Below are 41,975 nucleotides of genomic sequence, written 5' to 3'. Positions count from 1 at the left end.
ATCGGGAAGTTCTCGTTCGCCCGGGCGGTGTGAACGCCCCAGTAGGCGGACGCCGGGATCTCCAGGCTTCCGATCGAATCGGTCTCGGTGCGCGTCGGCTGGGCAGGACTAGATTTCAAGATTCCAACTTTCCGTAGTGTGGCTTCCCGGACGGAAATATTCGAATGAGCGCTGGAAGCGTCCAACCGTCGGCGGTGGAGTGTAGTTGTCAATGAGCCTCAGGAAGGCGTCAATCGGTTGCTAGCACACGGCCGGGCTCGAGAATACCGGCGAGGCTGGCCCCTGAGGTGGCGATCAGGCCGGTGAGAGCGGTAATGTCAGAATCTTTTGGGGTCTCGGCGAAGACGACGAGCACTCTGCATCCTGCCAGCGCACCGCAGGTGTCAAGAATGCCCTCTACCTCGTTGGCATAAGCGATTCCAACCCCGAGTTCACGAGCGACGATGTGGCCGAGCACCGCGTCTTCAACCTGGTTCCAAATCAGCACCAAGTCGGCCCCGAGTTCCGACGCTTCGCTGGCTAGCCTTTTCCCCGTCGTCTCGACCTCCGGCGGCTGAGGCGGTGTCCAATCGTCATTTGCCACGCTGCTCATCACTTCGCTCTCCTAGTTGCGTCGACTGTCGCTGCCAATTTCCTCAACAAACCGGCGGTTGGATGGATTCCATCAGCCGCCTCACCGGCAAATGACGGGGCGCCCTCATCACAATGTCCCAGTACTTTCCGCCGAGCACGTGCAGGCCTACCGCCTTATCCCGGAGCTCGGACTGCAGTGCTTCATCGGCGACGACGCCCCGAGCGTTGTCGCACCGGGCTGACAAACTCGTCCCGTCGGTCAGTACCACCTCGACCAAGGTGGGAGCGTCGGCCGGCCAGCAGGCGGTGAACGAGGGGTCTTCCTCGACGTGGACCCGGTGAGCTACGGACAGAGCGGCCGCGCTGGGATCGTCGAAGACATCGGGGTCCGCTCGTCCCTCAACCAGAGCCGCGGCCACGGCGAAGGGGATCGAGAATCGTCGCGACAGCGCTGTGTCGAGGCTACCGTCCGCCACCTTGAGGTTGTTCCGCGTGGTGCGCACCCTAACGGATTCGATGTTCTCCGGCTCGACACCCCGAATGCCCAGTGCCGCCTCGATGCTGGTGTGGGTTAGTGCGCACGCGGAGTAAAACTTGAAGTAGCCGTTGAAGATCCGGGGACGGCCGCGGTAAGGAGCCTCGGCCTCGATCTCCTGCGCGAGAGGTCCGTCCAGCAGGGCGTCGAGCACCGACGTCCCGCCGGTCCATCCCATCGAGGCGAGCTGGCAGGCGCGCACCGCGGCCGCCGCTGATTGTCCTGTCCAGGTGTTTCGAGCGCTGGAGCCGTCGAGGCAGCTGCCCCAATGCGTGGCCAGCATCGAGGTGGCAGCCACTTTCGCCGCGGGCAGCGGATCGCCCCCGCCTAACAGTGCCACTGCCGCCGCTGCTCCGATGCCGCCGATGTGTCCGTGCGGATGGACTCCTGGGGTCAGACGGTGGGACTCCAAGAGGTACGCAGAGACCTCGTAGCCAAAGAGCAGGGCATCGAGCACGGAACCCAAGTCGCATTCCCAGGCTTGGGCCGCCGCCAGCACCGCGGGCACCACATGAGCGGCAGGATGGCCCGTGGGCCTGGTCCCCTCGTCCATCTCCAAGGCGCAAAGGATGCTGCCGTTGATGTACGCCGCATTCTCCGCCGACGCCCACCCGCCTCCGGCGGTGAGCAGAGAGGACCGGCACAAGTCGCTCGGAGCTTCGTGCCGTACACGGCCGGTGAGCGGATGGTCGGCGACGAGGTCTCGCGCCTCAGCACGCTGCCCTGCGGCAATCGCCACGGACACAGTGTCGGCAAACACTAACCGGGCGCGGGATTCTGCCTCGCCGTCGGCCCCGCCGTCGACGAGGGCTCGGGCCGAGTCGATCAACCTCTGCAGACCCTCGCTGTTCATGCCTCGGCCGTCTCCGCTGGCCGGTGCGAGGCCGCGACGAAGGTTCCACGGCGTTCCCCGACCGGTTCGCCGTCCTTCATCGACACCTGGCCGCGAATGACACTGCCGGTGATGCGTCCCCTAAGCTTCCATCCGTCCCAGGTCGAAACCGGGTTAAGGGCGTGCATGTCGTCGTTGCGGATGGTGTGGTTACCGCGGGGATCGACAAGTGTGACATCCGCGTCGGTGCCCGGACGAAGGGATCCCTTGCGCGGATAGAGGCCGTAGAGCTGTGCCGTCGAGGTCGAAAGCACCTCGGCCAGGCGCTGCGGTGTGATCTTGCCACGCAGCATCCCGTCGACGAGCAGCGGTGCAACTGTCTCGACGCCGAGGCCTCCCGCGGGCGCCTGACCGAAGCCAACCATCTTCTCAGACACGAGGTGCGGTGCATGGTCAGAGCCGATGGACGAGATGGTGCCGTTGTTGATGGCCTCCCACAGCGCGTCCTGGTCCTCCTGGTGGCGGACAGGAGGATAAACTTTGATCAACGGGCCGAGCTCGGCCTCCTTTTCGGCGGTAAGCGTGAGGTACTGGGGACAGGTCTCGGCCGTCACCGGCGCTCCGGCCGCCTGTGCCCGGGCGACGACGGCCGCGCCCTGCGCCGATGCCATATGGACGACGTGGAAGCGGCAACCGGTTGCCCTGGCGAACTCGGCTCCGATTGCAATGGTGGTTGCCTCGGCGATGGCAGGACGGGCGGTTAGCAGGTCGTCATAAGTCTCGATCGGGTGCCCCAGCGCTTCTGCCGACGCGGACAAGATGTGCCGGTCTTCGCAGTGCGCCGCGAGTACCCCGCCTGTCTTCGCGACATTGGCGAAGAGTTGCAACACCTCGCCGTTCTCAGGGGGCAGGAGCACGCTGTCTGGGTCGGCCGAGTCGAAGTTGTAAACGAGCCCCTTGGTCTCCTTATCCAGGGCGTAGCCCCAGAAGAGTTTCACGGCCGCGGCGCCCGCGGCGAAGAGCTCGGGAATGTCCTCGGCGTTCTCAGGCCCGAGCGCCAGTCCCCAGAGGCCGAAATCGACCCAGGCCTTCTCCTCGTGCTGCGCTCGACGTTCGGCGAACACCTCGGCGGTGGAGACTGCGGGGATTGCATTGGGCATTTCGATGATCGTCGTCAGACCACCGCACAAGGCTCCCAGCGTCGAATGTGCGAAGGTCTCCTTATGGGTGCTGCCCGGATCGCGGGAGTGCACATGCGGGTCGATAAACCCGGGAAAAACAAGCTGGCCCTCGGCATCGACGAGCTCCTCGTGGTCGACCTCGTTAGGCGAAGCCGGGTCGAGGACGGCGGCGATCGTGCCGTCGATACAGAGCAGATCGGCCTTCTGCGGGCCGGCCTCCGTGACAAGGGTTCCGCCGGAGATGAGCAGTCGCATGTTCATATATCCTTTGTTCGATTGGGTGCACTGGGGATGAGTTGGTCGCCGAGAGATTGCACGGCGGCCCGGCGACGAAGACGCCCTCAGTTCGAAAGGTTCGAATCGAGGTTGAGCAAGGTCTCCAGCAGCACATTCGTGCCGACGGCGATGTCCTCGCTCGTGCTGAACTCATCCGGCACATGGGACAGACCGCCGTTCCGACTGGGAATGAAGATCAGCCCGGTGGGTACGATCGTGTTGATCATCTGCGCATCGTGGCTCGCCCCGGAGGTGAGCACACGATACGAGGTCTCGCGAACTCGCGCGGCATCGCTCGTCTGCTCGCGGATGAGAGTGGGCAGGATTACCGGTGAAGTGTCGGCGAGGACCTCCAGCTCCATCCTCACACCGCGCCGGGTGCACACTTCCAGCGCCTGCTGGGCGATGAAGCTCGCGGCAGCCCGCTGTCGATCGGCATCGATGTCGCGCACGTCAAGGCTGAATGTGACTCGCCCGGGGATCGTTGTGATGGAGTTCGGATCGACATCGAGCTTGCCCACCGTCGCTCGGGTACCCCGGTGCTCAACGTCCGAAGCGAGCGCCTCGGCGATGAGCACGCACTCCGCGGCCGCCGCCAGTGCATCCGCACGGCCCTGCATTGGGGTGCCACCTGTGTGGGATGGGACCCCGGATAGAATGAATTGCAACCGGGTGGAACCGGAGATCATATCGACGATCCCGACCTCTGCACCGGTCTTCTCCAACACGCTTCCCTGCTCAATGTGGAGTTCGAGGAAAGCACTCCAATCCCGGGCTCGCCATGGTTCGGTTGTCGCTCGCTCAGGGTCGAAACCAAGATAGCTCATGGCCTTGATCAACGCGATCCCGTCCCTGTCGGTGAGGGCTTCGAGATCTTCCAAGCTCGTCATGCCCGCGGCAAGCTTGGAGCCGATGCACGCCTGGCCGAAGCGGGCCCCCTCTTCCCCAGCGAAGGCAACGAACCGCAGGGGATGCCGGGTGGCAGCGCCGGCCTCATGAAGTAGCTGAGCGATCTCTAGCCCGGCTACAACTCCAACGATCCCGTCGTATGCTCCGCCGCAGTAGACGGAGTCAAGATGGCTCCCCGCACCGAGAGCTCCGAGCCCCTGCTCGGTGCCCTCGCGTTCCGCGATGGTGTTACCGGCCGGATCCGTGGTGACGGCGCATCCCGCCTCGGCGAACCACTGGGAGACGAGGTCATGCGCAGCGCGTTCATCATGGGAGTAGGCCAGGCGGCTTACGCCTCTCCCAGGCTGCGAGATCTCCGCGAGCCGATCGATCCTGGACTGCAGACGTTCACCGCTGGCGACGAGTTCGGAGTGGTGGGATTCTGCCGCCATCACAGCTCCCCCTCCGCATTGTCGCCCTCAGCCGGGACGAATCGACGGATCAACGCATTCGTGGATAGCTCGGCGATCGTATAGAGGCTGACCAGATCGACGTTCTCCCTGCTCAACAATTCGCCGGCCCCTTCACCGCGATCGACGACACCGAGGACGGCTTTGACCTCGACACCTGCGGACCGCAGGACCTGCACCGAGCGCCGGGCGTGACTGCCCGAACTGAGCACGTCCTCGAGTAATACCACCTTCTCGCCCTGGTGGACCTCTCCGGCCAAGGTGACCGACTCCCTCCTGATGCGGGCCGAGGTGTAGGGCAGCCCCGTGGCCAGAGAGACGGCCACGGCCAAAGGTAGCGAACCGGGCTCGCTGCCGACCACTCGATCGACATCCCGGGGTATACGGAGCGCCAGAAGGCTCCCCAGACGACGGAGCACCGTGGGTTTAGTGAGAAAGAGGTCGGGGTCGAGATGGTAGTCCGAATCGACTCCCCCTGCAGTGTGGAAGGACCGCCGACGGTAGGAGACGGCGATGAGGTCACGCGCAACCTCCGCGTGACGCTCGTCGGGATCTTGGATGCTCAGCCCAGATGATTCACCGAAGGCTTTGAGAGACGGTCGACTCATTCGCTCTACTTCCGTGTGATGAAAACTAGTATTTCGTGTGACACAACACTACTCCAAAGTTTGATACGAGGTCAATCCTCCTCGAGCAGCTGGACCATGGGACATCGCGTTTGCCAAGGCACAGTCTCCGGTACGCTCAACCGGGGACTCCTGATCCTGTGCATGCCGACCGAGAAGCCCCCGCGAACTCAGCTGCATGGAGCAGGCTCCAGCATTTGGAAGCGATGGGGCCTGTGACCTCGGAGATAGACTCTTCTGCGACACGAAAATCTTGTCTCCCACAAGGAGGAATGCATGCAGCCTGTCCACCGCACTCTCGACATCCTGGAGGTGATCGCGCGCAGTCAGTCGAGCATGTCGTTGGCGGAGATATCACAGGAGCTGTCGCTCTCTCCCTCGACGGTGCACCGCTTCATGAAGGATCTCGAGGATCGTGGATTCGTGATTCGCACTAACAAGAGGCGTTATCTACTGGGTCCCGCTGTTCGTGCTCTGCTGTCGAACACCTCGTCGCATCAGGTGCGCGAAGCGGCTGCCCCAGTTCTGCGCAATCTTGTCCGGCAACATGGAGAAGCCGCATTCCTTGCCGAGATGACAGGCGCCAAAGTCGTCTGTATCGAGTTCTTCGAAGGCACTCGCTCTCTGCGCCACCATGTGCAGGTCGGAACCACTCTGCCGCTCAATGCGGCTTCCTCGGCGCGCGCGATCATGTCGATGCTGCCCGAGGACGAGATCGATGACATCTTGGCCGATGCGACGCTCGAGCAGTACACAGCTCGCACGATCACCTCCAAGGAGGTGCTCAAGAGTCACCTAGCCAGTTCTCGAACGCTAGGTTACGACGTATGCGACGACGAGATGGAGGACTTCACTTGGGCGGTGTCCACGCCCCTGTCTGACGGAAAAGGACCCATCCCGTTCGCGATTACCACGGTCGCCCCACTTTCCAGCATGCAGTCGGCAAACCGGAGAGAAGAGCTCATTGCCTCCACTCGGCAAGCTGGCCGGGTCGTCTCACACGAACTCGGAGCAACCAGTCGGGACACTTAGGGGGAACGATCACTCCAAAGCCTCGCCCGTCTTGTCCGGCACTGCGAGCATGGTGAAAAAGGCGAGGACATAGATGCACGGGAGAATGAGCAGCGCGAAGGCGAACCCATGATTCGAGGAGATCCACGCAACGGTGACGGGAGCGAGACCACCGATGGCACGGCCGATATTGTAGATCCCGTTCTGCGCTGTCCCCCGCATCCAAGTGGGGTACAGCTCAGCCAGAAGTGCACCGTATCCGCCGAGGGCTCCGTTAGCGAACACCCCCATGAAGAATCCACCGATAAGCAGAACAGTCGGATCGGTCAGTTGACTGTAGACGAGCATGGAAACACCGGCACCAATCTGGAACGTCCAGAAGGTGTAACGGCGCCCCCACTTGTCGGCAAGTTGCCCGAACGTGAAAAGTCCAACCAGCATTCCGGCGATAGTAACGGCAGTCCAAAGTGAGGAATTGGTCAGACTCAAGCCCAGTTCCGACTCGAGGTAGCGAGGCAACCAAGTGATGATGCTGTAGTAGCCGAAGTTCTGAACAGCGCAGAGAATGATCATGGCGATCGAGATACGGACGAAGTATTTGGTCGAGAACAAGCCCTTGAACAGCTCGAACGGACTTGCCTGCTTACCCTGGGACGCCTGCTGCTCGAGATACTTCGGCGATTCGTGAAGTCGTTTGCGGAAGACGATGGCCACGATCGCAGGGACAATGCCCACGGCAAACAATCCACGCCAACCGACCAGGGAGATAATCGGCGCCGATAGAAGAGACGCAGCCAGTACGCCGAGCTGGAAGCCCGTGGCGACAAGTGAGGTCGCCCGAGCACGAAGCTTAGCCGGCACGGCCTCCGATGCCAGAGCCATGCCGCAGCCAAACTCGCCACCGATGCCAACTCCCGCCAGAAATCGATAGATTGCCAGATCGACATAACCCTGAGCGAAAGCCGCCATACCGGTAAATACGGCGAAGAAGACGACAGACCAGGTGAGGACCCGGACTCGTCCGAACCGATCGCTGAGAGCACCGAAGAGCAAGCCGCCGATTACGGCCCCCAGGAGGGTCAGCGTGGTTAAAGATCCGGCAGTCGTGTCGCTGAATCCGAATTCCGCGATGATCGGAGACAGCGCAAAGCTGAGGATCAGAAGGTCGAATCCGTCCAGGCCGTATCCGACGCCTGCGGCGAACACGGCCTTCTTGCCGTACGAGTCCATTTTCGGACGTTCACTGCGTGCGGTGACCGATGTTTTGTCTTCCATTGCACATTCTCCTCGCGCATTCTCCGTTAACCGGATGATCGAACGGTAAGCGTCGACGCTCAAGATAGGTGGACGCCCAGGTTCGGACACATCTATGTGACGTCGATCATCTTATTGTGACCGTCCTGTGAAAGTCAACATTCCGTGTCACGGAATTCATGGGTTGATCGGGCCCTCGTCTTTCGGTGAACCAAGCACTGATTTTCGCCCGTCCTGGAGGCGAAGTGGTGGCCAGCGTCGAGGGCTCTTCACGACTAAGGGCTTAGCCGCGTGAGCGAGTGAAGTCTCCTGGCATCTTGGACGATCCCGGTCGGGTGGGCTTGGTGGATGAAATCGAATCATGTGCCCGCTGATGTGCGATGGACGCTCGCGAACCGAGATCGGATGCTAATGCGACCGGTACGGAATCAGCAGGTCGGTGTTCTACAAGATCCGACGGCGAGCGGCCGAGAAGGGACTGGTGGGAGCCACCCAGCCAGGCTCCCACCACAGCCCGCGGCCGCCCGATCCGAAGGTGATCGAGCACGCGCTTGCGGTTTGGTCTTGGCTCTTGGGCAGGGATTTGAAGCGGCCCTATGTCGGTCGCGGCATGGATGAAGAGGTAGGACCTAATGCCCCCACCAGCATGCGCCACTGGGGCAAGCCGCAACGACTTCTGTCTGATAGCGGGCTTGCGTTCAATCACGCCTGCCGGCAAGAACATCGCTGCGTTACAGGAGCTGGTCGACGAGTTCGACGAATAATACAACAATGAGCGGGTCCGCCAAGCTCTGGACGGCGAGACACCTTCGGAGGCGTGGACGGCCACCGATACCGCTCCACTGCTGGTGCCCGAGCATCGAATGCCGGCAGTCCCACCTTCGGCGGTCTCCTCCCGGGTTGGGTATTCAACGGACAACTCCGGTCAGGATGCTGGGCCCCAGCACAACCGTATGACACTGCATACGATCGGGGGCGCCACGGAAATGAAAGTCGCGTCGAACGGTCAGGTCAAAGTCCTCTGTTGCATTTTCCGCATCGCGACCGTGCGAGCCGGGCAGAACGTGCATGTCATCTGGGACTATAAGACCGTCGAGTTTGTGGCCGATAAGTGTAAGCACCTGGCCAGCTAACATCACTCCACCGCTATAGGTTGGTACGGTCGGTTTGGCCGGGCCCACGCCCGCACCGGGACGGGGGCGTCAGTGGAGGAAGGCGACGCGCAGTTCCGCGGGCAGTGATTCGTCGGCGCCGAGGTGGATGAGCTGGAACCGTGGTAGCTCGGGGGTCTTCTCCAGGGTCACCGCGAAGTGCTCGCGCTCGCCCCCGTGCGGAGGGTTCCCCAGCGTCATCGCGACAGCCGGGCCGAGTCCGTCGGTGTCGGTCGCGACAGCCGGATCGCGGTCACCGCTGTCATACGCGACCATGAGGTTGAGGGCGAAGCACGGCGTCGGGAGGTCGACGAGGCGGACCTCCTGGCCCCCGTCGAAGCTGACGGGGTGGTCCTCGGTCACGCGTCGCTCGTCTCCGTCGATCGACAGGACCACCTCGGCGCCGACCGGCAGGAAGGTCCGCGCCATTCCCGGCAGGGAGGAGAAGGGACCCGGTGACTCGAGCCGGGCCACGCTCAGACGCCAGGCGGGCCGCCGCGGAGTCAGCTGCCGGGAGTCATCGAGGGACACGAGCTCGGTCGTCTCCCCGCCGCCATTGGCCCACGGCACGGGCGGATGGTCGGCGAATGAGGTGAGAACGCGCATGCGACCACTGTACTCGCGGGTTGCGGAGTCCTCGGGTGGCCGATGGAGTCCCGGGACGTCCGGTCGGCTCAGGAGCTCTCGGCGCAGAGGCAGAACGGATGCCCGGCGGGGTCGAGGAACACCCTGAACGTCTCGCCGGGCTGGAAGTCGGCCTTGCCCGCACCGATGTCGAGGACAGCCGCCTCGGCGGTATCGAGGTCGTCGACGACGACGTCGATGTGCATCTGCTGCGGATGACTCTGGCTCGGCCAGCTCGGGGCACGATAGTCCTCGACCTGCTGGAAGCAGATCGGCGGCCAGGAGTCCGAGGTGATCTCCACCCACGTCTCGTCGCCGGCGTCGACCTTGACCTCCCAGTCGAGCAGCTTCGCGTAGAACTGCGCGAGTTCGACCGCGTCGGGGGCATCGAGGACGATGATGGGCTGCTTTGCGATAGCCATGTGTGCGAGTCTACGCCGGGATCGTCCGGGTTTGAAGAGCGGTTCGAGCGACCGCCTAGACTGTCCCCATGAGCACTCCCGAGGTAGATGTCGTTGTCGTCGGATCCGGACCCAATGGCATGGCCGCGGCGCTGACCATGGCTCGCGCCGGTCTCTCGGTCGAGGTCTTCGAGGCGCAGGAGACCATCGGAGGCGGCGCCCGCACTCTCGACCTCGGGCTCGCCCCGGGGATCACTCACGACATCTGCTCGGCCGTTCACCCGCTCGCGATCGCCAGCCCCTTCTTCGTCGAGTTCGATCTGCTCGCTCGCGGTCTCGAGCTGACCACCCCCGAGATCTCCTACGCCCAGCCGCTCGACGGACAGCCGGCCGCGCTGGCGTTCCACGACCTCGATGCCACGGTCGACCACCTCGGCGCGGCCGGTCCCGAATGGCGGCGCTTCTTCGCACCTCTGCTCGACCGCGTCGATGATGCGATCTGGCTCTCGCTCGGCGACAAGCGGTCCCTGCCGCAGACCCTCCGCGACGTGCCCGGCATCGCGAACGTCGTGAGGTTCGGGCTCCGACTCCTGTCACAGGCGAGCCCCGCATGGAACATCCCGCTGTCCCATGAGACGAGCCAGGCGCTGTTCACCGGGGTCGCCGCGCACGCCATCGGGGCTCTGCCGAGCATGGGCACCGCGGCGACGGCGACGATGCTCTCGACGCTCGCGCATGCCGGGGGCTGGCCGTCCCCCGTCGGCGGTTCGCAGGCGATCATCGACCTCATGGTCGCCGACCTCGAGGCCCACGGCGGCACGGTCACGACCGGCGCGCGGATCGACCGCGTCTCCGAGCTGCCCGCCGCCCGCACCTATCTGCTCGACACCTCGGCGCTGAACGCCGCGCAGATCTTCTCCGGGCGCCTCCCGGACCGCGTCGACAGGGCGCTGCGCTCCTTCCGACAGGGCAACGCCGCGGCGAAGGTCGACTTCGTCCTCAACGCCCCCGTGCCCTGGGCGGACCCGGAGATCGGCCGGGCCGGCACGATCCACGTCGGCGGGACCAGAGCGCAGATGGCCGCCGCCGAGGCCGAGGTCATGGCCGGGCGGATGCCGCGCCACCCCGTCGCCCTCGTCTCCGACCCCACGGTCTTCGACCCGAACCGCGAGGTGGGAGGCCTGCGCCCGCTGTGGACCTACTGCCATGTCCCCTTCGACTGCCCGCTCGACCCCACCGAGTACATCATCCGGCAGCTCGAACGCTTCGCCCCGGGCTTCCGCGACACGATCGTCGCCTCCCACGCGATCCCGGCCTCGGAGATGGCCGCCCACAACCAGAACTACATCGGCGGGGACATCGCCGCGGGCGTCGTCTCCTTCTACCGGATGATGGCCCGGCCGAGGCTGGCGTGGGACGACTACAGCCTCGGCATCCCAGGCGCCTACCTGTGCTCCTCGGCGACGCCCCCCGCACCCGGGGTGCACGGGATGAACGGGTGGTTCGCGGCCCGTCGGGCGCTGCGCAGCGAGTTCGGCATCGCCGAGGCGCCCAGTCTGTCCCCCTGAACCGCACCGCCTGAACCACCCCGCCTGACTGTCCACCCGAGTCTGAACTGCCCACACGGCCTGGCCGCCCTCCCGTCCTCTCCCCCGGAACTGCCCACCCAGCAGCAGAAAGCGATCCATGCGCCACTCCCCCGACGACCGGACTCCCCCGCTGCCCGGTCGGATTCCCCCGCTGCCCGACCACCGTCCCGCGGTTCCCACCACCGGGCCACCGGAATCCGCTCCCGTACCCGGGCCGCCGGGTTTCGCCCCCGCACCCGGGCAGCCGGGTCCGACCGCGGACACCGACGCCCTCTCCCCAGGCTTCACTCCAGCCCCTGTGCCGCCACTCGCGACCAACGCGCTCCCGGCGCCACCGCGAGCGCTGGCTCCCGACCTCGCCCGCGGGTTCATGCTCTGCCTCATCGCGATCGCCAACGTCTCCGTCTACCTCTGGGGTTCGGTCGACCCGACCTCGTCGTCGCCGCATCCCACGGACGGCTCGACCCTCGACACCGTGCTCTCGGTGCTCACGATCCTCTTCGTCGACGGGCGGATCTACCCGATGTTCGCCTTCCTCTTCGGCTACGGCATGATCCAGTTCTCCCGCAGCCGGACCGCCCGAGGCGACGAGCCCGCCGCGGTCTCCCGGATGCTCGTGCGCCGGAATCTGTGGCTCATCGTCTTCGGCTTCGTCCACGCACTGCTCCTCTTCGGCGGCGACATCCTCGGCGCCTACGGTCTGGCCGGGCTCGTCCTCGGGTTCGCGGTCCTGCGCGGTTCGGACCGGGCCCTGCGGATCACCGCGTGGATCCTCGCCGGGCTCGTCGCCGCGTTCTCCCTGGTCCAGTTCCTGTTCGCCCTCCTCATCGCCTGGGCTGCCGGGGACACCTCGGCGCCCGGCGACGAGGAGGTGCCCGAGGTGGATCCGCTCTGGGACTTCACGATCTCCCTGAGCACCTTGGGCAACGGCGAGGACAACTACCTGCTGGCCCTCGCCGTGCGGATCGGCATGTGGTTCGTCAGTTCGCTCTTCGCCAACCTCGCGCTCGCCGTCCCGCTGTGCATCCTCCTCGGCGCACTGGCCGCGCGGCACCTGTGGATCGAAGCCGGCCCGACCCGTCCCAGGCCCTCCCTCGGTCTCGTCGCGGAGCTCGGCATCGCGATCGGAGTCCTCGGCGCCGTGCCGCAGGCGCTGCAGTTCCTCGGTCTCATCCCGGAGGAGGCTCTGGCTCCGTTCGCCTTCATGGGTCTCAGCCAGCTCACCGGCATCGCCGCGGGACTGGGCTATGTCGCCCTCTTCGGCATCATCGGCACCCGGCTGACACAGCGCCCGCCCGCGTTCCTGCTTCCGGTGGCGCACGTCGGCAAGCGCTCCCTGAGCTTCTACCTGCTCCAGTCTCTGGTCTTCGCGCCACTGCTCGCGGCATGGGGATTCGGACTCGGCGAGACCTGGACGACCACCTCGGCGTACCTTCTCGCCCTCGGCATCTGGATCGTGTCCCTGCCCCTGGCGTGGGCGATGGAGAGAACCGCGTACAGAGGTCCCGCCGAGGTGGTCCTCCGCCGACTCACCTACGGCCGTCGGGTGTGAGCGCTGTACGCTCTCACATCGTCCGCGTGAGGATCCCGCCCAGCCGTGTCAGCGCATCGACCATCGCCTCATCCGACTGTCCCGAGTAGCTGAAGCGGGCGAAGTTGCTCCGCTCCGCGGTCGGGAAGAACGTGCCGCCGGGCACGTAGGCGACGCGAGCCTCGGGCAGGGCGTGCTCGGCCATGAATGCAGCCGAGTCGAAGCCCTCGGGGAACGTCACCCATGTGAACAGTCCGCCCTCGGGCCTCGTCAAGGCCACCTCGGCGGGGAACTCCTCGGCCATCGTCGTGACCATGAGGTCGCGCTTCTGGCGGTAGACGACGCGGGCATGGGCGATGTGCGCGTCGATGTCGAAGGTCTCGAGGAAGCGGGTCACCGCGGTCATGTTCAGCGTGCTCGACTGGGTGTCGGCGGCGAGCTTGAGCAGCCCGAGCTTCTCGAGGATCGTGGGTCCCGCGCTCACCCAGCCCATGCGCACTCCCGGAGCCAGGATCTTCGAGAAGCTGCCGAGGTGGATGACGCGGTTCTCGGAGTCGAGGGAGCGCAGGGTCGGCAGCTGCTCGCCCTCGAAGCGCAGGTCCCGGTACGGGGAGTCCTCGAGGACGAGCACGTCGAACTCCTCGGCGAGCTCGACGATCCGTCGTCGCCGCTCGAGGCTGAGCGTGACGCCGGAGGGATTCTGGAAGTCGGGGATGACGTAGATGAACTTGACGTCCGACCGCGAGCGCAGCGTCTCCTCGAGCACCTCGACATCCATCCCGTCCTCGTCGATGTCGACGGCCGCGTACTCCGGCTGATAGGGGTTGAAGGCGATGAGAGCGCCGAGGAACGTCGGGTTCTCGGTGACGATGACATCGCCGGGGTCGATGAGCAGCTTCGCCACGAGGTCCAGCCCCTGCTGGGCGCCCTGGAGGACGAGCACGTCATCGACGTCGGTCGGCGTCCCGCCCTCCGACATCCGCTTCGCAATCTGGGCCCGCATCGCCGGCAGCCCCGCCGAGGCGGTGTACTGGAGGGCGGTCGCGCTCTCGGTGGCGAGGATGTCCGAGAAGACCTGCTGCAGTTCGACGGTCGGGAAGAGCGCGGGATCGGGGTAGCCACCGCCGAACGACGTGATCGAGGGATCGTCGCCGTACCTGAGCAGGTCGCGGATGGCGGACGGCTGCACCCTCGCGATGCGGTCGGCGAACTTCGACACGATGTCTCTCCCTCACGTGGTGTGGCCCGGCGGCACGGCGGGCCCGGCGGCGGTGATGATGGCCAGAGCCTAACGGGTCGCAGACGAACACGCGTGAGGCGTCCGCGTCGGGGACACCGGCAGCCGCTCTCGGCAGCTGCCCGCCGCCGCGCCTCCGGCGGTCGTTCTGAGACTCACACGTCGCTCAGGTGACGCTGGTTCTCCGCCATTCGTCGGTGGCGTCGTCGAATGACCAGTCGACCACCTCGGCGACGTCGCGCACGACGTCGTTGAGCCAGAAGGTCTGGCCGGGATTCCAGCCGGCCATGAGGCTTGCCCGGTCGCTGTCGACCTCGATGACTCGTCCGGCCGTCCGCAGGTACCCGGCCACGGTCACCCGCACTCCGTCATGGTCCTGGGCCACGGTCGACCAGTCGGGAATCACCCACTGCCCGTTCCTGCCCGTGGCGTCCGACCAGGTCCCGTGCCTCTGGAGAGTGACATCGAGAGGGTGCCGTCGGCACAGCCGGGACCAGTCCTCGGGTGAGTCGATCTCGACGATGCGCGAATCGCTGCGAATCGACAGACGCCGTGCCCTGGCGTCGACCTGACCGAAGTCGTCCTCGACGAGCCACAGCCCGACAGGCGTTCCATCCGGCCACATCTCCGACGTCGACCACAGTCGAGGAGGTGGAGCCGACCACCACTCTCCGCCGGCCGGGTCACCGGGGTTCTTCAGTGCCTCGAGCCGGTGCTCGACTTCGGTCGCAATGACCTGGCCCTGCCACTTCGCGAGGCGCTGCGCCGAGCTGGGGCCCGCAAGATCGTCAGTCACGGCCCTCTCACGATGCCGTGCGTCGTCGAACCACTGGATGTCCCACTGATCCTCGACGGCGATCGGTCCCGACCAGGAGTCGAGCACTCCACTCTCGGTCAGGAGCTCGGCTATGGGCATCAGCGCGGTCTTCACCGCAGGATCTTCGCACAGCAGGTCCTCGGCGTGCGGTGGCTGCCAGTACATCGCACCGCCGACGACACACCCCATGGCGGATCTCAGGCGCTGCCACGTCGGTTCGGGCAGGGGCACGGTGCGCAGACTCTCGACCAGTTCGTCTCGGCCGGCCGGCAGAGACACCGCGACGGAGTTCTGGACGTAGGCGAACACGAGCGCCCGTCCCCGCGGGGACGCGATGAGTGCTTCAGCGGAGAGGGGCTCACCGTGCGACAGCACTGTCCCACTCATCGTGCGCCGTCGTCGAGTTCCTCGTCGATGCCCGGCAGCAGATCGATGTCGACATGATCGAAGTCCATCGATGGTCAGCGGACCTCGATCCGGAACCGCCGGGGAACCAGCTTCTCCAACGGCAGGAACGCCGCCCAGCAGATGACCGTGGGCAGGAAGTGGATGCCGAGCGCGAGGTACGTCATGAGGTGGAAGACGCAGAAGAACGCGACGACGGCATAGAGCCACTTGTCCTTGAGGAACAGCGCCACGGGTGAGAGCGCCTCGAACGCCAGCGTCGCCCACTGGGCGGCGATGAGCAGTCCCGGCATCTCGAGGAACGGCTTCGACCACTCCGCGCCGCGGCGCATCAGCGCCCAGATGATCACCGCGCCGTTGGCCCAATGCGTGATGTTGCCCGAGGCGATCCACTTCATGAGCACGGAGTAGAAGTACGTGAGGACGACGGAGATCTGGATGACCTTGAGCGCCCAGCCCGCCCGCGCCGAGGTGACGCCCACGTCCCGGAACCGGGCGATCCCGATGGTCGGCAGGACGACGACGGCGATGACGAGCGCCATGTGGTCGTGGGCGACATATCCGTAGCCCTGCGTGTAGAGCATCCACGCACCGAAGGCGATCGCGACGATCCACCCGCTGACCCGCTGGAGGACCCCCGCCGCGGCGAAGAAGGAGAATACGATGATCGCCGCCAGCAGGATCTGGGCGCCGAGGACGCTGACCGGCGGGAGGCCGAGGGTCCGCGCCAGCCACAGCGGCTGGTAGAGCGCCGGGGTCCAGCCGTGGGCGATGACGTCGTTGGAGATCGTGAGCACGTCGAGGATGACGAAGAGGTAGATGAGGACCCGCAGCACCGCGACGCGAGCCAGGGGGATCTGCGGCATGAACCACTCGAGGAAGCGGTTCCGGGGCTTCGCGACCGTCAGCACGCCCATCATCGCACCTCCCAGGTCGCGAGGACCCTCTGCGTCGGTTCGCCGACGCGGATGCCGTCCTCGAGCTGGGTGGTCTCGCGGCAGAGGATCATCCTCTCCGGCTTCGGCTCATCGGGATGGAGGCGGACATAGGAGTCGGCCAGAGTCTGGAGCAGCTCGGGGTTGGCGATGACGCGGTCGAGCTGCGATTCGACGTCCCCGCGTTCGATGCCCACGGTGGCCGTGTTGAAGCCGAGTCTGCGCGGCTCGTCCTCGCCCGGGAATTCAGCGGCGATGCACGTCGAGTTGACCTCCCCGTCGAGGTTCTTCGCCGTCGCGTACTGGGTGAGCGAACCGAGCGGGAAGAAGTCGTTGGTGTTGAGGAACTGGCCGAAGGTGAGGATCACGAAGGCGATCGCGGTCGCCCCGATCCGCCAGCCGATCGACCATGGCGCCATCGGGTTCCGCTCGACCGCGGCACCCAGCCCGCGCCCTGCGCCGCTCCCTGAGCCCCGGTCGCCGCCGGGTGCGCTTTCCACTGCCGTCCCCGCCGAGGTGGTGGCCGTCGACACCGTCTCCGTCACAGCTCTCCCCGCCGCAGAATGTCCCGCCGAGGCGGTCCTCGCGGATCGCGGTGGCGTGGTCGTCAGAAGTCGGCGCTTCTCAGTGTGCATGCGTTCAGTCGGGGTCATTCTCTCGAGCCGGTCGGTACGAGACAATCGTAACGGCTCGCACCGCAGAAGCCGCCGACGATCGCGGGTGTCCTGGGTTCAGGAGCTGCGGGCGTAGAGGTTGAGCTGCTCCCACATCGCCGCGTACTTCTGGAACGACGCCACGGCGGTCTCCGGATCGTCATTGCTCAGCGCGGTGACCCACGAATCGACGAGCTCAGGCGCCTCGTTGGGCCACAGCACGTCGCTCATGCCCCCGAGGTCGAGCTCGAGCACCGAGTTCATGTCGAATCCGTCGACCCACTGCGCCAGAGTCGCGGTCTGCTCGACCATGTCGACGACCTTCGACTTCTCCGCGATCGTCTCGGCCGCCCATTCCATCCTCGCCGAGGCGGCCAGGATGTCTGTGCGGATCATCACGCGCAGGCCCTCTGTCTTCTCCTCGGTGACGATGCGGTCCTCGCTCAGCGAGAAGAACAGCCACCAGGCCGGCGGCACATCCCAGGCCGCGACCCGAGTGAATACTCGGGTGTCCTTGGCCTCCTGGAGCCATTCGGCTCGGCGGCTGGCGGCCCGGCGCCGGGCCGACTTCGGAACGATGATGTCGAGGGTCGCCTTCGAGGTGTGCTCGGCCAGCGCGTCGAGCGCCTCCCAGCTGCGGACGTCGTCCTGAACCGGGCAGAAGCGGTCGACGCCGTCCGGGGAGTGAGACGCCGGGAGGAAGAGGGGAGTATCGCGGAACGACTCGGCGACAGGGTTCGGAGGCAGGGAGATGAGGCGCGTGTCGGCGTCATGGGCGACCTCGAGGTCGATCCGCTCGCGGTTGTCTTCGACTGCCCTGTCTTGCAGTTCGGAATGGACCACCGTGGGTTCGAAGATCCGCAGAGAGACCAGATACTCGCGACTGTAGGACATGCGCTCAGCCTATCCAAGGTGAGAGCGCAAAATGGAACTTCCCCCTGTGAACGGGTAGGATTTAAGCGCATAGCAGAGATCTAGTCCGGGGCAACGTGCCCTACATGACGACGGAGGGGGTCACGCCAGTGGGTCGCGGCCGCGCAAAGGCAAAGCAGATCAAGGTAGCTCGGAAGCTGAAGTACTACAGCCCCGAGACCGACCTGAGTCGACTCCAGAAGGAGCTGGGCGCCGACTCCCACCAGTCCGGACCGTCCGATCCCTACGACGACGAACCCGACTACTCGGAATACGCCGAGAAGTACAACGTCGATGACGAGGACGATTTCTCGCAGCGCGACTGATCGACCCCGACAGGGCCGATCGGCACAGGCAGGACGGACTTCCGATCCTCCCGACCGAGAACTGAACAACCGACAGAAGGCGGAGACTCCGGTCTCCGCCTTCTGCGTGCCCGAGGGACTTAGGAGCTGAACCCACCGCGAAGAGAACGGAACGAAGTCAGCACATCTCGTCGGGGCCCTGTCGGCAGCCAACGGCTCGGTGACCCACCGCGCCGCCGGTCACTCGGACGGCGTCGCGCTCAGCGCAGGATCGCAGCGCCGCCGTCGACGCCCTTGGCGCCCTGCACGTAGTCGTCCTCACTCGACAGCGAACCGTCGTCGGCGCGGACCTCGCCGAGCACCCACGAACCCGGACACGCGGCGAGAACGGCGTCGGCCGCCTCGGCGGCGGTGACGAGCACCATTCCCACGCCGAGGTTCCACGTCCGCTCACGATCGTCGCGGGGAACTCCGCCGAGGTCACCGAGGACGGTGAACACCGGGGGGATCTCCCAGCTCGACCGCGACATCCGCGCGACCAGCCCCATCGGGAGCACTCGGGCGACGTTGGCCGACAGTCCCCCGCCGGTGACGTGCGAGACCGAGCGGACCGCGCCCGGCAGCCGGGCGAAGAGGGCATTGAGCTCAGCGGTGTAGACGTGGGTCGGGACGAGGAGCTCCTCGCCGAGGCTCCGACCGAACTCGTCGACGTGTCGGTCCAGGCTCCATTCCGCCTCCGCGATGATGTGCCTGACCAGGGAGTACCCGTTCGAGTGGAGGCCCGAGGAGGGCAGCGCGACGAGGACGTCTCCGGCGCGGACCTTCTCGGGACCGAGGAGGTCGTCGGCGTCGACGACGCCGGTGGCGGCACCGGCGACGTCGTACTCGTCGACTCCGAGCAGACCCGGATGCTCAGCGGTCTCCCCGCCGACGAGGGCGACGTCGGCGCTCGCACATGCCTCGGCGATGCCGCGGACGATGTCGGCGATGCGTTCGGCGACGACCTTGCCGCAGGCGATGTAGTCGGTCATGAACAGGGGCTTGGCACCGCACACGATGATGTCGTCGACGACCATGCCGACGAGGTCGTACCCGATGGTGTCGTGCTTGTCGAGAGCCTGGGCGATCGCGACCTTCGTGCCGACCCCGTCGGTCGAGCTGGCGAGCAGGGGACGACGGAAGTCCTTGAGCACGCTGACGTCGAACAGCCCGGCGAATCCGCCCACTCCTCCGACGACGTTGGCGTTATGGGTGGCCGCGACGGCCGACTTCATCAGTTCGACGGCCCGGTCCCCCGCTTCGACGTCGACCCCGGCGGCGGCGTAGGTCGTCGAGCGCGGGGCGGCGGTCGTGTCCGGGTGCGATTCGGAACTCAACTCAGCATCCTTTGTCGGCTGGGGTGTTGTTGACGGGGATCGGGTACTCGCCGGAGAAGCACGCGGTGCAGAGATTGCTCCGCGGCTGCTCGGTCGCCTCGATCATTCCGTCGAGGGAGATGTAGCCCAGGGAGTCCGCGCCCAGGGATTTGCAGATCTCGTCGGTCGAGAGCCCGTTGGCGATGAGTTCGGCGCGGGTCGCGAAGTCGATGCCGTAGAAGCAGGGCCACTTGACCGGTGGCGAGGAGATCCGGATGTGGATCTCCTTGGCCCCGGCCTCCCGGAGCATCCGCACGAGTGCTCGCTGCGTGTTGCCGCGGACGATCGAGTCGTCGACGACGACGAGGCGCTTGCCCGCGATGTTCTCCCGCAGGGGGTTGAGCTTGAGGCGGATGCCGAGTTGGCGCAGGGTCTGAGAGGGCTGGATGAAGGTCCGGCCGACGTACGCGTTCTTCATCAGGCCCTGGCCGAACGGGATCCCCGACTCCTCGGCGTAGCCGACGGCCGCCGGCGTTCCCGACTCCGGGGTGGCGATGACGAGGTCGGCGTCGACGGCGAACTCGCGGGCCAGCTGCCGGCCCATCTGGGTCCGGGCCGCGTGGACGGTCTTGCCGGCCAGCACGCTGTCGGGACGGGCCAGGTAGACGTACTCGAAGACGCAGCGGGCGTCGGTGGGCTTGGCGAACTTGTAGGAGCGCAGACCGTCCTCGTCGATGGCGATGATCTCGCCGGGCTCGACCTCTCGCACATGCGATGCTCCCACGATGTCGAGAGCGGCGGTCTCGGAGGCGACGACCCAGCCGTTCTCCAGCCGGCCCAGGGACAGGGGGCGCACACCGTGCGGGTCACGGGCGGCGTAGAGGGTGTGCTCGTCCATGAACACGAGCGAGAACGCGCCCTGCACTCTGGGCAGCAGCCGCAGGGCGGCATCGACGAGGTTCTCCCCCTCCTCACTCGCGAGCAGCTCGGTGATGAGCGAGGTGTCGTTGGAGGAGTCCCGGAAGGGGCGGGTGCGCATCGACTTCTGGGTCGCCGCCTCGACGACCTTGTGCGCGTCGTCGCGACGTTCATCGGCCATCTGCTCGAGTTCGTCGAAGTTCGTCAGGTTCCCGTTGTGGGCGAGCGCGACGGTGCCGAACGGGGTCGGGCCCAGGGTCGGCTGCGCGTTCTCGAACGACGGCGATCCCGTCGTCGAGTAGCGGGTGTGCCCGACGGCGATGTGCCCCTGCAGGAGCTCGAGGTCGCGTTCGTGGAACACCTGGGACACGAGGCCGAGGTCGCGGTAGACGAGGATCTGCTTGCCGTTGCTCGCCGCGATCCCCGCCGATTCCTGTCCACGGTGCTGGAGGGCGTAGAGCCCGAAGTAGGTGAGCTTCGCAGTCTCTTCGCCCGGCGCCCACACCCCGAACACTCCGCAAGCATCCTGGGGTGAACGGTCATGGGGGTCGATGTCGTGGGTCAGTCGCCCGTCTCGTCTTGCCACGGAAGAATTGTCTCATACCGGGAGGACGACGATGAGCGGAGGATCACCTTCGTCGACGCGGCGACATCGAGTCAGCGGCGTCGGCTTGGTGCGGGGTCGAGTCAGCGGCGCGGGTCGTCATCGGTCGGCGATGGCTGTGCAGTCTCCTCGGCGGCGTCACCGTTCGGCTCCGCCTCGCGACCATTCGGCGCGGCGTGACCGTTCGGCGCGGCGGCGGTCGACGGCTGGTCGGGGTCCTCGCCCCGCATCTCGGCGAGACGGCGGCGAGCGAGCTCCTTGGGGTCGTCGACCATCTCGATCTGCGCCTCGACCGTGTACTTGCGCGCCCGGCGCCTGCCGAGCCGGTCGAGCAGGATCGCGACGAGTCCACCGAGGAAGGCTCCGATGATCCCGAGGAACAGCAGGAGAAGGCCCGCGCCCTTGGCCACGGTGTACCCGGCGGGCATCTGCGCGGGATCGACCGTCAGCGTGAGGATTCCGGCGACCAGGATCCCGACGATCGCGCCCAGCCCGATGAACACCGAGTACTTGGGGCTGCGACGGACTGTGACGTCGATCTGGTCCTTCATGATCTCCTTGGCGACTGCTCCGGCGAAGCGAACTGCACCGCTTCGATTCGCGGACAGTCTAGTCGACGCCCGCGGACCCGACTCCCAGCCAGGCACCGGCTCGCCGCAACACGGGCGCGGGCCCGCCGCGCCACAGGCACCGGACAGCACGACGCAGGCAGCGGCCCACCGCGCCACAGGCGACGGCCTCGCGGCTCCCGCCACGGCTGTCGTATCGGAATGTCGCCGACGTCACTTAAGCTTGGGATCGGAAGCACTGGTGGCGGCACTACTCTCAGGGGGCGGGACATGTCTCACACGATCATTGTCGGAATCGACGGTTCATCCAACAGCCAGGGCGCTGTGCAGTGGGCGATCAAGCACGCACAGCTGAGTTCGGCCGAGATCCGGCTCGTCGCCGCGTACACGGTCCCCGGCGTCAACATGTCCCAGGCGGACATCGTCTACCCCGTCGACTTCGACTCCGCGGTCAAGGACGCGACCCGGCAGCTCGCCGAGGCGACGGCTGAGACCGTCCGCGAGTCCGGCGTCCACGTCTCGACGGTCATCGCCCCGGGCGACGCCTCGGGCGTCATGGTCGAGAACTCGAAGTCCGCGGAGCTCGCCGTCATCGGAGCCCGCGGTCGCGGCGGGTTCAAGGGGCGGCTGCTCGGTTCCGTGGCGCTGGCGATGCCGGCCCACGCCCACTGCCCGACCGTCGTCATCCCCTCGACCTGGCCCGATCGTCCCGAACCGGAGCACAACGCCCCCATCGACTTGCCCGTCCGCGCGACCGGCGCACGCCAGACGACCGACGACGAGGGCCGCGTCCACCCCGACTTCTCCGGGGAGATCGTCGCGGGAATCGATCCGTTCGAGACCGACTCGCCCGTCCTGCGCGAGGCGGCGCTCCAGGCTAAGCTCTACGGCCAGCCGCTCCACCTCGTCGGCATCACCGCGACGCACATCCTGTCCCCGGAGTGGATGCCGAGCGAGACCCACCTGCAGAAGCTCTATGACGAGGCGGCCGCGCAGCGGGAGCTCTCGGTGGCGACGCTCGCCGACGAGTTCCCCGAGGTCGAGGTCCGCTGGTCGATCTTCGACTCCCCCGCCACCGAGGTGCTCGTCGCCGCCAGCCACAGCGCGGAGCTCCTGCTCGTCGGCTCCCGCGGCCGCGGCGGGTTCGTCGCGACCCTGCTCGGCTCGACGTCCCAGTCCGTCCTCGCCCACTCCGTGTGCCCCGTGCGCGTCGTGCGGGTTCCGCGCCGGAAGAGCGCCCACAGGTAGGTCCGCCGAGGGGCGGTCTGCCGGGCGGACACGGTTTCGCGGGCGTCGGACCGACCTGGATTCGTGGGACGACGGGAAACGGTGCGAGGTCGTCTCGCGCGACGGCGGAGGGCTCACCGCCGCTTTCTCCACACTCCTGTGCTCTGTTCCTCTTCGTTGCCCACGGACAGGTCGATTCCCGCCCGGTCTCGGACCAGTGACACTGCGACGAGGGAGATCCCGGCCATGACCACCAGATACAGTGACACCGAGGCAGTCGTCCCGGTCGCCTCGAGCAGCGCCTGAGCGATCGTGGGGGCGAAGGCGCCGCCGATGACAGCGCCGAGTGCATAGGAGATCGCCACCCCGCTGAATCGGACCGATGCGGGGAACAGCTCGACGTAGAGGGCTGCCTGCGGTCCATAGGACAGCCCCAGCCCGATCGAGAACACACCGAGCGCCAGATACAGCAGACCGAGTGAACCGGTATCGATGAGCCAGAACAGCGGAAACGCTGTGACGATGAGAATCACGAAGCCGGCTGTGTAGGTCTTCACTCGACCGATCCTGTCCGCCAGCACGCCCGACACCGCCGTCGCGACAAGCCACACGAATGACCCGAACGTGATCGCCAGGAGGACTGCGGTCCTGTCGAAGCCGACGGGATCCGTCGCGTACTTCGTGACGAACCCACCGGTCGTCATGTACCCACTGGCATTGTTGCCCGCGAAGATCAGGGCAGCCACGATCACCAGGGGCAGGTGCTTCCTCAACAGCACGATGATCGGCGCCTTGCGCTTCGCCGCCTCGGCGTTCATCTCTCTGAACACAGGGGTGTCCTCGACGGTGCGACGCACCCAGTACCCGACGCCGATGAGCACGATCGAGAGCAGGAACGGGACTCTCCAGCCCCACTCCATGAACGCCTCCCCGGGTGAGATCACGCCGGTCATCAGGGCGACGACGCCCGAGGAGAGCAGCATGCCCAGCGGAACGCCCAACTGGGGAGAGGATCCGGCCCGCCCACGTCTGTCGTCGTCGGCGTGTTCGACGGCGAGCAACGCGGCGCCACCCCATTCGCCGCCGGCGGAGAGCCCCTGGACGATTCGCAGCACGATGAGCAGGATCGGCGCGGCGATGCCGATCGTCTCATACGTGGGGATGAGTCCGATGAGGGCCGTCGCCACTCCCATGGTGATGAGAGTGACGACGAGGACGAATCGTCGGCCCAGCTTGTCGCCGTAGTGCCCGGACAGGAATGCCCCGAGCGGGCGGAACAGGAACGAGATCCCGATGGTGGCGAAGGCGAGCATCTGGCCGATCGCCTCTCCGGCAGGAGCGAAGTAGAGATGCGCGAAGACGAGCGCGGCTGCGGTCGAGTAAGTGAAGTAGTCGTACCACTCGATCGTGGTGCCGATGAGTGCTGCGAAGGCGACCTTGCGCTGGTGGCGGCTCTTCGTGTCGGGAGCGGTGGGAGCGATGTTCGACATGTGGACCTTCTGGTGGTGAGATGACGGCATTCGGTCAGTGGAGGTGGTCAGCGATGCGGTTCGACTGCTTCGGGCTCCGCACCTGTCCGGGGCCAGGGCCCATCGGCTCAGGCCGGCGAGAGCTCCGCGGACAGGTTTGCGAGGACACCCTCGGCCCATTCGCAGGCGGCCTCCGCGGCGGGGATGACGCCTCCTGCGTCGTGGCGGCCGTACTCGCCCTCTCGCTTCGCACCACAGGCCTCGAGTGCCTCGGTGAGCAGTTCGCTGCCCCGCGAATACGTCTTCGTGTAGCTCGCGTCGCCCATGCCGAACACGGCGAAGCGCACTCCGGCGAGGTCGGGCGTGTCCTCTCGCAGGGCCGCGTAGAAGTCGGCTGCCGAACTCGGAACCTCCCCGTCGCCGTAGGTCGAGCACACGAGGAGGTGGAACCGGCCCGGGTCGAGATCGGATGGTCGGATCGAGGACAGATCGGCGACCTCCACGTCGTCGCGGTCGCCGAACAGCATGCCGATCTCCTCGGCGACGAGTTCCGCATTGCCCGACTCGGTCCCGAAGAGGATCGTCAGCGGCACCCCGGACAGCAGCGGGTCGTGGCGCGCACCCGCCGAGGTGCGCGGCTCTGACATGTCGATACTGTCGTCGCGTGCCACGTCGAGGAGCCCGTCCCACGTGGTGATCTTCGCCCGGCATCGTTCCGGGCCGGCTTCGAGGCACTCCCTGTGGTCGATGCGCCGCCACCCGACGAAGTCGGTGGCCTGGGCATGGGGTTCGAGACCTTCGGCTCCCGTCGAGATCGTGCCGGCGCTGACCTCGGCAGCGAGGTTCGCGGCCAGGGCCCGGGCGTCGGCGCGCTGGTCGGGGATGGTGCCGCGCCCGTTGCCTCTGAGCCAGCCGATGGCGAACAGACCGTCATCGACCTTGCCGTCGGCCGGGATGGGGGAGATCGGGCAGAGTCCCAGCTTCGCGCTCTCGCGGGTATTCCGGATGAACCCGATCGCGGTGATCACCGAGTCGGCAGTCAGGTGAATTGTCCGGCCGGCGTGGCGCACGTCGATGCCGGACACCGACGAGGTGCCGGTGATCGCCTCAGGTGTGGCGGTGAACCACCAGTGCACCTCGATGCCGCCCTCCGGGGCTTGGTCTGCGGTGCTCGCGAGCTCCACGAGAGCATCGAGTCTCGCGTCCTTTCCCGGCGTGATCTCTGAGAGGTCGACGCCATGGAGGATGTGGGTGAGACCGGGCACACGCGCGAGTTCGCGGATCATCACAGGATCGAATCTGGCCGCGCTCGGACCCGAGCGTCCGATGACGTCGAGCCGCCTGAGGCCATTCGCCAGAGACGAGTGGACGGCGTCGTCGATGTCGCTGCCCGCGAGCGCTGCGGGTGCGCAGGTGAGCAGGCGGAGAATGTCGATCGCGACGTTCCCGTGTCCGATGAGGGCGACCCGCCTGCCGAGCCTCGGCTTCTTCGCGTCGCTGTCGTCGTGCTCGTCGGGGTGGCCGTTGAGGAGGCGGGTGATGGTGCCGGCGGAGTGAACGTTCTCGAGATCGGCGCCGGGGATGTCCAGCGGTCGGTCGTGGGAGAGGCCTGTGGCAAGGACGACGGCGTCGTAGCCGGCTCTGAGGGCGTCGATGGTGACGTCCGTGCCGAGTTCGGTGTTGCCGATGAACCGTGCCCGGGAGTCCGAGAACAGCCGATCGAACTGGGTGGACACGGATTTGGTGCCCTGGTGATCAGCGGCGACACCGTACCTCAGCAGTCCGTAGGGCACGGGGAGCCTGTCGTAGACAGCGACGGAGGATCCGGGGATCTGACGGAGGATCTCCTTGGCGCTGAAGCATCCGGCCGGCCCCGCCCCGATGACGGCGACTCTGGGCCCGATCCCATCACCGGCCTGCTCGTCTGCTCTCGACCCGAGCCCTCCTCGGGGGCCATAGTCGGGAGCGCCGGCGGCTGCGGTCCAGGTGACCGGCAGTGTGAGCGGGCCGCGGAAGACCCAGCCGCCGAGCTTCGCCTCCCCGGAGTCGTCGATGTCGAGATCGCGCAGACTGTTGAAGAGCAGCGGCAGGGCGACTTCGGCGATCTGGGCTCGCGCCGCCCAGTTCCCCAGACAGACGTGGGTGCCTTTGCTGAAGGCCAGGTGGGGTTTGACCTCGCGGTGGATGTCGAACCTGTCGGCGTCGTTCCAGACGGTCTCGTCCCGGTTGGCCGAGAGAACGCAGATGCCGAGCTTGGCACCGGCAGGCAGGTGGGTCCCCGCCAGGACGGTGTCGCGGGTGACCTGGCGGGAGTACATCCCGATCGGGGCGACCCAGCGGATGGTCTCTTCGAACACGATCGGCCACAGATCGGGGTTGGCCATGACGGCGGCACGTTGGTCGGGATGGCGGAACATGGCGAGCGCTGCGACGCCGAGGGCGTCACGGGGCTCGTTGAGCCCGCCGCCGATGGTCATCTTGATGTTCGCTCGGATCTGCTCGATCGGCATGCGGTCCCCGGGCATGGACAGCAGGGCGGAGATGAGTGAGTCGTCGCGGTGCGTGAGATGGTGTTCGAGCATCTCGTCGAGGGCCGTGTCGACCTCGGTGAAGGACCGCTCTCCCCTGGCCCAGACCTCAGGGTCGTCAGCATAGTTGCCCGTGGCGTCGATGAGGGTCTGGGACCAGCGTTGGAGGTCGGACCGATCCGCATTGTAGAGGCCGAGCATGCGGCGCAGGGTCTCGGCGGCGTACGGGGCGGCGAAGTCCCAGATGAGGTCGGCGCCCGGTCCCTTCTCGATGAGTTCGCCGAGCACCTCCTCGGCCACCTCCCGGTACATCGACACCCACACGCGCTTGACGTAGCCGGGTTTGAGGACGGGCTGCCAGGCGCGGCGCTGCGCGTAGTGCTCGGGATCGTCGCGACGGAGCATGGAGTGGCCCATCGCGCGGATCTGCAGCGAACCCTCCTCGTCGGCGGAGAAGATCTCCTGGTCGTGCTCGGTGGCGTTGACGGCTTCGTAGCTGGTGATGAGGTAGCGGTTGACCGCCGGCACCCAATGGACCCCTCCCTCGGCTCGGAGGCGTTCGTAGATGGGAAACGGATCGTCGTAGAGATCCGGGATCGTCACCCAGTCCGCGACCGGCGCGGAGACTCCCGGACGACGTGTGTCGGTGTGCAGGTGAGAAGTCACCGTTGTCCTCCCTCGCAGTGATGGCGTCTGTGCCATGGCGTTCTCAGCCCAGTATGTGCAGAATGGAATCAAAGGAAAAGCGGAATAAATTGAATTACTAATCCGGAATGGCGAATATGCACCCTCACCAGCCGCCGAAGTTCAGCCTGAGACAGCTCTCCTATCTGATGACGGCCGCCCGCTTGGGAACGATCTCGGCCGCTGCGGCCGAGCTGCACGTGTCGTCCTCGGCGATCTCGGATTCGATCACGGCACTCGAGCATCAGCTTCAGTCACAGCTGTGCATCCGCCGGAAGGCGCAGGGACTGGTGCTCACCGCAGCGGGGAAGCGGGTGGTCGAACGGGGGCGCGCTCTCATCGCCGAGGCGAATGAGCTGGAGAGCGAGCTCAGGACGAACGACGGCGAATTGGCCGGCCCGATCACGATCGGCTGCTATCCGACTCTGGCGCCGATGATCCTGCCCGTGCTGCTCGCGGACTTCGGGGAGCAGCACCCGCGCGTCAACCTCGAGATCGTCGAGACGACGCAGGATCGGCTGACCGGTCGTCTGGAGTCGGGCGAGATCGATGTCGCCTTCGTCTATGAGACGCTCATCCCGGGCACTCCGAACCATGCCACGCTGTTCGCCCAACCGGCCCACGTGATCCTGGCCGCCGACGATCCGTTCGCCCCGCGCGAGACGGTTCGACTCGAGGACCTTGTCGAGAGGGACATGATCCTCCTCGATTCTCCTCCATCGAGTCAGCACACCCTGTCGATGTTCCACGCGCGTGGACTGCGGCCGAAGATCCGCCATCGCACCACCAGCTACGAGGTGGTGAGAACCCTCGTCGCGCGAGGGCTCGGCTACGGAGTCCTCGTGCAACGACTGGGCAATCCCGCCAGCTATGAGGGGTACCCGCTCGTGACGAAGGAGATCGAGCCGGCGGTCGAGCCGGTCGGTGTCGAAGTCATCTGGCCGTCGAATGCGGTCGTACCGGCGCGAGTCTCGGCCCTGATCGATTTCGCGCTGGGTGTGCAGTGGAAGTGACATGGCGGGCGCCCCTCACCCGAGGGCGATGCACCCGATTCCGGTGACGACGACGGCCGCGCCGAGCAGCTTCGGCCCGAGGTTCCGCTCACCGAAGACCCACCAGGCGAGCAGGGTGCCGACGACGATCGACGTCTCCCGCACGGGCGCCACGAGCGAGACCGGCGCCTGCTGCATCGAATAAAGGACGAGCAGGTACGCCAGCGGGGAGAGCACCGCGACCGCGACGACCGCCGCCCTGTGGTCGGCGGCGATCGCCGCGAGATCCGCACGACGCGCTCGCGCCCCGGGGCACACGATCATTCCGACCGTCATGAGGACGGCGACCACGCACTCGGACACGGCGAAGTAGAGGAGCGGGGAGTCGGTGATGTGGTTGACGGCGAAGTCGTCCCACAGGGTGTACGCGGCGATGAAGGTCCCGATGAGTCCGCCCCACGCGAGACCGCGAAGCACTCCGCCGCGGTCGTTCCCGGAGAAGCCGCGGCCGGTCCCCGAGGAGCCGCGGGCGTCCGCGGCGGCGTCCGGGTCCACGTCCGCGCCCCCAGCAGCCTCGGGCGATGATCCCGCCACCCTCATCCTCCGTCGCCGTCCGCCGCCCGCGGTGACCAGCGCGATGCCCGCGATGACGACGAGCCCGCCGAGGAGCTCGGGACCGGTCGGCCTCTCGCCGAGGAGGGCCACCGCGACAAGCATCGTGATGACAGGACCGGCGCCGCGGGCGGTCGGATAGACGATGCCGAGTGGTGCGTGGTCGTAGCCGCTCTGCAGGGACACCGAATAGGCGATGTGGATGACCGCGCTCACCGCGGACGCCGCGAGGAGCCGCCAGTCGACGGCCACCGCGCCGGAGACGACGAGCCAGCCGGCGATCGGCAGGAGGAGGATCGCGGACAGGCCGTGATAGGCGAGGACGAAGGCGAAGCCCCTGCCGCTCACCGACTTCGCGACGAGGTTCCACAGCGCGTGCGCCACCGAAGCGACGAGGACGAGACCGAGGACGCCCGGAGTCATCGGACTCCGGTGCCGGCCGCGCGGTCAGCGTCGGCCATCGCCGACCCGGGCCTCACAGCCTGATGACGACGGTCTTCGTCTGCGTGTACTCGTCGAAGGCCTCGATGGACTTCTCCCGGCCGTAGCCGGACTTCTTGAACCCGCCGAACGGCAGCTCCACTCCCCCGCCGGCTCCATAGGTGTTGACGAAGATCTGCCCGGCGTCCACCTCGGCGGCGAGACGATGGGCCCGGGAGAGGTTCTGGGTCCACAGGGCCGAGACCAGACCGTACTCGGTGCCGTTGGCCAGGGCGATCGCCTCGGCGTCGTCGTCGAAGCGCATCGCCGCGACGACGGGCCCGAACACCTCCTCCTGGGCGAGCGCGGACCCGGGTGAGACGTTGTCGACCAGCGTCGGGGCGATGAACGCGCCCCCGGCGAGGTCCTCGGCGAGGCCGTCGGGACGGCGCCCGCCGGTGACGATCTCGGCTCCGCCGATGTCGGTGAGGAAGCCTTCGACCCGCGACTGCTGCTTGCGGGACACGAGCGGACCGAGCATGGGGTCGTCGAGGCCGTGGCCGATCGTCACCTCGCTCATCGCGGCGGCCACCTTCTCGATGACCTCGGCGTGGACGCGCTGGTGGACGATGAGGCGCGAGCCCGCCGAGCACGTCTGGCCCGCGTTCTGGATGATCGACCGGACGAGTGACGGGATCGCGGCATCGACGTCGGCATCGGCGAAGACGATGTTGGCGGACTTCCCGCCGAGCTCGAGGACGGTGGGCACGACCCGGTCCGCTGCGGCATGGGCGATCGCCGACCCGATCTGCGTCGACCCGACGAAGCCGAGGTGAGCGACCTGAGGGTGCGCGCTCAGGGCCGCCCCCGCCTCGGCGCCGAGGCCGGTGACGACGTTGAAGGCACCGGAGGGGAATCCGACGGAGTGGATGAGCTCCGCCAGCCGCACCGTCGAGCGCGGCGTCTCGTCGGCGGGTTTCGCGACGGCGCAGTTGCCGGTCGCGAGCGAGGTCGCGGCCGCACGGCCGATGAGCTGGAGCGGGTAGTTCCAGGCGACGATATGCCCGGTCACGCCGTAGGGCTCGCGGCGGGTGTAGGCGTGCATGTCGTCGGTGAGCGGGATCGTGTGCCCGTAGTACGACTCGATCGTGTGCCCGTAGAACTCGAAGTAGCGGGCGCAGACGTCGACGTCGGCATAGGCCTGGCTCAGCGGTTTGCCCGTGTCCTCCGACTCGAGCCGGGCGAGTTCGTCGCGGTGGCTCCGGACCACCTCGGCCGTGGCGACGAGGAGCCGCGAGCGCTGCTCGGGGCTGCTTCGCTTCCATTCCCGCTGCGCCTTCACGGCCGCCCGCACGGCACGGTCGACTTCGTCCGGCCCTCCGCGGGAGACGTCGCCGAGGTGGTCGCCGGTCGCGGGGTCGATGTTGGCGTAGGTCGTCAGCGAGGGCACGTGCCGTCCGCCGATGAACGACGTGGTCTGCGTGATCTGGGCGCTCATCGCCTGCCTTCCAGTTCGGCTGCCGTGTACAGGGGGAGGTGGTCGCTGAGGTCGGCGCGGGTGCCGGAGGCGTCGACGCTGCCGGCGGCGAGCGCCTCGGCGAAGTCGATCCGCCCGGTGACGAGGTTCAGCCACACCTGAGCCGAGGTCTCGACGACGTTCGGCGGTGTGCCCCGGGTGTGGCGGGGGCCGGGGATGCACTGGGTGACGCCGAAGGGCGGGACCCGGACCTCGACGCTGTTGCCCTCGGCCCGCGAGGCGAGCTCCTCGAGGGTGAACCTGACCGCGGTCGCGGTTGTCGGCCGGTCGGCGGGCGTCCCGTCGGCATCGGCGTGGGCGACCCACATCTCGAGGGCGGTACGGCCCTCGGCCGGGTCAATTCTTCGGCGAATCGCCATCTGACTTCCTCTCGATCCTCGCGCTCACATCTTCGCCCAGCACGATACGCCCGACAACCGCCGTCCGCCCCTCGGAATCGGTGCCGCCGGTGACCGGCTCGGTGAGGTCGGCGATGACCTCGGCGAGGAGTTCCGGGGTGACGCGGGCTTTCTCACGTGCGGTCGCGGGGGCGCTGTGTGCGTCGGTGGTCACCGAGGTGGCGCGGCGGTCGGCCTTCGCCGGGTTGTCTCGCGTGCCGTCCTTCGCCGAGGCGGCGGGACGGTCATCGTTCGCCGAGATATCGCGACGGTCGTCGTTCGCCGAGGTGGCGCGGTGGTCGTCGTTCCAAACCGCGTTTCGACCGTCGTCGAAGGCGCCCGCCCGATCGAGCAGCGTCAGCGCCACGGGGGTGAGGGCGCGGGAGGACCCGTCGAGGCACTTGACCGCGACCGAGTATCCCGTGGCGGTGGCCATGACGATGACCCCCTCCGCGCCGCCTTTGGCGAAGACGCCGAGGCGCTCGATGACCGTCGTGTTCGGCCTGCCCGCTCCCTCGATCGCCCAGGGGTGGGCGAAGACACCGTCCATGAGGGTGCGCGCCTCGCGTGCCCACTCGAGCTCGCTCCCGGCGTCCGCGCCGGCCACGTCCGCGCTCCCCAAGTCGGCACTGCTCGGGCCGGCACTGCCCCTGTCAGCGCTGCTCAGGTCAGCACTGCCGACGTCGGCACTGCCCGGGTCGGCACTGCCGAGTCGCACGACGCGCCCGATCGCCCGGGCGAGCCCGGTGAGCGTGAGCGCGAACACCGGCGCCCCGCAGCCGTCGACGCCGACCGCGGACGGCGGCTCACCGGCGAAGGCCTCGACCACCTCGGCGACCGTCCGCTGAACGACGTGGTCCGGGTCGAGGTAGCTCGCGGTCGCGGCGTCCTGGGCCACGGCCGCCATGAGGAAGGCGGCATGCTTGCCGGAGCAGTTGAAGTGCAGCGGCGATCTCGCCTCCTTCGTCCCCGAGCGGAAGGCACGCTCCTGCAGCTCGGCCCGGAAGGCACCATCGGCGGGGTGGGCGGCCGGGCACCGGAGGTCGGCTGGGGTGAGTCCGGCGGAGGCGAGCATCGACTCGACGACCTCGGCGTGGCGGGCCTCGCACCGGTGGGAGGCCATGGCCAGCGCCGCGGCGGGGCCGCTCACCTCGGCGCCGAGGCACATCGCCGCGATCGCCTGGAGCGGTTTGAGGCTAGACCGGGGGAACACGGGAGCATCGGCGGCGCCCAGGCTGAGCACCGGGAAACCCTGCGGGTCGAGGACCACGGCGGATCCGATGTGACGGGATTCGATGAATCCGCTGCGTTCGACGGCGGCCAGTTCGACCGCCTCGGCGGGAGTGAAGGTGGTTCGGCTCACGCACTCCAGCCTACGACCTTATAGGCTGGTGATGTGAAGGTTCTTGTCATCGGTTCGGGCTCCCGCGAACACGCCCTCGTCCTCGCTCTCAGTCGTGATCCTCAGGTCGATGCGGTGATCGCCGCGCCGGGCAATCCCGGCATCGCGCAGATCGCCCACACTCAGCCCGTCGACGCGACGGATCCGGCCGCGGTCACCGCACTGGCGGAGACCCTCGACGTCGATCTCGTCGTCGTCGGCCCGGAGGCGCCGCTCGTCGCCGGCGTCGCCGACGCCCTGCGCGAGGCCTCGTTCCCTGTCTTCGGCCCCAGCTCCGAGGCCGCGCACCTCGAGGGGTCGAAGGCGTTCGCGAAGGAGGTCATGGAGGCCGCAGGCGTGCCCACCGCGCGGGCGATCGTCGCCCACAGCCGCGCCGAGGCGGAGGCCGCCCTCGACGAGTTCGGCGCGCCGTTCGTCGTCAAGGCCGATGGTCTGGCCGCCGGCAAGGGCGTCGTCGTCACCTCCGACCGCGACGAAGCTCTGACCCACGCCACCTCCTGCCTCGAGGTCTCCGACAGGGTCGTTATCGAGGACTATCTCGACGGCCCCGAGGTCTCCCTCTTCGTCCTCTGCGACGGGTCACGCACCGTGCCCCTGGCCCCGGCACAGGACTTCAAGCGCATCGGCGACGGCGACACCGGCCCGAACACCGGCGGCATGGGCGCTTACTCCCCGCTGCCGTGGGCTCCCGCCGGGCTCGTCGACGACATCGTCGGCTCCGTCGCCCAGCCCGTCGTCGACGAGATGGCACGTCGGGGCACCCCGTTCACCGGCCTCCTCTACTGCGGTCTGGCCTTGACGTCGAAGGGGCTGCGCGTCGTCGAGTTCAACGTGCGATTCGGCGATCCGGAGACCCAATCCGTCCTCGCCCGGCTGCGCTCCCCGCTGGGGCAGACGCTGCTGGCCGCCGCGGAGGGCCGCCTCGACGAGGTGGGCGACCTCGATTGGGATCCCCGCGCATCGGTCACCGTCGTCATGGCCGCCGAGAACTACCCGGACTCCCCGCGCACCGGCGACATCATCCTCGGCCTCGACTCCGCCGACAGCGCCGAGGACATCAGCGTCCTCCACGCCGGCACCGCATGGGCGCAGGGACCCAGTGGCGGTCATGCTCCGGAGGACGCCGTCATCACCGGCGACCTCGCCGAGGCGGGCGACGTCGTCACCGCCGGTGGGCGGGTGCTCTCGGTCGTGTCCCTCGGTGCCGACCTCGACGAGGCCCGGACGAAGGCCTACGAAGCCGTCGCGACGATCCGCTGGGACGGTGAGCAGCACCGCACCGACATCGCCGAGGCGGCTGCCCGCGGTGAGATCGCGCTGTCCGACATCTACCTTGCCCCGGCACCCGGGGACTCTGGCACCACCGCGGCGTCCGGGGACTCGTCGGCCCCGGGCCTTGCGACCTCCTCGACGTCCGGAGGTTCGGCGGCACCAGAGCCTCCGTCCGACTCCGTGTCGGGCGGCTCGTCGGGTCCGGGCCCTGCGACCGCCTCGGCGCCGGGGGGCTCATCGGCTCCGGGCCCTGCGACCGCCTCGGCGCCGGTCGTTCCGGGCTGGAGGCACGTGTACTCGGGCAAGGTCCGCGACCTCTACATTCCCGAGTCGGCAGTCGATGTCGCCTCGGCGCCGGAGCTGCTCATGGTCGCGTCCGACCGCATCTCCGCCTACGACTGGGTCCTCGACTCCGAGATCCCCGACAAGGGCAAGGTGCTCACGGGCCTGAGCCTGTGGTGGTTCGACCAGCTCGCCGAGGTGATCGGCAACCACGTCATCAGCTCCGACGTCCCGGAGGCCGTGCGGGGGCGAGGCCTCATCGTGCAGAACCTCACGATGATCCCCGTCGAATGCGTGGCCCGCGGCTACCTCACCGGATCGGGTCTGGCCGATTACAGGGCCACCGGCTCGGTCTGCGGGATCCCTCTGCCGGCCGGTCTCGTCGAGGCCGACCGCCTCGAGCCCGCGATCTTCACACCTGCGACGAAGGCCGCGGTGGGCGAGCACGACGAGAACGTCAGCTTCGAGCACGTGGCATCGACGATCGGGCAGGAGCAGGCGGAGCGCATCCGCGACCTGACGATCGAGATCTACCAGCGCGCCGAGGGGATCGCCCGCGAACGCGGGATCATCCTCGCGGACACGAAGTTCGAGTTCGGGACCCTGCCCGACGGCACGATCGTCCTCGGCGACGAGGTCCTCACTCCGGATTCCTCCCGCTTCTGGGACGCGTCGCAGTACGAGGCGGGGACGAGCCAGCCGAGCTTCGACAAGCAGTTCGTCCGCGACTGGCTGACCCGGGAATCGGGCTGGGACAGGGCCTCGGACACTCCTCCGCCTCCGCTGCCCGCTGAGGTGGTCGAGAAGACCCGCGCCCGCTACATCGAGGCGTTCGAGACGCTGACGGGAGAGCGCTTCCCCGCCTGAAGTCGCGACGATCGGCGGGTGGGAGGAACGCGGCCCGCGGGTCAGAGGATCCCGGGTCAGCGGGCCGCGTGCCCGCGCTCGTTCAGCCCGATTGCCGTGGCGCTCGACCCAGCGGTTGAGAGGGACCCGACCTGCCCTCGTTCAGCACGATCGCCGGGACGCTCGAACCGGTCTGCGGGTGGGAGGAATGCACCGGGTCAGAGGATCCCGGCGATGATGTCGTCGACCACGCGCGCGGCCAGTGACATCGCCTCGGCGGGGCCCAGCTGACGAAGAGGGCCATGGACGACGAGTCCCGCGAAGCCGTGGACCGCGCTCCAGCACGACCACTCCGCCCCGGCTCGCCGATCGGGACGCAGCTCTCCGGCGGCGACCATGTGGTCGAGCGCGTCGACGAGGAGTGCGAACGGTGGCGCCGTCGCCTGCCCCTGATCGGTTGAGCCGGCACCACCGGTGCCATCCGAGGAGACGTCAGCGGCGGCGCTGGTGGCTCCCTCGACGCCATCGGACGGGTTCTCGAGCACGCGAATCCGATCAGCCTCGTGCTGCGCACTGCTGCGATCTTCGGGCGCGGGACCATACTGTTCAGGGCCGAAGAACGCAGTGTCGAACCACCCCGGTTCGGAGACGGCGAATTCGATGTAGCCCAGGCCCACTGCGCGAAGTCGGGAGCGCTGCGGGGAGTCGGGGGGCAGATCGGCAATGAGCTCTCTCATGTGTGCGGCCATCTTCTCGAGGATCTCGGCCGCAACAGCCGCAAGCAGCGCCTGCTGATCGGTGAAATGCCGATACGCCGCGTTCGCCGACACTCCCACCTCCCGTGTCACCGCCCGCAGGCCCAGACCTCGGGGGCCGTGTGCACGGGTGATGGTCAGGCCCTCGTCGATGAGCGCTCGGCGCAGGTCTCCGTGGTGGTACGAATTCTTCTCCCTGACCACTACCGCCTCCCGGGAATCGAGCGTAGACTGCTCATTGAAGTTCACAGTGTACACATACGGGCCCTATCGCAGAGCGTTCTGCACCAGGGACGGACAGCGAAGTCCCCCGAGTCCCGGGATTGAACTGTCCGATCGGGGAGCCCGACCGGTCAGCAGCCGTTCGGTCAGTGTCCGACCCGTCGGTGGCCGGACACTCAGCGCTCGATCGGCCAGCGCCCGACCACTCATCGGCCGAAAAGTCAGCACTTGACCGGTGAGTGACTGGCCAGACAGCACTTGACCGGCCAGCGCCCGACCGGTCAATGGCCGAACAAGTGGATAACCGCGGCTCAGGGTCGCCGAACAGGAGATGAGGGACAACGATGACCACCACCGGAAAACCTCCGGTAGCCGATGAGGCGACATGGCAGCAGGAGCTCGACCGATTGCGAGAGCGCGAGAAGGCCGCCACCCGCGAACTCGACGCGATCGCCGCCCAGCGTCGTCGTCTGCCGATGGTTCGAGATGCCCGACTACACGCTCGAGGGCGCGAACGGTCCCGTCCGCCTCGCCGAGGTGTTCGAGGGCAGACGACAGCTCATCGTCTACAACCACATGTGGCACCCCGGCGAGGAATGGCAATGCGGAGGATGCACCTGGTTCTCCTCGCAGTTCACTCGGCTGGATTTCCTCGCCAATTGGGATGCGCGATTCGTCATCGTCACTCAGGGGCCGATCGATGAGGCGCTCGACTATCGTCGGAAGGTCGGCAACCGCATGCCCTGGTACTCGACGGCGAACAGCGACTTCGGAGCCGACGTCGGCGCGCCGCCTGGCGGCGGGTTCGCACTCAACGTCTTCTTCCGCGATGGCGACACCGTGTACCGCACGTGGAGTACGACCAGCCGTGGAGTCGAGCAGGTCAGTCACGTCTTCCCGCTCATCGACGTGCTCCCCTGGGGCCGCCAGGAGGAGTGGCAGGACTCGCCGGAAGGCTGGCCCCAGTCGGAGGCCTACAGCAGGTGGCCCGACTCCCCGGACATCGCGGCGCTCTACGGCGAGACCCGAGCGACATGAGCGCTTCAGTCACGGGCTCTGCCATGCCTGAATGATCCGAGGCCCAACCCCGAACCCCTTCGAATCCGACACATCCCCACCGTGGCCGGTCGGAGCCGCCCCTGACCGGAGCGGCTCCGACCGGCCGCGGCCTTTTGTCAGCGCTCCGACTGGAGCTGTCTCGGCCTTGCCTCGTCCGGCCGAGGACCCGAGAGCTTTCCTGCGGACAGAGTTGTCCCCTGAACCTGGATCGACCGTCAATCGAAGAGGGTCTCGATGATCTCGCGGGCGATGAATCGAGCGTGCAGGATCGGTTTCCGAGCCGGATCGATCGAAGCGGGTGGCACCCATGCCGGTCGGCCGTCCTTGAGCATCACCGTGTGCCAGTCCGATTTGTCGATCAAGTGATGATGGCGGCCGCACGTCAACGTGAGGTTCGACAGACTCGTCCTCCCCTGCTCCGCCCACGGCACGATGTGGTGGGCGTCGCACCAACCCGGTGGAGTCTCACAGCCCGGGAACGTGCATCCCTGGTCACGGGAGGCGAGGATCGCCAATTGCTTCGCATTGGCGTATCTCTTCTCCGTCGTCACCTGAACTGTCTTCGCCTCTTCACTCATCAGGTGGAAGAACACTGCCCCGTTCAGACCCCCTGCCGCCAGCTCCGTGATCGGAACCGGAGTCTCGGCCCCCGAAACGCCTGCACCCTTCCGCTCGGCGAGTTCATCGGCTTTCGCCGTGACCACGAGCGCGTAGGGGGCGCCGGCAGCCACCCGAGTCATGTCGATGCGTGACATCAATGTGGAGAAGCGCTCATAGATCCGATTCTTCACCGAACCCTGCTCGCTTCGAACATCGACGATTGTTCCGTCCTCGCGCACTCCGAACCCGGCGGGAACCTCATCCGCGGCTGAGTAGTCAGAGCCATTCGCACCAGAGGAATCCGAGCGCGGCCCTGATTCGGTGCCGCGCGTCCTGGAATCGGTGCCGCGCGGCCCTGATTCGGTGCCGAACGCGGTTCCGACCGGGAGCAGAGGAGCGTCGTACCGATCACCGCTGAGCACGGCATCGAAGATCTCGAACATCTCCTGCGCGCTTCGGTCTGCTGAGTCGGCCGGCGCATTGTTCGCGTCCGCTGCGCCGGCAGTCGCGCCGATGACTCGAGCCCCTTCAGTGCCTGCAGAGTCACCGGCACCAACCATGGCAGCGGCTGCGGAATCGCCGGCGGCCGTCCCGTCAGCGCGTGCGGAAGCGCCAGCGGCAGGCCCACTCGCGGCGGCGTCACGTTCCGCGGCGGATTGGATCCTCGACGTCAGCAGCCCGTGCAGCACTCCCCCGGTGATCGGATCGAGCAGCCCCGTCAGGTCCCAGTCCCCGTCCTTGCGGCTGCGCAGATTCACCCTGTACATCGACCGGTCCTGCGGATCTTTCGGTTCCTGCCCGTCAGGATCGATCTCGTCGAGTATGCGCTTGAAGATCACCCGCAGATCCGCGACCCGCACCTGCGGCGCATGCTCGACCAGAATGCGCTCGGTCTCCGCCCGCACTTCAGGCCCGAACCTGCTCGGCAGCTTCTCAAGGCATTCACCGATCACCGCGGCCTGGCCCGCCGAGAGCACTCCGGAGTGCAGACCTTCGGCGACCGCTGGACACAGAGGCTCCACGGACTGACCGGAGAGACCTACCCGATTGCCGAGATTCTTCGCCAACTCCGTTCGACGGGCAGCCTCAGTCCCGGTGAGCTGCAGGCGATTCTGAACCAGATCCCTCGTGCTCTTCGCTCCGAAGTCCGTCGGAGTACCACACCGCTCGAAGACCGCCAGCGCCAAGGCCGACAGGCTTTCGAGGATCCGCGTGGCAGTCTCAATCCCATCGACGACCAGCACCGCCTCATCAGGCCCCATCGGACGATCGAAGGTTCGCAGATCGTTCTTGAGGTGGTCAAGGCTCTCAATGCTCGATGTCAGCTCCGGCGCGATCCGCGACAGATCCTGCCACGCCTCATCGCTGAGCAGGGGATGCTGAACAGCGGGCTCGGCACCGGATGCCGATGACGAGCCGACCGCAGAGCCCGACAATGACCTGAAGCGAGAGTCCGAAGGAGAGCCGGAACGAAAGTCGGAAGGAGCGTTGGAGCGAGAGTCGGAAGGAGCGTTGGAACGAGGGTCTGGACCAAACAGTTCGGCTGCCTCGCCACTTCCGGAACCGACCGCCCCAGAAGGCAGAGCCGCGCTGTCATAGCGCCTGGCCTTCTTCCTACGGTCGGGGGTGAGAGTCATGGTCTCGGTTCCGTTCGTCAACATCCATGTTGCCCGTTGAAGTCAATCATAATGGCCTGAATCGAATATGTCTACAGTTATTTTCGTACTGAGATCAGTATTTTCTATTCGTGGTGGTGTTCCGATCCAGGTGCGCTCTTCACTGCCGCTCATCCTTGCCGCCTCTTTCGCTCGTATGCTCCAGCAGCCTCTTCGCCTCCGTGCTGTTGCGGCCACACTATCGAACGGCACTGACGCAGGACCGCCGCGATCGGTCGACGCAGACGACCGCTCCCTCACCACATGAATTCAGCCAGGTCATCCTCGCAGGCAGACAGTGCACCCGAAGCTACGGGCGCGCAGCTGACCCAAGGCTCACGCGGCGCGTCCCCTCCCGCGCCCACTGGACGCTCGGAGACAAGAACACGAAATACGCAACAGTAGAGATTGATTTCGCAGGTTTGATTCTCGTTCCTGCAGTTCACAGCACAGTCCAGGGCTCCCCGCGACTGATTCAGTGGCATGCGCCACATCTTTCGGTTATTGTATGGCCATACAGGGACTGGACCCGTCCTTACGGAGACTGGCCCTCGTCACCTCGGCAAGCACCCGGCCATCCGGCCTGCAGAACACCCTTCGACAAGGAAGTCAGGAGGACATTCTTGGACCTCGACATTCTCGACGCCACGATCTTCGACGGCCACTCCGTCCTGCCCGCAGACCGCATCAGCATCCGCGGCGGCATCGTGACCGAGATCGGCACCGGTGCACCTGCTCAGCTGGCCGAACGCACGATCGAAGCGGCAGGACGGTTGGTCACTCCCGGCTTCGTCGACGCCCACGTCCACACCACCTTCGGCGGTCAGGAGTCGCTGGCCTGCGACCTCAGCGGATGCGAGGGTCTCGACGAGGCGATGGCAGCCATCCGCGCGCATCTCGATTCCACCGCGGACTCCGGTGAGGAATGGGTCACCGGCGGCGGCTGGTCGATGGCCGACTTCCCCGGCGGAGCCCCGCGCGCCGAGCTCCTCGACGCACTCGGCACGACCAGACCGATCATGCTCGTCAGCCGCGACCACCACTCCGCATGGGTGAACTCGACGGCGATGGCGGTCGCCGGCCTCGATGCAACCACCTCCACCCCGGCGGGCGGTGTCATCGAGAAGGATCCGGACGGGACCCCGACGGGCTGCCTCCACGAATCCGCGATGGACATCGTCGGCGCCCACATCCCACCGGCCGGCGACGAGGAGATCCTCGCAGGGCTACTGGCCGGGCAGTCCTATCTCCACCGCCTCGGCGTCACCGCGTGGATGGACGCGATCGTCGGCGACTACTCCGGCCACCGCAGCCCGTACGACGCGTATGTCCGGGCAGAGTCGAACGGTCAGCTGTGCGCCGAGGTCGTCGGGAGTCTGTGGTGGCCGCGCGGGGTCGAGGACATCGACGCCGAGGTCGCACGGCTCGTCGAGCTCCGTCGCACCCATCCCGAGGCCACCGTTCCCGTCCCCAGCACCCACCCCGAGGCGACCGTTCCCGCCGCCGGCACCCACCCTGAGGCGACCGCCTCGTCCCCGCGACCGGGCGCCTTCCGCACCCATTCCGTCAAATTCATGCTCGACGGGATCATCGAGTCCCGAACGGCAGCGATGAGCGCCGAGTACGCCTGTGCCTGCGGCGGATTCGGCACCAGCTACTTCACCCGGGACCACCTGCACCGGGCGTTCGCAGCGCTCGACGCCGCGGGCTTCGACATCCACTGCCACGCGATCGGCGACGCCGCCGTCAAGGCCGCCCTCGACGCGTTCGAGGCCATCGCCGCGGTGCGTCCCGATGCTCGGCATCACATCGCCCACGTCCAGGTCGTCGACCCCGTCGACATCCCTCGTTTCGCCCAGCTCGGTATCACCGCGAACCTCCAGGCCCTGTGGGCGTGCCGGGACCAGCAGATGATCGATCTCAATCTGCCGTGCCTCGGCGAGGAGCGCAGCTCCTGGCAGTACCCGTTCCGCAGCTTCCGCGATTCCGGTGCTCGGCTGGCCATGGGCTCGGACTGGCCGGTGTCGACGGCGGACCCCTGGGAGGCGATCCACGTCGCGGTCAACCGCTCGCACCCACATGACGGGGACGCGGCGCCTCTCGTTCCCGAGGAGGCCATCGACATTCTCACCGCTCTGCGCGCGTACACCTCCGGCTCGGCTCGTCTGCTGCGTTCGAGCACCAACGGCCGGCTCCGACCCGGAACGGTCGCGAACCTGGCGATGGCGAGCGCGAACCCCTTCGAGATCGACCCGGAGAAGCTGCTCGACATCCGCACCGAGCTGACGATCGCCGCCGGCCGCATCGTCCACGACGCGCTCAGCCCGGAGACCGTGCGCCCGAGAGACCCCGACCCGGCCGTCGCCCCGACCCCTGACCCGACC

At 67.1% G+C, this 41,975-nt stretch carries 32 protein-coding genes and 2 pseudogenes; 9 read left to right on the top strand and 25 right to left on the bottom strand.

Translation table 11 applies throughout. From position 1 onward, the window contains the following. The 6 genes and pseudogenes from DFO65_RS17355 to DFO65_RS16625 form a co-directional block, all read right to left on the bottom strand. Nucleotides 1-119 (bottom strand): annotated as a pseudogene (locus DFO65_RS17355) (lyase family protein); the annotation flags it as partial. Between the two features lie 110 nt (nt 120-229). Beyond that, complete coding sequence (locus DFO65_RS16645) at nt 230-592, bottom strand: hypothetical protein (RefSeq protein WP_113938682.1); 363 nt, start codon at nt 590-592, stop codon at nt 230-232. Between the two features lie 43 nt (nt 593-635). After that, nucleotides 636-1,961 carry an MmgE/PrpD family protein gene (locus DFO65_RS16640; protein WP_113905570.1) on the bottom strand — a complete coding sequence of 442 codons (1,326 nt, stop codon included), beginning with the start codon at nt 1,959-1,961 and terminating at the stop codon, nt 636-638. Then, nucleotides 1,958-3,382 (bottom strand): dihydroorotase, encoded by a 1,425-nt coding sequence (locus DFO65_RS16635; RefSeq protein ID WP_113905569.1) that lies wholly within the window; start codon nt 3,380-3,382, stop codon nt 1,958-1,960. The genes DFO65_RS16640 and DFO65_RS16635 overlap by 4 nt, the downstream gene beginning before the upstream one ends. An 80-nt stretch (nt 3,383-3,462) precedes the next feature. Continuing rightward, on the bottom strand, nt 3,463-4,737 hold the full coding sequence (locus DFO65_RS16630) for a Zn-dependent hydrolase (RefSeq protein ID WP_113905568.1): 1,275 nt from the start codon (nt 4,735-4,737) through the stop codon (nt 3,463-3,465). Then, nucleotides 4,737-5,363 (bottom strand): orotate phosphoribosyltransferase, encoded by a 627-nt coding sequence (locus DFO65_RS16625; RefSeq protein WP_113905567.1) that lies wholly within the window; start codon nt 5,361-5,363, stop codon nt 4,737-4,739. The genes DFO65_RS16630 and DFO65_RS16625 overlap by 1 nt, the downstream gene beginning before the upstream one ends. Before the next feature lie 294 nt (nt 5,364-5,657). Here DFO65_RS16625 and DFO65_RS16620 point away from each other — a divergent pair, with 294 nt between their 5' ends. Next, the gene (locus DFO65_RS16620) at nt 5,658-6,413 is read left to right on the top strand and encodes an IclR family transcriptional regulator (RefSeq protein ID WP_113905566.1); all 756 of its coding nucleotides are present in this window, start codon (nt 5,658-5,660) and stop codon (nt 6,411-6,413) included. A gap of 9 nt (nt 6,414-6,422) precedes the next feature. Here DFO65_RS16620 and DFO65_RS16615 read toward each other — a convergent pair whose 3' ends face one another. The 3 genes from DFO65_RS16615 to DFO65_RS16600 all read right to left on the bottom strand — a co-directional run bounded on the left by DFO65_RS16615 (nt 6,423) and on the right by DFO65_RS16600 (nt 9,843). After that, nucleotides 6,423-7,667, bottom strand: a complete 1,245-nt coding sequence (locus DFO65_RS16615) for an MFS transporter (protein ID WP_113905565.1) — start codon at nt 7,665-7,667, stop codon at nt 6,423-6,425. Nucleotides 7,668-8,848: 1,181 nt separating this feature from the next. Next, on the bottom strand, nt 8,849-9,403 hold the full coding sequence (locus tag DFO65_RS16605) for a HutD family protein (RefSeq protein WP_113905563.1): 555 nt from the start codon (nt 9,401-9,403) through the stop codon (nt 8,849-8,851). A gap of 68 nt (nt 9,404-9,471) precedes the next feature. After that, a complete protein-coding gene (locus DFO65_RS16600) occupies nt 9,472-9,843 on the bottom strand; it encodes a VOC family protein (RefSeq protein WP_113905562.1) in 372 nt (123 codons plus the stop codon). Nucleotides 9,844-9,911: 68 nt separating this feature from the next. Between DFO65_RS16600 and DFO65_RS16595 the strand changes: the two genes are divergently transcribed. Continuing rightward, nucleotides 9,912-11,390: a phytoene desaturase family protein gene (locus DFO65_RS16595; protein WP_113905561.1), complete on the top strand. Its 1,479-nt coding sequence runs from the start codon at nt 9,912-9,914 to the stop codon at nt 11,388-11,390. Between the two features lie 118 nt (nt 11,391-11,508). Then, a complete protein-coding gene (locus DFO65_RS16590; protein ID WP_245940848.1) occupies nt 11,509-12,963 on the top strand; it encodes a DUF418 domain-containing protein in 1,455 nt (484 codons plus the stop codon). A gap of 13 nt (nt 12,964-12,976) precedes the next feature. Here the strand turns inward: DFO65_RS16590 and DFO65_RS16585 are convergent, their stop codons facing one another. The 5 genes from DFO65_RS16585 to DFO65_RS16565 all read right to left on the bottom strand — a co-directional run bounded on the left by DFO65_RS16585 (nt 12,977) and on the right by DFO65_RS16565 (nt 17,883). Next, nucleotides 12,977-14,161: an aminotransferase-like domain-containing protein gene (locus DFO65_RS16585; RefSeq protein WP_113905560.1), complete on the bottom strand. Its 1,185-nt coding sequence runs from the start codon at nt 14,159-14,161 to the stop codon at nt 12,977-12,979. A 184-nt stretch (nt 14,162-14,345) separates the two neighbouring features. Then, nucleotides 14,346-15,383 carry a hypothetical protein gene (locus tag DFO65_RS16580; RefSeq protein ID WP_147233392.1) on the bottom strand — a complete coding sequence of 346 codons (1,038 nt, stop codon included), beginning with the start codon at nt 15,381-15,383 and terminating at the stop codon, nt 14,346-14,348. A gap of 74 nt (nt 15,384-15,457) precedes the next feature. Continuing rightward, nucleotides 15,458-16,318 (bottom strand): HTTM domain-containing protein, encoded by an 861-nt coding sequence (locus tag DFO65_RS16575; RefSeq protein WP_245940847.1) that lies wholly within the window; start codon nt 16,316-16,318, stop codon nt 15,458-15,460. Further along, nucleotides 16,318-16,869: a hypothetical protein gene (locus tag DFO65_RS16570; protein WP_245940846.1), complete on the bottom strand. Its 552-nt coding sequence runs from the start codon at nt 16,867-16,869 to the stop codon at nt 16,318-16,320. Before DFO65_RS16570 ends, DFO65_RS16575 begins: the two co-directional genes overlap by 1 nt. A 198-nt stretch (nt 16,870-17,067) precedes the next feature. Beyond that, nucleotides 17,068-17,883 carry a DUF8083 family protein gene (locus DFO65_RS16565; RefSeq protein WP_113905556.1) on the bottom strand — a complete coding sequence of 272 codons (816 nt, stop codon included), beginning with the start codon at nt 17,881-17,883 and terminating at the stop codon, nt 17,068-17,070. A gap of 128 nt (nt 17,884-18,011) precedes the next feature. On the opposite strand from DFO65_RS16565, the gene DFO65_RS16560 reads away from it, so the two are divergent. Further along, nucleotides 18,012-18,227 (top strand): DUF3073 domain-containing protein, encoded by a 216-nt coding sequence (locus tag DFO65_RS16560; protein WP_113905573.1) that lies wholly within the window; start codon nt 18,012-18,014, stop codon nt 18,225-18,227. Nucleotides 18,228-18,466: 239 nt separating this feature from the next. Here the strand turns inward: DFO65_RS16560 and purM are convergent, their stop codons facing one another. From purM to DFO65_RS16545, 3 genes are all read right to left on the bottom strand, one after another. After that, the gene (gene purM, locus DFO65_RS16555) at nt 18,467-19,582 is read right to left on the bottom strand and encodes a phosphoribosylformylglycinamidine cyclo-ligase (RefSeq protein ID WP_113905555.1); all 1,116 of its coding nucleotides are present in this window, start codon (nt 19,580-19,582) and stop codon (nt 18,467-18,469) included. A gap of 1 nt (nt 19,583) precedes the next feature. Then, nucleotides 19,584-21,065, bottom strand: a complete 1,482-nt coding sequence (gene purF / locus DFO65_RS16550; RefSeq protein WP_113905554.1) for an amidophosphoribosyltransferase — start codon at nt 21,063-21,065, stop codon at nt 19,584-19,586. A gap of 101 nt (nt 21,066-21,166) precedes the next feature. Continuing rightward, nucleotides 21,167-21,634, bottom strand: coding sequence for a hypothetical protein (locus tag DFO65_RS16545; RefSeq protein ID WP_245940845.1), 468 nt, complete (start codon nt 21,632-21,634; stop codon nt 21,167-21,169). Nucleotides 21,635-21,922: 288 nt separating this feature from the next. Between DFO65_RS16545 and DFO65_RS16540 the strand changes: the two genes are divergently transcribed. After that, complete coding sequence (locus tag DFO65_RS16540) at nt 21,923-22,900, top strand: universal stress protein (protein WP_113905553.1); 978 nt, start codon at nt 21,923-21,925, stop codon at nt 22,898-22,900. Between the two features lie 113 nt (nt 22,901-23,013). On the opposite strand, the gene DFO65_RS16535 is transcribed toward DFO65_RS16540, so the two are convergent. Continuing rightward, complete coding sequence (locus DFO65_RS16535; RefSeq protein WP_428844234.1) at nt 23,014-24,399, bottom strand: MFS transporter; 1,386 nt, start codon at nt 24,397-24,399, stop codon at nt 23,014-23,016. A 77-nt stretch (nt 24,400-24,476) separates the two neighbouring features. Further along, entirely contained in the window at nt 24,477-27,542 is a 3,066-nt protein-coding gene (locus tag DFO65_RS16530) for a cytochrome P450 (RefSeq protein ID WP_245940844.1), read from the bottom strand. 107 nt (nt 27,543-27,649) lie between these two features. On the opposite strand from DFO65_RS16530, the gene DFO65_RS16525 reads away from it, so the two are divergent. Further along, complete coding sequence (locus tag DFO65_RS16525) at nt 27,650-28,573, top strand: LysR substrate-binding domain-containing protein (RefSeq protein ID WP_245940843.1); 924 nt, start codon at nt 27,650-27,652, stop codon at nt 28,571-28,573. Between the two features lie 15 nt (nt 28,574-28,588). Here the strand turns inward: DFO65_RS16525 and DFO65_RS16520 are convergent, their stop codons facing one another. Genes DFO65_RS16520 through DFO65_RS16505 form a run of 4 tightly spaced genes read right to left on the bottom strand, consistent with a single transcriptional unit; the run spans nt 28,589 to nt 32,861 of the window. Continuing rightward, a complete protein-coding gene (locus tag DFO65_RS16520; protein ID WP_113905550.1) occupies nt 28,589-29,587 on the bottom strand; it encodes an EamA family transporter in 999 nt (332 codons plus the stop codon). A gap of 52 nt (nt 29,588-29,639) precedes the next feature. Next, nucleotides 29,640-31,082, bottom strand: a complete 1,443-nt coding sequence (locus DFO65_RS16515; RefSeq protein WP_113905549.1) for an aldehyde dehydrogenase family protein — start codon at nt 31,080-31,082, stop codon at nt 29,640-29,642. Further along, nucleotides 31,079-31,480 carry a sterol carrier family protein gene (locus tag DFO65_RS16510; RefSeq protein WP_113905548.1) on the bottom strand — a complete coding sequence of 134 codons (402 nt, stop codon included), beginning with the start codon at nt 31,478-31,480 and terminating at the stop codon, nt 31,079-31,081. The genes DFO65_RS16515 and DFO65_RS16510 overlap by 4 nt, the downstream gene beginning before the upstream one ends. After that, on the bottom strand, nt 31,458-32,861 hold the full coding sequence (locus DFO65_RS16505) for an asparaginase (RefSeq protein WP_245940842.1): 1,404 nt from the start codon (nt 32,859-32,861) through the stop codon (nt 31,458-31,460). The genes DFO65_RS16510 and DFO65_RS16505 overlap by 23 nt, the downstream gene beginning before the upstream one ends. Before the next feature lie 33 nt (nt 32,862-32,894). Here DFO65_RS16505 and purD point away from each other — a divergent pair, with 33 nt between their 5' ends. Then, the gene (gene purD / locus DFO65_RS16500; RefSeq protein WP_113905547.1) at nt 32,895-35,321 is read left to right on the top strand and encodes a phosphoribosylamine--glycine ligase; all 2,427 of its coding nucleotides are present in this window, start codon (nt 32,895-32,897) and stop codon (nt 35,319-35,321) included. A 197-nt stretch (nt 35,322-35,518) separates the two neighbouring features. Here purD and DFO65_RS16495 read toward each other — a convergent pair whose 3' ends face one another. After that, complete coding sequence (locus tag DFO65_RS16495; protein ID WP_245940841.1) at nt 35,519-36,313, bottom strand: TetR/AcrR family transcriptional regulator; 795 nt, start codon at nt 36,311-36,313, stop codon at nt 35,519-35,521. Nucleotides 36,314-36,621: 308 nt separating this feature from the next. Here DFO65_RS16495 and DFO65_RS16490 point away from each other — a divergent pair. Next, nucleotides 36,622-37,315: pseudogene (locus DFO65_RS16490) on the top strand (DUF899 domain-containing protein). A gap of 236 nt (nt 37,316-37,551) precedes the next feature. Here DFO65_RS16490 and DFO65_RS16485 read toward each other — a convergent pair. Next, nucleotides 37,552-39,372, bottom strand: a complete 1,821-nt coding sequence (locus tag DFO65_RS16485) for an HNH endonuclease signature motif containing protein (protein WP_181778765.1) — start codon at nt 39,370-39,372, stop codon at nt 37,552-37,554. 842 nt (nt 39,373-40,214) lie between these two features. On the opposite strand from DFO65_RS16485, the gene DFO65_RS16480 reads away from it, so the two are divergent. Then, a partial coding sequence (locus DFO65_RS16480; protein WP_147233391.1) for an amidohydrolase occupies nt 40,215-41,975 on the top strand: 1,761 nt, incomplete at its 3' end.

Source organism: Brevibacterium sanguinis (genome assembly GCF_003315415.1).
In the GTDB taxonomy this organism is placed as follows: Bacteria; Actinomycetota; Actinomycetes; order Actinomycetales; family Brevibacteriaceae; genus Brevibacterium; species Brevibacterium celere_A.
This window is presented reverse-complemented; position numbering and strand designations above follow the sequence as displayed.

What these genes read in the sequence shown, in the direction of transcription:
- DFO65_RS16535 (WP_428844234.1), bottom strand. Translation starts at nt 24,399, where the DNA reads ATGCCGTCATCTCACCACCAGAAGGTCCACATGTCGAACATCGCTCCC.
- DFO65_RS16615 (WP_113905565.1), bottom strand. Translation starts at nt 7,667, where the DNA reads ATGGAAGACAAAACATCGGTCACCGCACGCAGTGAACGTCCGAAAATG.
- DFO65_RS16575 (WP_245940847.1), bottom strand. Translation starts at nt 16,318, where the DNA reads ATGGGCGTGCTGACGGTCGCGAAGCCCCGGAACCGCTTCCTCGAGTGG.
- DFO65_RS16565 (WP_113905556.1), bottom strand. Translation starts at nt 17,883, where the DNA reads ATGTCCTACAGTCGCGAGTATCTGGTCTCTCTGCGGATCTTCGAACCC.
- DFO65_RS16605 (WP_113905563.1), bottom strand. Translation starts at nt 9,403, where the DNA reads ATGCGCGTTCTCACCTCATTCGCCGACCATCCGCCCGTGCCGTGGGCC.
- DFO65_RS16545 (WP_245940845.1), bottom strand. Translation starts at nt 21,634, where the DNA reads ATGAAGGACCAGATCGACGTCACAGTCCGTCGCAGCCCCAAGTACTCG.
- DFO65_RS16595 (WP_113905561.1), top strand. Translation starts at nt 9,912, where the DNA reads ATGAGCACTCCCGAGGTAGATGTCGTTGTCGTCGGATCCGGACCCAAT.
- DFO65_RS16620 (WP_113905566.1), top strand. Translation starts at nt 5,658, where the DNA reads ATGCAGCCTGTCCACCGCACTCTCGACATCCTGGAGGTGATCGCGCGC.
- DFO65_RS16515 (WP_113905549.1), bottom strand. Translation starts at nt 31,082, where the DNA reads ATGAGCGCCCAGATCACGCAGACCACGTCGTTCATCGGCGGACGGCAC.
- DFO65_RS16645 (WP_113938682.1), bottom strand. Translation starts at nt 592, where the DNA reads ATGAGCAGCGTGGCAAATGACGATTGGACACCGCCTCAGCCGCCGGAG.
- DFO65_RS16540 (WP_113905553.1), top strand. Translation starts at nt 21,923, where the DNA reads ATGTCTCACACGATCATTGTCGGAATCGACGGTTCATCCAACAGCCAG.
- DFO65_RS16640 (WP_113905570.1), bottom strand. Translation starts at nt 1,961, where the DNA reads ATGAACAGCGAGGGTCTGCAGAGGTTGATCGACTCGGCCCGAGCCCTC.
- DFO65_RS16635 (WP_113905569.1), bottom strand. Translation starts at nt 3,382, where the DNA reads ATGAACATGCGACTGCTCATCTCCGGCGGAACCCTTGTCACGGAGGCC.
- DFO65_RS16630 (WP_113905568.1), bottom strand. Translation starts at nt 4,737, where the DNA reads ATGGCGGCAGAATCCCACCACTCCGAACTCGTCGCCAGCGGTGAACGT.
- DFO65_RS16510 (WP_113905548.1), bottom strand. Translation starts at nt 31,480, where the DNA reads ATGGCGATTCGCCGAAGAATTGACCCGGCCGAGGGCCGTACCGCCCTC.
- DFO65_RS16600 (WP_113905562.1), bottom strand. Translation starts at nt 9,843, where the DNA reads ATGGCTATCGCAAAGCAGCCCATCATCGTCCTCGATGCCCCCGACGCG.
- DFO65_RS16590 (WP_245940848.1), top strand. Translation starts at nt 11,509, where the DNA reads ATGCGCCACTCCCCCGACGACCGGACTCCCCCGCTGCCCGGTCGGATT.
- DFO65_RS16520 (WP_113905550.1), bottom strand. Translation starts at nt 29,587, where the DNA reads ATGACTCCGGGCGTCCTCGGTCTCGTCCTCGTCGCTTCGGTGGCGCAC.
- DFO65_RS16525 (WP_245940843.1), top strand. Translation starts at nt 27,650, where the DNA reads ATGGCGAATATGCACCCTCACCAGCCGCCGAAGTTCAGCCTGAGACAG.
- DFO65_RS16580 (WP_147233392.1), bottom strand. Translation starts at nt 15,383, where the DNA reads ATGAGTGGGACAGTGCTGTCGCACGGTGAGCCCCTCTCCGCTGAAGCA.
- DFO65_RS16625 (WP_113905567.1), bottom strand. Translation starts at nt 5,363, where the DNA reads ATGAGTCGACCGTCTCTCAAAGCCTTCGGTGAATCATCTGGGCTGAGC.